The sequence below is a fragment of the Streptomyces sp. NPDC003016 genome (genome assembly GCF_053591455.1).
On record NZ_JBSFTV010000017.1, the window covers coordinates 1 to 57,307 of the forward strand.

At 72.1% G+C, this 57,307-nt stretch carries 44 protein-coding genes, 1 tRNA gene, 2 pseudogenes and 1 riboswitch (1 of these 48 cut by a window edge); of the genes and pseudogenes, 23 read left to right on the top strand and 24 right to left on the bottom strand.

The window, feature by feature from the left end; all coding sequences use genetic code 11:
- The coding region (locus ACWDZ4_RS16480) for a sigma-70 family RNA polymerase sigma factor (protein WP_451509092.1) at positions 1-1,066 on the bottom strand (1,066 nt) is incomplete at its 3' end.
- A gap of 176 nt (positions 1,067-1,242) precedes the next feature.
- Here ACWDZ4_RS16480 and ACWDZ4_RS16485 point away from each other — a divergent pair.
- Positions 1,243-2,028, top strand: a complete 786-nt coding sequence (locus ACWDZ4_RS16485) for a cobalt-precorrin-6A reductase (protein ID WP_451509093.1) — start codon at positions 1,243-1,245, stop codon at positions 2,026-2,028.
- Here the strand turns inward: ACWDZ4_RS16485 and cobF are convergent.
- Positions 1,997-2,761: a precorrin-6A synthase (deacetylating) gene (gene cobF, locus ACWDZ4_RS16490; RefSeq protein WP_451509094.1), complete on the bottom strand. Its 765-nt coding sequence runs from the start codon at positions 2,759-2,761 to the stop codon at positions 1,997-1,999. The genes ACWDZ4_RS16485 and cobF overlap by 32 nt on opposite strands.
- Complete coding sequence (locus ACWDZ4_RS16495) at positions 2,758-3,285, bottom strand: DUF309 domain-containing protein (protein WP_451509095.1); 528 nt, start codon at positions 3,283-3,285, stop codon at positions 2,758-2,760. Before ACWDZ4_RS16495 ends, cobF begins: the two co-directional genes overlap by 4 nt.
- A gap of 196 nt (positions 3,286-3,481) precedes the next feature.
- Here ACWDZ4_RS16495 and ACWDZ4_RS16500 point away from each other — a divergent pair.
- A tRNA-Pro gene (locus ACWDZ4_RS16500) sits at positions 3,482-3,555 on the top strand.
- Between the two features lie 98 nt (positions 3,556-3,653).
- Here the strand turns inward: ACWDZ4_RS16500 and ACWDZ4_RS16505 are convergent.
- The 4 genes and pseudogenes from ACWDZ4_RS16505 to ACWDZ4_RS16520 all read right to left on the bottom strand — a co-directional run.
- Positions 3,654-4,028, bottom strand: a pseudogene (locus tag ACWDZ4_RS16505) (tyrosine-type recombinase/integrase); the annotation flags it as partial.
- 239 nt (positions 4,029-4,267) lie between these two features.
- Positions 4,268-4,909 (bottom strand): hypothetical protein, encoded by a 642-nt coding sequence (locus ACWDZ4_RS16510; RefSeq protein WP_451509096.1) that lies wholly within the window; start codon positions 4,907-4,909, stop codon positions 4,268-4,270.
- Positions 4,910-5,159: 250 nt separating this feature from the next.
- Positions 5,160-5,606 (bottom strand): hypothetical protein, encoded by a 447-nt coding sequence (locus ACWDZ4_RS16515; RefSeq protein ID WP_451509097.1) that lies wholly within the window; start codon positions 5,604-5,606, stop codon positions 5,160-5,162.
- Positions 5,607-5,799: 193 nt separating this feature from the next.
- Positions 5,800-6,756: an ArsR/SmtB family transcription factor gene (locus tag ACWDZ4_RS16520; RefSeq protein ID WP_451509098.1), complete on the bottom strand. Its 957-nt coding sequence runs from the start codon at positions 6,754-6,756 to the stop codon at positions 5,800-5,802.
- Positions 6,757-9,003: 2,247 nt separating this feature from the next.
- Between ACWDZ4_RS16520 and ACWDZ4_RS16525 the strand changes: the two genes are divergently transcribed.
- On the top strand, positions 9,004-10,215 hold the full coding sequence (locus ACWDZ4_RS16525) for an MFS transporter (RefSeq protein ID WP_451509099.1): 1,212 nt from the start codon (positions 9,004-9,006) through the stop codon (positions 10,213-10,215).
- 51 nt (positions 10,216-10,266) lie between these two features.
- Here the strand turns inward: ACWDZ4_RS16525 and ACWDZ4_RS16530 are convergent, their stop codons facing one another.
- Positions 10,267-11,373 carry a zinc-dependent alcohol dehydrogenase gene (locus ACWDZ4_RS16530; protein ID WP_451509100.1) on the bottom strand — a complete coding sequence of 369 codons (1,107 nt, stop codon included), beginning with the start codon at positions 11,371-11,373 and terminating at the stop codon, positions 10,267-10,269.
- 116 nt (positions 11,374-11,489) lie between these two features.
- On the opposite strand from ACWDZ4_RS16530, the gene ACWDZ4_RS16535 reads away from it, so the two are divergent.
- Positions 11,490-12,320 (top strand): SDR family oxidoreductase, encoded by an 831-nt coding sequence (locus ACWDZ4_RS16535; protein WP_451509101.1) that lies wholly within the window; start codon positions 11,490-11,492, stop codon positions 12,318-12,320.
- A gap of 98 nt (positions 12,321-12,418) precedes the next feature.
- Here the strand turns inward: ACWDZ4_RS16535 and ACWDZ4_RS16540 are convergent, their stop codons facing one another.
- From ACWDZ4_RS16540 to ACWDZ4_RS16550, 3 genes are read right to left on the bottom strand one after another with little or no spacing between them, the layout of a single operon-like run.
- Positions 12,419-13,705 (bottom strand): hypothetical protein, encoded by a 1,287-nt coding sequence (locus tag ACWDZ4_RS16540; RefSeq protein ID WP_451509102.1) that lies wholly within the window; start codon positions 13,703-13,705, stop codon positions 12,419-12,421.
- A gap of 35 nt (positions 13,706-13,740) precedes the next feature.
- The gene (locus ACWDZ4_RS16545; RefSeq protein ID WP_451509103.1) at positions 13,741-14,664 is read right to left on the bottom strand and encodes an inositol monophosphatase family protein; all 924 of its coding nucleotides are present in this window, start codon (positions 14,662-14,664) and stop codon (positions 13,741-13,743) included.
- Complete coding sequence (locus ACWDZ4_RS16550) at positions 14,661-15,968, bottom strand: aspartate aminotransferase family protein (RefSeq protein WP_451509104.1); 1,308 nt, start codon at positions 15,966-15,968, stop codon at positions 14,661-14,663. The genes ACWDZ4_RS16545 and ACWDZ4_RS16550 overlap by 4 nt, the downstream gene beginning before the upstream one ends.
- Before the next feature lie 569 nt (positions 15,969-16,537).
- On the opposite strand from ACWDZ4_RS16550, the gene ACWDZ4_RS16555 reads away from it, so the two are divergent.
- From ACWDZ4_RS16555 to ACWDZ4_RS16575, 5 genes are all read left to right on the top strand, one after another.
- A complete protein-coding gene (locus tag ACWDZ4_RS16555; RefSeq protein ID WP_451509105.1) occupies positions 16,538-17,476 on the top strand; it encodes a PfkB family carbohydrate kinase in 939 nt (312 codons plus the stop codon).
- A 20-nt stretch (positions 17,477-17,496) separates the two neighbouring features.
- Positions 17,497-18,372 carry an HAD family hydrolase gene (locus tag ACWDZ4_RS16560; protein WP_451509106.1) on the top strand — a complete coding sequence of 292 codons (876 nt, stop codon included), beginning with the start codon at positions 17,497-17,499 and terminating at the stop codon, positions 18,370-18,372.
- Between the two features lie 96 nt (positions 18,373-18,468).
- Positions 18,469-19,317: a glycosyltransferase gene (locus tag ACWDZ4_RS16565; RefSeq protein ID WP_451509107.1), complete on the top strand. Its 849-nt coding sequence runs from the start codon at positions 18,469-18,471 to the stop codon at positions 19,315-19,317.
- A gap of 98 nt (positions 19,318-19,415) precedes the next feature.
- Positions 19,416-20,504 carry an ROK family protein gene (locus ACWDZ4_RS16570; protein WP_451509108.1) on the top strand — a complete coding sequence of 363 codons (1,089 nt, stop codon included), beginning with the start codon at positions 19,416-19,418 and terminating at the stop codon, positions 20,502-20,504.
- An 812-nt stretch (positions 20,505-21,316) separates the two neighbouring features.
- Entirely contained in the window at positions 21,317-22,879 is a 1,563-nt protein-coding gene (locus tag ACWDZ4_RS16575) for a hypothetical protein (protein WP_451509109.1), read from the top strand.
- A 10-nt stretch (positions 22,880-22,889) separates the two neighbouring features.
- On the opposite strand, the gene ACWDZ4_RS16580 is transcribed toward ACWDZ4_RS16575, so the two are convergent.
- From ACWDZ4_RS16580 to ACWDZ4_RS16610, 7 genes are all read right to left on the bottom strand, one after another.
- Positions 22,890-25,352, bottom strand: coding sequence for a SpoIIE family protein phosphatase (locus ACWDZ4_RS16580; protein WP_451509110.1), 2,463 nt, complete (start codon positions 25,350-25,352; stop codon positions 22,890-22,892).
- Complete coding sequence (locus tag ACWDZ4_RS16585) at positions 25,349-27,910, bottom strand: SpoIIE family protein phosphatase (RefSeq protein ID WP_451509111.1); 2,562 nt, start codon at positions 27,908-27,910, stop codon at positions 25,349-25,351. Before ACWDZ4_RS16585 ends, ACWDZ4_RS16580 begins: the two co-directional genes overlap by 4 nt.
- Before the next feature lie 31 nt (positions 27,911-27,941).
- Entirely contained in the window at positions 27,942-30,905 is a 2,964-nt protein-coding gene (locus ACWDZ4_RS16590; protein ID WP_451509112.1) for an AAA family ATPase, read from the bottom strand.
- 178 nt (positions 30,906-31,083) lie between these two features.
- Entirely contained in the window at positions 31,084-32,889 is a 1,806-nt protein-coding gene (locus ACWDZ4_RS16595) for a S8 family peptidase (RefSeq protein ID WP_451509113.1), read from the bottom strand.
- Between the two features lie 309 nt (positions 32,890-33,198).
- Positions 33,199-33,645, bottom strand: coding sequence for a DUF1304 family protein (locus ACWDZ4_RS16600; RefSeq protein ID WP_451509114.1), 447 nt, complete (start codon positions 33,643-33,645; stop codon positions 33,199-33,201).
- A 155-nt stretch (positions 33,646-33,800) separates the two neighbouring features.
- Complete coding sequence (locus ACWDZ4_RS16605; protein ID WP_451509115.1) at positions 33,801-34,460, bottom strand: DUF5701 family protein; 660 nt, start codon at positions 34,458-34,460, stop codon at positions 33,801-33,803.
- A gap of 59 nt (positions 34,461-34,519) precedes the next feature.
- Positions 34,520-34,909: an alpha/beta hydrolase fold domain-containing protein gene (locus ACWDZ4_RS16610; protein ID WP_451509116.1), complete on the bottom strand. Its 390-nt coding sequence runs from the start codon at positions 34,907-34,909 to the stop codon at positions 34,520-34,522.
- A 157-nt stretch (positions 34,910-35,066) separates the two neighbouring features.
- Between ACWDZ4_RS16610 and ACWDZ4_RS16615 the strand changes: the two genes are divergently transcribed.
- The 4 genes from ACWDZ4_RS16615 (at position 35,067) to ACWDZ4_RS16630 (ending at position 40,173) form a co-directional block, all read left to right on the top strand.
- Entirely contained in the window at positions 35,067-35,726 is a 660-nt protein-coding gene (locus ACWDZ4_RS16615; protein WP_451509117.1) for a TetR/AcrR family transcriptional regulator, read from the top strand.
- A 103-nt stretch (positions 35,727-35,829) separates the two neighbouring features.
- A complete protein-coding gene (locus ACWDZ4_RS16620; RefSeq protein ID WP_451509118.1) occupies positions 35,830-36,624 on the top strand; it encodes a sulfite exporter TauE/SafE family protein in 795 nt (264 codons plus the stop codon).
- Between the two features lie 129 nt (positions 36,625-36,753).
- Positions 36,754-37,281, top strand: coding sequence for a DoxX family membrane protein (locus tag ACWDZ4_RS16625; RefSeq protein ID WP_451509119.1), 528 nt, complete (start codon positions 36,754-36,756; stop codon positions 37,279-37,281).
- 945 nt (positions 37,282-38,226) lie between these two features.
- The gene (locus ACWDZ4_RS16630) at positions 38,227-40,173 is read left to right on the top strand and encodes a rhamnogalacturonan lyase (RefSeq protein ID WP_451509120.1); all 1,947 of its coding nucleotides are present in this window, start codon (positions 38,227-38,229) and stop codon (positions 40,171-40,173) included.
- 86 nt (positions 40,174-40,259) lie between these two features.
- Here the strand turns inward: ACWDZ4_RS16630 and ACWDZ4_RS16635 are convergent, their stop codons facing one another.
- Both ACWDZ4_RS16635 and ACWDZ4_RS16640 read right to left on the bottom strand, forming a co-directional pair.
- Positions 40,260-40,514 (bottom strand): hypothetical protein, encoded by a 255-nt coding sequence (locus ACWDZ4_RS16635; protein WP_451509121.1) that lies wholly within the window; start codon positions 40,512-40,514, stop codon positions 40,260-40,262.
- A gap of 41 nt (positions 40,515-40,555) precedes the next feature.
- Complete coding sequence (locus ACWDZ4_RS16640; protein WP_451509122.1) at positions 40,556-41,353, bottom strand: pectate lyase; 798 nt, start codon at positions 41,351-41,353, stop codon at positions 40,556-40,558.
- A gap of 398 nt (positions 41,354-41,751) precedes the next feature.
- Here ACWDZ4_RS16640 and ACWDZ4_RS16645 point away from each other — a divergent pair, with 398 nt between their 5' ends.
- Positions 41,752-42,756, top strand: coding sequence for an arabinan endo-1,5-alpha-L-arabinosidase (locus tag ACWDZ4_RS16645; protein ID WP_451509214.1), 1,005 nt, complete (start codon positions 41,752-41,754; stop codon positions 42,754-42,756).
- Between the two features lie 112 nt (positions 42,757-42,868).
- Positions 42,869-43,852 (top strand): pectate lyase family protein, encoded by a 984-nt coding sequence (locus ACWDZ4_RS16650; protein ID WP_451509123.1) that lies wholly within the window; start codon positions 42,869-42,871, stop codon positions 43,850-43,852.
- Between the two features lie 248 nt (positions 43,853-44,100).
- On the opposite strand, the gene ACWDZ4_RS16655 is transcribed toward ACWDZ4_RS16650, so the two are convergent.
- Together ACWDZ4_RS16655 and ACWDZ4_RS16660 are read right to left on the bottom strand one after the other, a co-directional pair.
- A complete protein-coding gene (locus ACWDZ4_RS16655; RefSeq protein WP_451509124.1) occupies positions 44,101-44,472 on the bottom strand; it encodes a GntR family transcriptional regulator in 372 nt (123 codons plus the stop codon).
- 267 nt (positions 44,473-44,739) lie between these two features.
- On the bottom strand, positions 44,740-45,498 hold the full coding sequence (locus tag ACWDZ4_RS16660) for a transglycosylase SLT domain-containing protein (RefSeq protein WP_451509125.1): 759 nt from the start codon (positions 45,496-45,498) through the stop codon (positions 44,740-44,742).
- Positions 45,499-45,500: 2 nt separating this feature from the next.
- Positions 45,501-45,661, bottom strand: a riboswitch (cyclic di-AMP (ydaO/yuaA leader).
- A gap of 1,712 nt (positions 45,662-47,373) precedes the next feature.
- Here ACWDZ4_RS16660 and ACWDZ4_RS16665 point away from each other — a divergent pair.
- Positions 47,374-48,039: an aspartate/glutamate racemase family protein gene (locus tag ACWDZ4_RS16665; protein WP_451509126.1), complete on the top strand. Its 666-nt coding sequence runs from the start codon at positions 47,374-47,376 to the stop codon at positions 48,037-48,039.
- A gap of 388 nt (positions 48,040-48,427) precedes the next feature.
- Here ACWDZ4_RS16665 and ACWDZ4_RS16670 read toward each other — a convergent pair.
- Positions 48,428-48,576 (bottom strand): annotated as a pseudogene (locus tag ACWDZ4_RS16670) (NADP-dependent phosphogluconate dehydrogenase); the annotation flags it as partial.
- Positions 48,577-48,631: 55 nt separating this feature from the next.
- On the opposite strand from ACWDZ4_RS16670, the gene ACWDZ4_RS16675 reads away from it, so the two are divergent.
- From ACWDZ4_RS16675 to ACWDZ4_RS16695, 5 genes are all read left to right on the top strand, one after another.
- Positions 48,632-49,180 carry a hypothetical protein gene (locus ACWDZ4_RS16675; RefSeq protein WP_451509222.1) on the top strand — a complete coding sequence of 183 codons (549 nt, stop codon included), beginning with the start codon at positions 48,632-48,634 and terminating at the stop codon, positions 49,178-49,180.
- A gap of 1,271 nt (positions 49,181-50,451) precedes the next feature.
- Entirely contained in the window at positions 50,452-51,165 is a 714-nt protein-coding gene (locus ACWDZ4_RS16680) for a tRNA-dependent cyclodipeptide synthase (protein ID WP_451509127.1), read from the top strand.
- Between the two features lie 658 nt (positions 51,166-51,823).
- Positions 51,824-52,351, top strand: a complete 528-nt coding sequence (locus tag ACWDZ4_RS16685; protein WP_451509215.1) for a cytochrome P450 — start codon at positions 51,824-51,826, stop codon at positions 52,349-52,351.
- 693 nt (positions 52,352-53,044) lie between these two features.
- Positions 53,045-53,230, top strand: a complete 186-nt coding sequence (locus tag ACWDZ4_RS16690) for a hypothetical protein (RefSeq protein WP_451509128.1) — start codon at positions 53,045-53,047, stop codon at positions 53,228-53,230.
- Between the two features lie 409 nt (positions 53,231-53,639).
- Complete coding sequence (locus tag ACWDZ4_RS16695; protein WP_451509129.1) at positions 53,640-54,830, top strand: transglycosylase family protein; 1,191 nt, start codon at positions 53,640-53,642, stop codon at positions 54,828-54,830.
- Here the strand turns inward: ACWDZ4_RS16695 and ACWDZ4_RS16700 are convergent.
- On the bottom strand, positions 54,800-55,804 hold the full coding sequence (locus tag ACWDZ4_RS16700) for a DMT family transporter (protein ID WP_451509130.1): 1,005 nt from the start codon (positions 55,802-55,804) through the stop codon (positions 54,800-54,802). The two genes, ACWDZ4_RS16695 and ACWDZ4_RS16700, sit on opposite strands and share 31 nt — an antisense overlap.
- 165 nt (positions 55,805-55,969) lie before the next feature.
- On the opposite strand from ACWDZ4_RS16700, the gene ACWDZ4_RS16705 reads away from it, so the two are divergent.
- Both ACWDZ4_RS16705 and glgA read left to right on the top strand, forming a co-directional pair.
- A complete protein-coding gene (locus tag ACWDZ4_RS16705) occupies positions 55,970-56,692 on the top strand; it encodes a (2Fe-2S)-binding protein (RefSeq protein ID WP_451509131.1) in 723 nt (240 codons plus the stop codon).
- Positions 56,693-56,744: 52 nt separating this feature from the next.
- Positions 56,745-57,307 carry the start of a glycogen synthase gene (gene glgA / locus ACWDZ4_RS16710; protein ID WP_451509132.1) on the top strand. Its footprint extends 646 nt past the window's final position, so the window shows 563 of its 1,209 coding nt (coding positions 1-563); it begins with the start codon at positions 56,745-56,747; the stop codon falls past the right edge of the window.

Here is a 57,307-nt window from a genome sequence, read left to right on the forward strand (position 1 = left end):
CCATGTGCACCGGGATGCGGATGGTGCGGGCCTGGTCGGCCATCGCGCGGGTGATCGCCTGCCGGATCCACCAGGTGGCGTACGTCGAGAACTTGAAGCCCTTGGTGTAGTCGAACTTCTCCACCGCGCGGATCAGACCGACGTTGCCTTCCTGGATGAGGTCCAGGAAGAGCATGCCGCGGCCGGTGTAGCGCTTGGCCAGCGAGACCACGAGGCGGAGGTTGGCCTCCAGCAGGTGGTTCTTGGCGCGGCGGCCGTCCTCGACGAGGATCTCCAGCTCACGGCGGAAGACCGGGTCCTGCTCGTCCTCCTCCTCCAGCTTGTGCTCGGAGAAGAGACCCGCCTCGATGCGCTTGGCGAGCTCCACCTCCTGCTCGGCGTTGAGCAGCGGCACCTTGCCGATCAGCTTCAGGTAGTCCTTGACCGGGTCGGCGGTGGCGCCGGCGACCATGACCTGCTGCGCGGGCGCGTCGTCCTCGTCCTCGTCGGACAGGACGTAACCGTCACCCTGCTGAGGCTGCTTCGTGGGCTTCTCGTCCGCGTCGTCAGCGACACCCGCGTCCTCGGCCCAGGCGTCGGCCTGCGGCTCCTCGGGGGAGGCCGCGGCCTTCTTGGCCGCGGTCTTCTTCGCGCTCGTCTTCTTGGCGGCACGCTTCGCCGGGGCCGCGGAGGCCTCTTCGCCGGCGGAGCCCATTACAGATATTGACGCGGGAGCCGCCGGCGAGGCCGCCGAAGCGGTCTTCTTGACGGTTTTCTTGACGGCGGCCCTCTTGACCGGACGCTTCTCCTCGTCCCTCGCGACGGTCTTGCGCGCACGCTTGGCGGGCGCCTTGGCCGGAGCCTTGGGCGCCGTCACCATCAGCGTCACGCCCTCTTCGTCGAGGACCTGGTTGAGGCTGCGCAGCACCCGCTTCAGCTGGTCCGCGGGGATGCTGTCCGCCTCGAAGGCGTGGCGTACGTCGTCGCCGTTGATGTGACCCTGCTCCTTGCCGCGCTCGATGAGCGCGACCAGGGAAGGGGATTCCGCAATCTCCTGTGGGAACGGGCGGGACGGACTGACCGACACGAGGAGCCTCTCGTAGCAAAAATGATGACGAGGCGAGGTCGCATGACGTAATGGGCAGCGCGACGACACCTGTGGGTTCATCGCACGCTCGCGCCATTTCGTTACGCCTTGAATAGAGTGACCTGAACCACTTTCCTGAAACACCCCCGTCGGGACTGCTCCGGTAGCGTGATGCCATGATCACCGGCACCGGCCATGTACTGATACTCGGCGGTACGACGGAAGCCAGGCAGCTCGCGCGGACACTGGCCCCGTGCCCCCTCCTGCGGGTGACGACCTCGCTTGCAGGACGGGTGACACAACCAAGGATGCCTGATGGTGAGATTCGCGTCGGGGGCTTCGGCGGTCCGGGGCCGATGGCGGCCTGGCTGGGCGAGCACCGGGTCGCCGCAGTGATCGACGCCACGCACCCCTTCGCCGCCGTGATCAGCGCGAACGCGGCCGCGGCGGCGACCGCCGCAGGCGTCCCGCTGGTCGCGCTGCGCCGTCCGGGCTGGCAGCCGGGGCCCGGTGACCGCTGGCACCCGGCCGACAGCTTGGAGGACGCGGCGGCGCGGCTGCCGGCGCTCGGCCGCCGGGTGTTCCTCACCACCGGCAGGCTCGGCCTGGCCGCCTTCGCGGGCCTGGACGCGCTCCACTTCCTCGTACGCTCCGTAGAGCCTCCGGAGCCGCCGCTGCCGCGCCACACGCGGCTCCTGCTCGACCGCGGCCCGTACACCGCCGAGGGCGAGCGGGAGCTGCTCCGGACGTACGCCGCCGACGTCCTCGTCACCAAGGACAGCGGCGGGCCCGCCACCGCCGCGAAGCTCACCGCGGCCCGCGAGCTGGGTTTGCCGGTCGTCGTCGTACGCCGCCCGCTCCCGCCGCCGGGGGTGCGCACCGTCCCCGACGTGGCCGGGGCGGTGGCGGAGCTGGAGCGGCTGGGGTGCCTCAGTCGCGGCGCAGCAGATACGTGTCCATGATCCAGCCCTTGCGGGCGCGGGCCTCGGCGCGCAGCGCGAGGATCCGGTCCGAGACCTCCGAGAGCCGGCCGGAGACGAGGATCTCGTCCGCGGTCCCGACGTAGGCGCCCCAGTAGATGTACGGGTCGTCCTCGGCGTAGCGCTGGAACACCTGGTGCGCGTCGAGCATCACCACCACGTCGTCCGCGCTTTCGGGCCAGCCCTCCGCGAGCCGTCGGCCCGTCGTGATCTGGACCGGCTTCGCGACCCGGTTCAGCCCGGTGCGGTGGCGGGCGACCAGCGCTGACACGCTGCTGACGCCGGGCACGACCTCATGGTCGAAGATCACCGTCCCCCGCTCCAGGATCTCCTCCAGGATGCCGAGCGTGCTGTCGTACAGCGCCGGGTCGCCCCACACCAGGAACGCGCCGGTCTGCTCGTCCGCCAGCTCCTCGGTGATCATCCGCTCGAAGATGTCGGCCCGGCGGCTGCGCCAGTCGCCGACCGCGGGGGAGTAGTCGGCGCCGCCGGCCCGGCGGTCACGGTCCGGGTCGCGCCCCTCGACCAGCCGGTACTTCCGGCCCGCCGCGATGTGTGCGTCGAGGATGTCGTGCCGCAGCCGGATCAGGTCCGACTTCTCCTCGCCCTTGTCGAGGAGGAAGAAGACGTCCACCGCGTTGAGCGCTTTGACGGCCTGGATCGTCAGATGGTCCGGGTCGCCCGCGCCGATTCCTATGACATAGATCTTTCTCACCGCACGGAGTCTGCCGCATCGGGTCCGTCCGGTCGCCCGCGCAGGCGCGGAGCGGTCCCAGCGGCCGGTACGGGTTCCGCTTCCCGCTCGACACGGCCCGCCAGCGCCTCGGCCCAGGCGGTGAGCTCGCGGATGCCGAGCCCGTAGGGGCGTGCGTCGCCGTACGCGGCGATTCCGGCGGCCCCGCGCCGCAGCAGCGTCGCACCGCCGTTGCTGTTGCCCCGGGCGGCGTGGGTGAGACCGACGGCGAGCTGGGCGAGGCCGCGCCACAGCGCGCGTTCCGCTTCGGGACCCGACTTCCAGGCGTCCTCGAAGACCTCGTGGGCGTGGAACGGCATTCCGGCGTCGAGCAGCCGCTGCGCCTCGCACACCGTCTCGTCCCCGGTGCGCACCACGCCCTCGGGCTGTCTGGCCACGCCCGGTGCCCCGTACGGCAGCGGTCGCCCGAGTCCGTCGCGCGGCCGCGCGTTGCGCGCCCGTCCCTCGGGGTCGCGGTCCCTCCTGCTCTGCTCCGTGTCGTCCATCCACCCATTGTCACCCGCTCCGGTTTTGGAGCGCTGCGTGCGGACGGGCCCGGGGTCGCCGCGAACTCGAACGCGCTGGAGAGGCGTTGGAGACCCGGGGCCGCCGCGACGGGCAGCGGATTCGGGACCGCTCACGGAGTGCGGTATTGTTCTGTTGCACGCTCAGCCAGGGGAAAACCCCAGGTCAGACGGGCAACGGGACGTGGCGCAGCTTGGTAGCGCACTTGACTGGGGGTCAAGGGGTCGCAGGTTCAAATCCTGTCGTCCCGACTCGAAAGAGTCGCAGGTCAGGGCCGGTTTCAGAGGAATCTGAAACCGGCCCTCGATCGTTTTCGGGAGCCCGTTGGGGACCAACTCGCTTGACCGCGTCAGTGGGTGACCACGATCGAGCCCGACAGGGAGCGCGGGGCGCGCACCACGCTGAGGTGTGCCGAAAGGGCGCCGACGGCGGTGATCTTGTGCACGTCGGGGGGCGGATACCTCTGGGTGGTGGTCAGCGAGCCGTGCCCGGCGATCTTACGCAGGACGTGCACCTGGACCCCGGCATCGGCGAACCAGGTGAGTCCCGTGTGCCTCAGGTCATGGCGGCGCAGGTGCTCGTACCCGAGCTTGGTGATGACGTTGTCCCAGTGGGTGGCGTCACGCAGGACCGTGGTGGAGATACGGCCGCCCCGGGGTCCGGTGAACATGCGGGCATCCGGATCGGGGCCGGCGGCCAGGACGCGCTGGGCTACGAGCGGGCGGCTGGCGCATAGGCTCATGACCGGACCGGCAGCGGTCGGTCACCTGGCAGGTTGTTGCGTCCGGCTCGCCTCGAGTGTGCGACCTGGCGAAGCGGAACTCCGTGCTGGGCTTTGGGGTCCTGGCCGTCGATGGCAGGAATCGCTGCCTCGTGGGGCGGCGAGACGAGCTTCCGGGGCGTCGGGTGTTGTTCCGCCCCGGAGCTGGTGTGACAACGCCACTTTCCGGCCGGTCGGACGGGTCAGGGCCGGTTGTACCGCACGCACTTGGGTGGATTCGTGCTCGCGTCGTCCATACAGACCCTGACGTACGCGGCCCCGCCGGGCGCATCCGCAGGGATGCCGATACGGAACCGGTACGTCACGTCGCATTTAATGCCGGTGTTCCAGGAGCCGAGCTCGTTGCCAGAGGCACCGTACGCGCCGAACCACGCCCTGTTGCAGCCGACGGCCCGGAGTGTTCCATCGGCCCCGACCGACCGGTCGTACCAAGTCAGGGTGCCGCGGACGTAGCTGGCACCGAGTGCAACGTCGAAAGGGGTGATCGGGTAGGCGGCGGTCTGCGCGCCGGCGGCGGGAGCGCCCAGCAAGGTGCCCGCGGTCAGCACGACGGAACCGAGGGTGGCGGCGAGATGAGTCCTCATGCGATCTCCAGGATGGGATGAGCCGGTTCGTCCCGCCGCGTAGGCGCAGACCAGGATGAAGCCTTCGTACGTGGGGTGTCCGGTGATCTGGCGGCGCAGGGCGGGAACCGAGAGCCCGTCGGTGGCGGCGTTGAGGGTATCGATGAGTTCGGGGTGGGCGTCGGCCCAGATGTCGGCAAGGGTGTCGACCAGGGCGGGGACCTGTCCGGAGTCGCCTGTGTCACCGGGCAGGCCCCGCACGGCCTGGTCCTCCTCGCCGTCGGCCTGGTCGCGGCCCTGGTCCCATCTCGGCTTCTGTTCGGAGCTCCGTTTCGGGTTCTCTTCGGAGTTCTCCGCGACGTCGGGGTGATGGCACGATGGCAGCGCTGTGACCTGCTGGACAAGGGGGGAGGTACCTGCGGTTCGCGGACTCACCTGATCGAGGCGACGGCCGCGCCGGCACCCACCAGGTACGGTCCCGAGCAGCCGGCACCGGGGGTGCCGGCCGGCCTCAGCTCGCGGGCTGAAGCGGCCTGGCGATGAGCTGGCACGCGAGGTCCTTGAGGTTCCCGTCATCGAGACAGACCCTGACGTACGCGGCACCGCCGGGCTGGTCCGCGGGAACGACGAAGTCGTGGGACGCGATGGTGCCGCAGGCGATCGGGTAGCCGCCGCCCTGGCCGATCACGGCACGGTTCCCTTGGAGGGTGTAAGCCCACGTGGTCCGGCACGTGACCGCACTGTCCGACACCGCGGACCTGTGCTGCCCGACGACTCGGACCGACCGGTTGTACCAAGTGACGGTTCCCCTGGTCCAGGTGGCACCGAAACTGATGTTGAAGTCGCTGGTGGGATAGGCGGTCGCGGTCGCGGTCTGCGCGCCGGCGGCGGGAGCGCCCAGCAGGGTGCCCGCGGTCAGCACGACGGAACCGAGGGCGGCGGCGAGATGAGTCTTCATGCGATCTCCAGGATGGGATGAGCCGGTTGCGGCTTCACATCCTGGGCCGGCCGGCCACCTGCGGCCTACCTCTTAAGTCACGGCTTAAGGGGGGGCAGGTGCGGCGCCTCGTGCACCTGGGCACGAGTGCCCGGTAGCACTCGCGCAGGGCGGCGCTGAACTCACCGGTCTGACGCCGCGGCGCCCTCGGGCCTCACGGTTCCGTCAGAACACCGGTGCGCAGCAGGGCCAGCCCGAGGGGGGTGATGAGGTGCAGCACGGACCCGCCTCGGCGGCTGGTGGTGATGAGGTCCGTGTTCCGCAGCACGGTCGCGTGCTGACTGGCCGCGGCTGCCGTGACGTTGAGGCGGCGGGCCAGTTCGCTCGTCGTGCAGCCTTCCGCTGTCACATGCAGGGCGGCAGCTCGCGTGCGGCCGAGCAGAGACTCCAGGTTCCGCACAGCGGAGCCGTCCGCTTCCGCCGGTCCGGTACCGGCCAGCGGCTGTCGGAGAGCCGGCACGGTCAGTCGGGGTGGTTGGGCGGTATCGAGCGGGTCCCACAGAAAGCTCACCGGGTGCTTCGAGAAGATCGTGGGCGTGATGATCAGTCCCCTTCCCTGGAGGCGCACCTCGACTCGGCGCGGGTAGGGAGCTTCGAGCACCGGCGGACGCCAGCGGACCAGTGGCGCGCAGATCGAACGCAGCAGCAGATCGATGCCTCCCTCCAGCACCAGGTTCGCGCAACGGGTGGTCAGCGCGACCAGTTCTGTCCGCCCTCGATGCCAGTAGGGCTCCACGGTCAGCCGATGGCAGGCGCGCACGGCTTCGGCGAGCTCCCGCCGCGCGTCGCGGTCGCCCTCGGACACCTGTCTGGCCCACGGCAGGTGTCCGGGGTGGAAGTCGAGACCCTCGAACTCGCGTCGCAGCCGGGACACCGGGGCGTGCAGCAGGTTGTCCAAGGCGTGGTCCAGAGAGGGCACATCACCCATCAGGGCCAGCAGGTCAAGCCCGGGACCGCGCACCGGAACCAGGGACGTCAGGGGGCGCGTGTCGGCTCCCATCCGGCCCGCGACCGCTGACCGCCACGAGCGGAAGTGAGGAAGCTCCCGGTTCTCCCTCAGCAGCTCCAGGCTGTAGTAGACCTCCGCTGCGACACCGATCGTTGCGGCCACCCGTGTCCGGGCAAGGTCTTCCGTCGTGAAGTGAATGCGTAACACCGACCGGCCCCCTGCCACCGAAGTGAAGCGCGTGAGCGCACCCCCAGCATGCCCCAACCCGCCGCGCCCGATCCGGCATTCAGGCGTAGGCCGCGCCCGCTTGCTGACCGCGCACGCGTGCCCGTAAACCGGTTCGTGCGACGGATCGGGTCTGCCCCGGCATGACTCGGATCATCGCTGGCATCTCGGTTTTCTTCGGCGGCTTCGTCGCCGGGCCTGACCGTGTGGCACGCATGCTGGAGACCTCCCGGCGCCTGTAACCGACGGGCCCGCTTCACCGATGCCAAGCGCAAGACCTCGCCTTCGGCTCCTGGGTGGAGAGGGCTGACGAGCTGCCAGCCGCGCACGCACGATTGTGGGCCGGACGGGTTCAGGCAGGAGCCTGGTTGCCGGCGCAACGGGTCTGGGGACCACTTGGGGACCACACAGTGTGCGCGGCGGTGCACGATGGACTCTCTGGTGCACAGCCTGCGCCCGGATTAGGTCTGCTATGTCCGGAAAAAATCCTTGACCTTCACTCCTGGGGGGCAAGGGGTCGCAGGTTCAAATCCTGTCGTCCCGACTCGAAAGAGTCGCAGGCCAGGGCCGGTTTCAGAGGAATCTGAAACCGGCCCTCGATCGTTTTCGGGAGCCCGTTGGGGACCAACTCGCTTGACCGCGTCAGTGGGTGACCACGATCGAGCCCGACAGGGAGCGCGGGGCGCGCACCACGCCGGGATGTGCGGAGAGGGCGGCGCCGACGGCGGTGATCTTATGCACGTCGGGGGCGGGTACCGCTGGGCGGTAGGCCCCGGCCGACGACGTGTTCCGCTTCGAGACCCTTCGCGTACTTCGGGCTCGTGTTTCGGGCTCGTGACGACGTATCCGTGGGGCGTCGTACGCGGAGCCACGCTCGACGTCGTGCTGCTTGACATCCGGTGAGCGGCTCCGCGCGAGATGCCTGATGACCACCATCGGCCTGGGCACAGAACGGAGCGGCAGGAGTATGCCGACGGACCGCGCCGTGCAGGAGCCCGGCGAGGCGGCGGTAGACGAGGGGCGGCGGCCGCGGCGGTCGCTGTGGGGCCCGTCCTGGTCGACCTGCTGCTCGGCGTACCCGCGCTCGCCCCGCTGTACTGCGCCCAGTGGCTGCTCACCGCGTACCTGCCGATGGACTGCCGCAGTTCCGCCGATATCGCAGGGGCGGCGCACTGCGATTACCACACGCTCGACCACGCCTTCCCGATGATGGTGGCCCCGGGGTTGACCGACGCCTTCGTCCTGGCCCTGGTGGTGATGGCCACCACTGCACTGCCGCTCGCACACGGTCGCCGCCTGCGGTCCTGGCTGGGCTCGGCCACCCTGCTCCCGGTCCCGTACGCGGCGCTCCGGACTCTCTGTCCGGACGGCCTCGGTGCTGACCCGGGCGACTGGGCCACCTGGTGGCTCCGGCACGTCACGGGACAACCCTCAGCGGTACGCCCCAGGGCTGTAGGCGGCGCTCAGCTCGCCGTTGAAGGCGATCCCCGCGCCCGTGGTGGCCACCCGCCCCGGGCAGCGTGTCCAGCAGCTCGTACGAGAGGAGCGCGGGCACGAGCGCACTGCTCACTCAGATCTGACCGGCCCGGTCACGGGTGCGGGGGAACAGCTCCCGGGTGCCTCCCGCACCCCGTTCATGGGCGGCTTCCACGCCAAACGATGTCCGGGCGGACGGTCGAGGTGTGCTCGGCGAGCAATCGCGCTGGTGGACTCGGTCCAGGCGCAGGACGGTCTCGGACACGGCGCGGCGCTGCCGGCCCGGTCGCCGACTTCCTGTTGCGGCCCGGCACCACCCCGGACAGCGAACAGGCCATCAGGCAGGGCCAGTTGGTCATGGCCGTGGAGATTCCGGGCCGTCCACGCCCGGTGACGTCCGGCGTCGCCACCGGGGCTTTCCAGGCGTCGTCAGCCGGGGCGCAGACAGCGAGCGGCTCGGGCATCACGGCACCAACGAGTCGGCTGCCGTCCTTTCCGGCCAGGTGAATACTGCTCAGAGACGGCCTGCGGCGAGGGTTTTCGACCGTGGCCGTGAAGACGGTAGACCAGTCCGTCGGGATGAGGGTGACCCGTGCCAGGCGCCAGGCTCTGCCGTACGGCATGCGGCCGTGTTCCGGATACCGCGAGAGAACAGCCCGTAGGTTCGACCCGTCCGCATGGTGAGCCCGCGCTCGCTATGTTTCCGGTGTGGAGAGATCGCTGAGAGCGGGCAGGCTGGCCACCTTTGCCTATTTCGCGCTGAACGGCTTCGTCCTGGGCACGTGGGTCGTCCACATCCCCGCCCTCGAGCAACAGGTGGGGATCAGTCATGCCGTGCTCGGCTGGCTCCTGCTGCTGCTGGGTGGGGGAGCCTTCGTCGGTATGCAGATCGCCGGTCCGCTCACCGACCGCTGGGGCGCCCGCACCGTCGTACCGGTCGGCGGCGCTCTGTGCGCCGCTGCCGTGGTCCTGCCCGGTCTGGCCACGGACGCCTGGACACTGGGCGCGGCTCTGCTGGCGCTCGGCTTCGGCAACGGCTGCCTGGACGTGAGCATGAACACCCATGCCGTTCAGGTGGAGCGCGGCTACGGGCGGCCCGTCATGTCCGCCTTCCACGCCACCTTCTCCATCGGCGGCGTCCTGGCCGCTCTGGCCGGCGCCCGCACGCTCACCTGGGGCTGGGGCCCGGCGACGACACTCGGTGCGGTGGCACTTCTCGGCCTCGCCGTTTCGGTTCTCGCGGCGCCCGCGCTGCTGCGGCCCGACAGCGCCCCCGGCGAACGAACAAGCCCCGCTCCCGCTACGGCTGGGAAGTCCCGGCGCAGGACTCCCCGGCGCATCTGGGCCCTGGCCGTCCTCGCGTGGATGCTGATGCTCTGCGAAGGTGTCGCCTACGACTGGAGTGTGCTGCACCTGCAGGACGTCCTGGACGCACCCGCCGCCACCGCCGCGGCCGCATACGGGGGTTTCTCCACCGCCATGACCGCCGGCCGGCTGCTGACCGACCGGATCGCCGCCCGTTTCGGCCCGGTGGCCGTCCTCCGCTGTGGTGCCTCCGTGGCCGCCTTCGGCCTGACGGCGGCCGCGCTGTCCCCCTGGATCCCTCTGGCACTGACCGGCTGGACCGTGTTCGGGGCCGGTCTGTCCGGCTGTGTCCCCCAGCTCTTCAGCGCGGCCGGCCACGCCGACCCGAGTGCCGCCGGTACCAACGTCTCCCGCGTCGCCGGGCTCGGCTACCTGGGCATGCTCGCGGGGCCCGCCGTCGTCGGATCGCTGACCCACTTCGCCCCGCTGAACCTCACCTTCCTCCTGCCCGTGGTGTTCTGCGTGGTGGCCGCCTTCACGGCCCGTGTACTGCGGCCCGGGCGCGAGGCTCCCGCCGAGGACCGCGGCACCGGTTCGCCCGGGACCGTCCGATGACCGTCCGCTGACCGGGCCGGCCCGGGTACGTATCCGGCGGTCGTGTCCGGATCATCCGCCGGAGCCGGCCATGGCCTCGGAGTCGGAGGCCAGGAGGACCTTCATCGCCGCGTATCCGCCGATCGCGGTACCGGTGTTCGCCGACGGGACCCCGAGCAGGGAGAACGCCTGCGCGGAGCGATCCAGCGGAAGCACGTGCGTCACCAGGGTTTCCAAGGGGATGTCCGATGCCAGATCGAGCGCCGCCTCGAACAGGTGGGGAGGGTACGGGCCGGCGCCCACCACTCGTATCCCCCGGGTGACCAGCGGGCGAAGGCGAACGCGCGCGGCGGCCGGTTCCCGCTCGCCCATCACGACCACCCTCCCACCCGTGGCGATCACGGCGAGTGCCTCCTCGAGCAGGAGGCCCGTCGTGTCGACGATCACGTCCGGGCGGGGGCACAGGACCTCCTTCACGGCCATCAGGCCCTCCGTCCCCACCGGCAGCACGCCCACCGTGGAAGGCAGCAGTCCGCGGGCGAGAGAGATCCGTTCCGGGTCCCGCTCCACCACGCCGACGCGTACTCCACGTCTGGCCAGCACCAGTGCGCACAGCGCGCCGATCGGGCCTGCGCCGATCACCAGCACCCGGTCGTCCCAGCGCGGAGCGGCGGCGGTCAGGTTGTTGAGGACACAGGCCAGCGGTTCGACCAGGGCCGCCCGCCGGTAGGACACGGAGGGGGGCAGCGGATGCGTGAAGCGCTCGGGGAGCACGACGTAGTCCGCCATGGTGCCGTCACGGTCCACCCCGATCTCCCGGCCTTCCTTGGCCTCGCAGTGCGCGGCCATGTTCCGGCGGCACGGACCGCACCGCCCGCAGAAGAACGTGGGGTTGACGACGACGCGGTCGCCCGGCCGTACCGAGCGCACCGCCGCGCCGGTGGCGGCCACCTCGCCGGCCGCCTCGTGGCCGAGGATCACCCCGGGGCGCGCCGGGAACTCGCCGAGCGCGATGGCCCGGTCCGTTCCGCAGATTCCCGTGGCCGCCACCCGTACCAGGACGTCGTCGGCCGTCGACAGGGGGGGAACGGGCCGGACGGCGAGTGACGGCGCACTCCCGCCGACCCCGGCGCGCGTGTCGCCGATCACCAGGGCGGGCATGCTGCTCGTGCTGTCCATGAGCTCACACTCCTTCGACGGCTGACGCGGCTTCGGCCCTGCCGGGCCGGCCGCCTGCCGGGATGGTCGGGAACGGTCGAACGGGACGTGGCGGAGCGGAGAGGGACGATCTGCGGATGAGGGTGTTGCTGCTCGGAGCCTCCGGTTACGTCGGAGGCGGGCTGTACCGTGACCTGTCGTCGCGTCACGAGGTGGTGGGGACACGCGCCGCCCGTCGCGTCCCCGGACTGGTTCCCCTGGACCTCCGCGACGAGCGCGGACTGCGGGAACTGGCGGGGCAGGGCTTCGACCTGGTGGTGCACGCGGCCGGCCTGGTCGACCTCGACGCGGCGGAGGCCGATCCCGTACTCGCCCACGCGCTGAACGTACGTTCCGTCGAGGTGCTGCTGGCCGCGGTCCGGGGCACGCGTACCAAGATCCTTCTGCTGTCCAGCGACAATGTCTTCGACGGCACCCGGAGCGTGTACGTCGAACCGGACCCGCGCTCGCCGCTGAACACCTACGGACGGACCAAGCGCGCCGCCGAGGACGTCCTGCTTTCGGCCGGCGGAGGGCACCTCGTCGTACGGATTCCCCTGGTGTACGGCCACAGTCCTTTCTCGGACCGGTTCATGGCCCGCTTCGAAACGCCGGTCGTATCCGCCCGGGTCGATGTCGTATGCGCTCCGGTGCCTCTGGCCGGCTTGGCGTCGGCGCTGGAACACCTGTGGGACGCCACCGGGGTGGTGCACTACGGCGGCGCCGAGGTGGTGACCCGGTTCGCCCTGATGTCGCGTATCCAGGAAGAGCTGGAACTCCCCACCCGCGTGGTTCCCGTCGAGCGCGCTGACGTGCCACCGGTTCCCCACCGCCCGCAGCGGCTGGTGCTGCGCAGCCTTCACCACGGCCTGCTCGCCCCGGACCTGGACACCGCCCTGGCCGGGATGCGCCGTGACGGCAGGCGCTGACGGACACCGAGGACCGGGGGCACGGCCGGCCCGGACCTGTCGTGGGTCCGGGCCGGCCGTGCGGGCCGGTGGTCCGGGCCCGTTCGTCCCGTGTTCCGTCACGGGGCGTACGGGCCCCCTGTCGCCAGCGCCAGATGCCGGTGGACGTCCACCGTCCCCTCCTTGGCCAGCTGCCCCAGCAGGTCGTTCAGCAGCAGTGTTCCCAGCAGGTAGTGGCCGAGGGCGAGTTCCTCCGGCGGCGAGTGCCTGCCGTCCACGTCCGGCTTCGGCTTGCGGTCCGACAGCCGGCAGGGTGCCTCGGCCAGGACGTGCAGATCGTGGGTGAGCAGGAGCCGTTCCCGCCAGTCCCGGTCGTCCGCGAAGAGCGCGTCGGGCAGTTCCCCCGCCTCGACGTGGGGCACGAAGCGGTGGGCCGCCGTGCGGTAGCCCGGGTAGACGGGGTGACGGAAGCGCACGCTGTACTGTCCGCTCCGGCCGGAGCCGCCGGCCGGTGAACGGCGGACGTCGATTCCCAGGCGGAGCATGGGGTCCCATACGGTGAGGCTGAACAAGGTCTTGGCCAGGTCGTACACGGGGTCCCAGGGGTCGGTCGAGCCCCGTGGGTCGATGAGGCGGAAATCCGCCCGCCCGGTGCTGTCTTCCGTCCCGGTCGGTCCGTCCGCGATCAGCACGTTGCGGACGTTGGCGTCGCCGTGGGCCGGAAGGCCGAGGCGGTGCGGCCCCAGTCGCTCCAGCGTGTCGCCGCCGGTCCGCAGCAGGTCGCGCAGCAACGGACCGGGAGCCCGGCAGGGAGAACCGTTGACCACCAGTTCCTCCAGGCCCGCGATCTCCGGCAGATACCGCTCCAGTACCGGCAGACGGCGCAGGAACCTGCCGATGTGCACGTCTGCCAGGTGCTTCCCGGGCGACGCCGGCCGGCCGCCGCCGCCGCCACCACCGCCGCCCCCGGCCCCGTAGCCGTGCAGGAAGAGTTCGGTGGCGACGGTGTCGTGCCGTGAGAGGAACAGCTCCTCGTGGCCCGCGCCCTGCCGCAGGCAGGCGGCGAGGTCCTGGGAGGGGAAGTACGGCGTGGTGCAGGCGGCCCAGTTCCCGCCCTCCACGCTGTGCAGGACGGGCAGGTAGCGGCTGCCGAGGCGGGGAGCCCGGTGCCGTATGTGCTGGAGCTGGAGGAGTTTGCCGCGGAAGGATCCCAGGTCGTGTCCGTCGACGGCCCCGGCCCCGGCGGTCAGGACCTTGACGACGACGTCCCGGCCGTCGGCCGTGCGGGCTCGGTGGACCCGGGCGGGGGAGCCGCCGTCCAGGATCTCCGCGCCGACCTCCAGACCGAGGCGCCGGGCGGCGGCCCGCAGGGCGTCGCGTTCGGTGGCGCCGACCGGGTCGTCCATGGGAGGTGGCTCCCTCTCGTCCGTGGAGGCGCCGGTCACCAGCGGATCTCCGAGAGCAGGGCGTGGTGCAACGCGGACGTGCAGGCGGCGATGCAGGAACGCTGGTTCTCCGGCCCGATCTCCAGGAGCAGGGTGTCGTGCAGTGATTTCCCGTAGGCGTCGGTGATGGTGACCCCGGCCCGCTCGGCGAGGTAGACGCCGGCCGCGATGTCGTAGGGGAAGAGGTGGAGGATGCTGCCGTGTCCGACCCGGCGGAAGTCGGCCTCGGTCTCCGGGCGGTCGCGCAGCAACCGGTTGCCGATGTCGACGTAGGCGTCCATCTGCCCGGTGATGATCCGGGAGATCGAGAAGGAGGCGCTGTTGAAGACGTACACGCCACCGCGGTTGGCGGAGGAGTCGATCAGGTGCCCGTACGCGTCGGTCATCAGCCGGGCCGGGTGCCCGTTGAACTCCAGCGACCAGAACATCCGCTCGGGATCCTCGGTGGAGCCGAGCCTGGGCAGCGGCGGGCCCTCGTAGCCACCGCTCTCGATGCCGTCACCGTAGGCGTCGGCGTACAACCAGTGCCCGGTCTTGATCTCCTTCAGGACGGCGTACTCGATGTCACCGATGGTGGGCGCGGCCGTGAAGCGTGCCGCGGCGATCGAGACGCACGCCATCTCCAGGTCGGCGGCGGCTCCCCGGGTGCCGTCGACGGGGTCGACCACCAGGACGTAGCGCGGATCGTCGCCGATGACCCGCAGCCCTTCGCTCTCGGTGTAGACGGCGACGCTCTGCCCGCTTTCGCACACGTAGTCCCAGGCGGCGCGCTCGGCGAGGACGTCGACGGGGAACTCCGCGTCGCCGCCCAGTGTGGTGCCGTCCACGTAGCGGCCGACCACGGTGCCCCGGGCCGCGCCGCGGGCGTCGTGGACGACCTGCCAGATGCGCTCGGCGAGGCCCTGGACCAGCGCCCTCATGAAGCCACGTCCAGGAAGAGGCGTTCCAGCAGGTCGCACATCTCGTCAGCCTCCGCGAGCGTCATGACCAGGGCCGGGCGGATCTTGAGCACGTTGCCGAAGCCGTACAGCGAGGTGCGCAGCAACAGGCCGTGGTGCAGGCCGAGTTCGGCGATGTGGTTGGTGAGGCGGGGGTCCGGCCGCCCCTCGGCGTCGACGATTTCCATGCCGATCATCAGGCCGACGCCGCGGATGTCGCCCATGAAGGGGACCTTGGCCGCGATCGCGTGCAGCCGTTCCGTGACGTGCGCGCCGACCGTACGGACGTTCTCCAGGAACCCCGGCCTGCTGATGATCTCGATCGTCTTCACCGCGGCGGCGGCCGAGAGGACGTTGCCGCCGAAGGTGGCGTTGATGTGGTGTCCGGCCAGGCCGGTGAGCCGCTCCTCGGTGAGGATGCCGGCGATCGGCATGCCCGAGCCTCCCAGCCCCTTGCCGAAGGTCAGCAGGTGAGGGCTGACGCCGAAGGTGTCGGAGGCGAACATGTGGCCGGTGCGGCCGAAGCCGGTCTGGATCTCGTCGAAGATCAGCAGGATGCCGCGTTCGTCGCACAGGGCGCGCAGCGCCTGGAGGTAGCCGTCGGGGGGCACGATGTTGCCGCCGTTGCCCGAGACGGGCTCCAGCACGACGGCCGCCACCCGTCCGGAACTGGCGTAGTCGATGAAGTCGTTGATGCGCTCCACGCACAGCAGTCCGCAGGTGGCGCGCTCCTGCCGGTAGAAGCAGCGCAGGCAGTACGGGTCCGGGACGTGCACCACCCCGGGAAGCTGGACGGGGAAGGGGGCGCGGCGGAAGGCGGCTCCGGACGCGTTGATCATGCCCATGGTCTGGCCGAGATGGCCGCGGAAGAGCGTGATGATGTCCGGATTGCCGGTGTGGTGCTGGGCGATCTTGATGGCGCTCTCGTTGGCGTCCGAGCCGCTGGCCGACTTCAGGTGGACGCGGGTGAGTCCGGCCGGGGCGATGTCGGCCAGTCGGCCCACCAGGGCGTTCACCGGACCGGACTGGAACTTCGAGGTGACGTGGATGAGGTCGGCCGCCTGGGAACGGATCGTCTCCACGATCTCGGGGTGCGAGTAACCCAGAGTCAGGTTGAACGTCCCCGAGGAGCAGTCCAGGTAGCGCCGGCCGTCCGTGTCGTAGAGGTAGATCCCCTCGCCGCGGACGACGCGCAACCTGTCGGGAGCGTAGTAGTAGTGGTTCAGCGCGTCGTCGCCCCCCGTGCTCTCGGGAGCCGATGGGCCTTCTGCCGGTAACAGGGTCATCGTTCGTCTCCTTCGGTGTGCGGCCGTCTCCCCGGGCGTCGGCCGCCGACAGACGACGGTGGTGCCGGGCGGCCGTGTCTCTGCGCGGTGGTGCGGGTGGTGCGGTGACACGCGTGTCATGCGCCGGTACGTGTTCCGGCACGCGTGACCGGACGGGCCCGGCTGTCCGTCGTGCCTGGGCGGAAACCGCTCTCCGTCCCCCTCGGCCGTCCGCCCCCGTCCGGTCGGCGCCCCGGGGTCGTTCGGGCGGGCGACGACAACGCTGCCCACTTCGTACGGTGAACACACCATTACCCACGGGATTGAGCCAAAGTGAACAACGGCTGGTCATTACGTCACGATCGCGCGCTATGTCCCGAAGTTCGGGTCTTTCCGGCCCCGGCGGCTTCGTGCAACTCTCGTCGGGCTCACGGAGGGCGACCCGGGGAGGAGACGCGTACGGCGGCTCGGGCCGCGTCTCATGACGCGCCGGCGCGTCCACGTGTCAGGCAGGGGGCACAGCGTTCCGGACCGGCTTCCCGGAGGCAGGCCGAGCCGGCACCCGCGCCTGGGCGCCAGGAGCATGCCGGATGCGCCGCATCATGGTGGAAGGGGGGCATGTCATGGCCGGCGAGTCACCGCGTACAGCGGTCGTGGGGCACGTGGAGTGGACCACCATCGCCCGGATCAGCCGTGTGCCACGGCGGGGCGAGGTCGTCCACGCCGACCCGGTGTGGGAGGGCCCGGCCGGTGGCGGGGCGGTCGCCGCGGTACAGCTCGCGGCGCTGACCGGGGAGTGCACCTTCTTCACCGCGCTCGGTGACGACGACGCCGGGGTGCGTACCCGAGAGCTGCTCGGCTCTCTGGGTGTCCGGGTGCTCGCCTCTTCACGTGACGCGCCGACACGCGGCGCTGTCAGCCTGGTGGACGACACCGGGGAGCGCACCACCACGACCCTCGGGCCCAGGCTGCATCCCACCACCCAGGACCCGCTGCCGTGGCACACCCTGGAGCGGTACGACGCGGTCTTCTTCGTGTCCGGCGACGCCGGGGCGCTCCGGACGGCACGCGTCGCCCCCGTACTGGTGGCGACCACCAGGGAACTCGTCACCGTCGCGGCGTCCGGGGTGCACGTCGACGCCCTGGTCGGCAGCGGCGAGGACGAGGCCGAACGCTACGACCCCGCGCTGCTGTCCCGGCCGCCCGGACTGCTGGTCGTCACCGAGGGCGAGCGGGGCGGCCGGTACTCGCGCCAGGGCGACCCCGCCGGGAGCTACCCGGCGCTGTCACCGCCCGGACCGCTGGTCGACAGCTACGGCGTGGGCGACAGCTTTGCCGCAGCCCTCGCGTTCGCCCTGGCCGACGGGAACCCACCGCGTGAGGCGCTGGCCCTGGCGGCCAGGTGCGGGGCCGCCTGCGTCTGCGGCCGCGGCCCCTATCCGCTGCCGACACCGACGGGTGAAGGACCGTACGCCGCCCGGGCGGTGACCGATCCGCCGATGAGCGCCGACCAAAGGACGAGCAGTTGATCCCTGAAGAGCCGAACGCCGTGACGAGTACGCCCGGGAACGGGACGGCGGCCGCCGGCCGTTCCCGCCGGCTCGTGCTGTGGGACATCGACCACACACTGATCGTCAGCGGCCCCGCCGGTCCGTCGGCCTACCCGAGGGCCTTCGCCCAGCTGACCGGCGCACCCCCCATGACCACCGTGGAGACACACGGCCGCACCGAACTGGAGATCATGCGGGACCTGCTCGGCCGGCACGGCGACACGGAGGCGACCGACGAGGAGATCACGGCGGCCGTCGTGCAGGCGCTGCGCTCCCTGGCCACGGAACTGCGCGAGCACGGCCGGGTGTTGCCGGGCGCGGTCGACGCGCTCACCGCCCTGCGGGGACGGCCGCACGTGGTCCAGTCCCTGCTGACCGGCAACCTCCGGCCCAACGCCGACCTCAAGCTGAGGACGTTCCACCTGCACCCGTATGTGGACTTCGAGGCGGGCGGCTACGGTTCGGACGACACCGTCCGCTCCCGTCTGGTCCGCGTCGCGCAGGAACGGGCACGGGCCCGCTACGGCGGTGCCTTCGACCGGAACAACACCGTCCTGATCGGTGACACCGTCCGGGACGTGCGGGCCGGCCGGGAGGGTGGGGCAGGTGTGATCGGTGTTGCCACCGGTGACACCACCGCCCAGGAGTTGTGGGGGGCCGGCGCGGATGCCGTCCTCGCCGACCTCCGCGACACGGCGGCCGTCGTCGCCGCGGTGGAAGCCGTCACTTCGGGGGGAGAGCCGGTCGCGGCGGGCGAGCCGGCCGCGTACGCAGGGCCGCCCGAGCCCATGACACCAGTGACGCCTGTGACACCAGGGACCCCTATGGCACCAGGGGGCCCCATGACACCAGTGACGCCCGTGAGCACGGGCTGAGCGCAAGGGAAGCCGATGGCTGAGGAACACCATGGCCAGGGTGGTGCAAGGCCGCAGGAAGGAGCGCGGCACTCGCCACCGTCCCCGCTCCCCTTCGTGTCCGTCATCGTTCCCGCGCGCGACGCGCAAGCCACGCTGGGCCGTCAGCTCGACGCGCTCGCCCGACAGCGTTACGCCGGACCGTGGGAGGTCCTCGTCGTCGACAACGGCTCACGGGACGGTACGGCGGCCGTCGTCGCGACTCACCAGCGGCACATGCGCCAACTCCTGCTGGCCGACGCCTCGGACCTGCCCGGTGCCAACCACGCGCGCAACGTCGGCTGCCGCCGCAGCCAGGGGCAGTTGTTGCTCTTCTGCGACGCGGACGACGTCGTCACCCCCGGATGGATCGAGGCGATGGCGCGCGCCCTGCACCACGCGCCGGCGGTGGGCGGCGCACTGGAACGCCTGAGTCTCAACGGGCGGACGGCCCTCGCCGCGCGCCCACCCAAACCAGGGGCCGAGCTGTCCCGGACCTTCGACTTCCTGCCCTACCCCATGGGCGCCAACTGCGGTGTCCGCAGAGAGGTCTGGGAACGGCTCGGAGGCTTCGACGAGAGCTACACCAGGAGCTGCGACGACGTCGAGTTCTTCTGGCGCGTCCAGCTGGCCGGCGAGGAGCTGGCCTTCGTACCGGAGGCCGTCGTCCACTACCGACTACGCTCCTCCCTGCGGGAAATCGTGCGGCAGTCGTACCGCTACGGCAGATCCCACCCCGAGCTGTACCGGGCGTTCCGGGCCGCCGGAATGCCCGCTTCCAAGGCCGGTTCCCCCTGGTGGTGGCTGCTCGCCCACCTCGTCGACCCGCTGCTCACGGCCGACCGGCGCGCCGCCTGGCTGGCACGTGCCGCCCTGCGCTGCGGGCGGCTGGTCGGAAGTGTGCGCTGCCGGGTCCTCTACTTGTGAACGCCCGCTCGGCCCGGCCTTCTTCCTCCTCCTCCGATGCCACCCTGCTTCCTTCCACCCCGTGAGGGCTCCCTGCCCGTCGACCCGCGGAGTTCACCATGCCACTCGGTTCCGACCGGCGTTACGACACGCGTCACCGTGCCCGGACGCTCCAGGACCGGGGCCCGGTACTGGCGATCGACATCGGCGGTACGAAGATCGCGCTCGCCCTGGTCGACGCGACCGCCACGCCGTACCTGCGCACCCGGATACCCACCCCCCGGGGCGACGATCCCGAAAGCGCCTGGGCCACGCTCGCCCGTGCGGCAACGGCGCTGCTTCGAGCGGCCGGCGACAGGGGGAACGCGGCGGGGGGCGTGGCCGGTGGTGCGGCTGGGGCGGGAGCCGGTGTGCAGGGCATCGGCATCGGTTCCGCGGGCCCGCTCGACCCCGTGGCCGGCACGATCAGCCCCGTCATGATCCCCGCGTGGCGGGACTTCCCGATCCGCTCCCGGGCCGGTGAACTGGTCCGGGGGAGCCGTCTCCCGGTCAGCCTGGTCGGTGACGGCGTCTGCACCGCCGTCGGAGAGCACTGGGCCGGCGCCGGGCAGGGGGTCGATGACATGCTCGGCTGTGTGGTGTCCACGGGCGTCGGCGGCGGACTGATCCTCGGAGGCCGGCCCAGAGTGGGACCCACTGGCAACGCCGGGCACATCGGCCACATCGTCACCGTCCTCGACGGGCCGCTCTGTCCCTGTGGCGGCCGTGGTTGTCTCGAACTGTTCGCCAGCGGAACCGCGTTGGCCACCGCAGCGCGTGAGTCCGGCTGGCAGGGCCCGGTGGCCGACCCCGCGACCGGGCCCACCGCCGGGGACCTGGCGGTGGCGGCGCGGGCCGGCGACCCCTTCGCGCAGGCGGCGTTCACCCGCGCCGGCCGCGCACTCGGCGCCGCTTTCACATCCGTGTGCGCCACCTGCGACCTGGACCGCATCGTGGTCGGCGGAGGCGTCGCCCGGGCCGGACGGGTTCTCTTCGACGCCCTGGACGCCGGCATGCGGGAGTTCGGGGGTCTCGGCTTCCTGCGCCGTGTGACCGTCCGGCCCGCAGCGCTCGGCCAGGACGCCGGCCTGGTCGGCGCGGCCGCCCCCCTGCTGGTACCCGATCGCTATGGCGCGGCGGACCCGGCTCTCTCGCTCCCCCCTCCGTGAACCCTTTTCCACCTGACGGTGCCGGTCGCGCGTCTGACGTCGTGCCACCCCGAAGGGGGCGGCGGCCCTGTTCGAGGGGTGTCTGCGGGAGGAGGCGAGGGGGCCGGTGGCGGGCGGGGCCGAACCCCGGTGGCGATGTCCGGTACGGCGCCGTCCTTGGCGAGGCCGGTGAGTGCGACGGCGACCGTACGGCCGCCGGCCCGGCCGAAGCCCCCTTCCACGCCTTCTCGCCGCCGAGCTCCACCGTGCCTGAGCCTCCCGACGGGCAGGAGTGGCGGACCGTGACGCCGGTCGGCGCGGGGGCCTTCGACGGCGGGGCGGGCGGGCTCGGCGGCCGGGCGGGCGGGACACGGCGAGGCGTGAGGCGGCAGACGTCCGAGAGCTTCGGCTCGTCGGCGACCAGGGCCGGAAGGCCGGGGCGTCGGTCGGACGCGTGATCTCCTCGGACGCGGGTCACCGGGCACACGAGCCACGGCACGCATGCCCGGTGACCCGGCCGGAAACCCGTCCGGCCGGGCGTTCCGGACGTCGGAGGCCGCTTCGCACCTGATTGACACCCTTCACGGGGCCGAGGATGCTGTGAGCACGCTGAGAGCGGGTGTGATGCCCGACGGTGGGGGGCCGGTATGAGCGTGGGGGATCAGAACGCCGGATCGGAGTCAGGACCGGAGTCAGGGTCAGGACCGGGGCCGGGGCCGGAGGCGGGATCCGGACCGGCGCTGCCGCCTCCCCCTTCCGTGCCGCCGCTGCCACCACCACCGGACCGGCCGCCGGACGTCGGCCCGCACCCTGCTGCCGGTCCCGTGCTGCCCGTGGCGGCCGCGCTCCTCAACCTCAGTGGGCTCGGTCTCGGTTACGTACTGCTGCGCTGCCGGCTGTGGGCCGCTCTGTGCTGGGCCGTTACGGCCGCGCTCGTGCTGATCGCGCTGCCCGCCGATCCCGACGGCGTACCGGGCGGCCTGGTCGTCGCGTTCGCCGCGTTCCTGTTCCTCACCGCGCTCGACGGCGCGCGCCGCGCACGGCACCGGGCCACCGGACCGCCGGTGCGGCCGGCGGTGGCCCTCGGCCTCGCTCTGGTGCTCCTCGCGGTGCCCGCGGGGGGTGTGGTGGCGTACGACGCGCAACAGGACGAGGCCGTCGAGCAGATGCTCCTCGACCGGCTGGCCGAGGCCGACCAGACGGTCGACGACGCCTCGCGCAAGCCCTTCGCCGGCGCGACCGGGGAGACTGGTGAGACCGGGGAGAAGGACTACCGGGCCGCCCTGGCCGGCTACCGCGAACTCGTCGAAGAGCATCCGCGGTCACGGGCCGCCGAGCTCGTCCCGGACCGGCTGGACGCGTACTACAAGGCTGTTGCCGAGCCGTACCGCGCGGGCGAGCACTGCACCGCCGTCGAACCGCTGAAGTACCTGCGGACCCTCCCCGGCACGGTGGACAAGGACCTGCTGGGCGACCTGGCGGACTGGCCCGACGGTCCGCTGGCCACGTCGTTCTACGCGTGCGGGATGTCGAAGCTCGGGGACGAGGAGGCGGGCCCGGACGGTGGCGAGCTGGGCGAACTGCTGCGTACGTTCCCCGAGTCGGAGCAGGCCGCGAAGGCCGGACCGGCCGTCCGCGCCAGGATCGAGGAGCGCGCCCGGGCGATGGACGAGGACGGCCCGTGCGAGGTCACCCGGGAACTGCGCCGGATCGCCGCGACCGTGGCCGGCCTGCCCGGTGAGACGGCGGACGCCCTGCGCCGGGCCGACGACAGGCCGGTGGAGAACGGCGTCTACGCCTGCGGCGTGGACCAGTTCGAGAAGAAGGACTTCGCCGGGGCGCGGAAGACGCTGAACGGCTTCGCCGACGACTACCGCAAGAGCGGGAACAGCAAGAGGGCCCGGAACATCGCCATCGCCGCGGAGATCGCCGACGAGCGCGCGGCGGCCGGTGACCGGCTGCCCCCCGAGGGCAGCCCGGGCGGCCCCAGGATGGAGTACGTCATCAGCAACGACGCTCCCGACGCGGTCGAGATCCTCTACACGGGACCCGTCACCGGCGTGGTGCGGCTCAAGAAGTGCGACGACTGCGCCGCTTATCCCAGCGTGTCGGCCGGCAGGAGCACCGCCTGCAAGGGCGGCAGCGGGAAGTACCCCAGGGCAAGGCTCCAACTGCCCGCCGACACCTACCACTTCCTCTACAAGCGGGCCGACGGCGGGGACGGCACGTACAGCGGAAACCACACCTCCGGGCCCAGGATCCAGCCCGGCTACACCTACACGGACTGCACGTATGTCTTCCGGGGGCCCGGCGGCCTGCCTCGACTGCCGGAACTGCCCAAACTGCCGGAGCTGCCCAAACTGCCTGACCTGCCCGAGCTGCGGCCCCGGACATGAGGCCCGTCCGTCACCTCTCGGTGGCTCTCTCGCCTCGTACGAGCACCTGCTCGGCCCAGATCGTCTTGCCGGTGGACGTGTAGCGCGTTCCCCACTGCTGGGTCATCTGCGCGACGAGGAAGAGGCCCCGGCCCCCTTCGTCGTCGCTGCCGGCATGGCGCAGGTGGGGTGAGGTGTGGCCGGTGTCGGAGACCTCGCAGATCAGGGTCCGGTCACGGATGAGCCGCAGCTGGATCGGGCCGGCGGCGGCGTGGCGGATGGCGTTGGTGACGAGTTCGCTCACCACCAGTTCGGTGGTGAAGACCAGTTCGTCCAGTCCCCATTCCCCCACCTGCCGGGCAGCCATGGTGCGGGCGAGGCCGACCGCCTCCGGATCTGCGGGCAGGTCCCACACGGCCACCTGGTGCCCGCCCAGCTTGTGCGTACGTACGAGAAGCAGCGCGGCGTCGTCGTCCACGGGGCCGGGCAGCAGCTTCGCGACCGCCCGGTCGCACAGCTCGTCCAGGGGGCGGCGGTGCTCGGTGAGGACGCTGCTGAGTCCGTCGAGCTGGTCGTCGAGGTCCCGGTCGCGGTCCCGGACGAGGCCGTCGGTGAACAGGGCGAGGAGGGTGCCTTCCGGGAGTTCCAGCTCCGCGGTCTCGAAGGGCAGGCCCCCCAGGCCGAGCGGCGGGCCCGCCGGGAGTTCGGGGAAGGTGACGGAGCCGGTCGCGGGGTCGACCAGCGCGGGGGGCGGGTGGCCGGCCCGCGCCATTCTGCACAGGCCGGACACCGGGTCGTACACGGCGTACAGGCACGTCACGCCCAGGGCTTCGTCGTAGGGCGCCTCCTGGCCTTCGGAGGGGAGGGCCGCTCCCTCGTTGGCCGCCTGCGTGATCAGGTCGTCCAGGCGGGCGAGGAGTTCGTCGGGCGCGAAGTCCAGCCGGGCGAGCGCGCGTACGCTCGTGCGCAGCCGGCCCATGGTGGCGGACGCGCGCAGACCGTGACCGACCACATCACCCACGACCAGGCCCACCCGCGTGCCCGACAGGGCGATGACGTCGAACCAGTCGCCGCCGACACCGGCCTTGTTGTCCGCCGGCAGGTAGCGGTACGCCAGCTCGACGGCGGTCAGCCGGGGGAGGCCCCGGGGGAGCAGGCTGTGCTGGAGCATGAGGGCCGCGGTGTGTTCACGGGTGTAGCGGCGGGCGTTGTCGATGCATACGGCCGTCCGTGCGACCAGTTCGTCCGCCACCGCCAGCTCACCGGCGTCGAACGGGTCGCGGCGGCGGTCCCACGTGAACGTGACCACGCCCAGCGTGGCGCCTTCGGCGCGCAGGGGCACCGCCAGCCGCGCGCGCGGCTGTCCGGCCGTGCCCTCCGCTTCCGTACGGTCCGGGTCCGGGCGTTCCTGCACCGAGCGGCCCGAGGCCAGGCTGCGTGCCTGGGGCGAATCCGGTGGGTAGTCGATCCGCCGCCGCCCCGCGGGCCGGTCTTCCGCCGGGGCCGCCATCCCGCTTCCCGCCCCGTCCCCCGTCCCTCCCCACACCCGGACCACATGGCCGGCGGACGCGGTCCCGGGGGCGGGCTGCTCGCCTTCCAGTACGGCCTCCAGGAGGTCGACGGTGACCTGGTCGGCGAAGTGCGGGACGGTGACCGTGCAGAGCTCCTGGGCGGTGCGGGCCATGTCCAGGGTCGTGCCCACGTGTCCGCCGGCCCGCACCAGGAGGTCCAGCCGCTGCTGTGCGAGGTAGCGGTCGGTGACGTCGAACGTCTCCTCGCACACTCCCAGCGAGACCCCCGCGTCGTCGCGCAGCGAGTAGTAGGAACACGACCAGATGTGGTCCCGCTCCGGGTCCGAGGGCGGGCGGCCGCTGTACTGGAGCTCGATGACGGGCTCACCGGTGGTCAGCACCTGCCGCATCGTCTCCTCCAGAGTCGGCGGATACCGCTCGGACAGCACCTTGCCGTCGGCCACCATCTCGTCCGGGCCCAGACCGGTGTACTGCGTGGTTCCCATTTCCCGGAAGAGGGCGGCGTTCGTCCACACCACCCGCAGGTCCGTGTCGTAGATGGCCAGACCCACGGGGGACTGCGTGGCGAGTCCCCGGAGCATCGCCTGCAGGACCTCCCACTGCTCCGTCTCCTCGGCGTCGGCCACCGCCAGGAGCCGGGCGGGGCCCGTGCCCGCCGGGGACAGCGCGAGCATGGCCGTGACCACGCGGACGACACGGCCGTCGCGGTGACGCATGTGGAGGACCCGGCGGTGGAAGTGCGCGGCCGCCCGGGCTCCGTCCGTCCCGTCCGTCCCGTCGTCCACCACGAAGGCGGCGACCGGGCGCCCGAGCACCTCGTGCGGTGGATATCCCAGCAGCTTCTGCGCCGCGAGGCTCCAGCCGACGACCGTGCCGTCGGTGTCCAGCACGGCCGTGGCCGCTCTGGAGACGTCGAGGGGGCCGCGGAAGTCGGCGTCCCCGGCTGCGTTTACCGCGCTCATGGCACCTGCCTTGTCGGTTCCGCCCGGCGGGCGGCGAGCAGAAGCGCAATGTCGTCGGGCCGGTCGACGGTCTGTCTGGCCTCGCGGATCAGACGGTCCGCCGTCTCGGTGAGGGGAGACGAGCCGATCTCGGCCAGTGTGCCGCGCAGCCGCTCGATGCCCAGGTCGATGTCGATGCCCGGCTGCTCCACCAGCCCGTCGGTGAACAGGGCCAGGACGGCGCCCGGCGCGAGCCGCAGTTCGGTGACGGGGTACGTCGCCTCGTCGTCGACGCCCAGCACGATGCCGCCGTCCAGGTCCAGGACTTCCGTCGAGCCGTCGGGGTGGCGCAGCAGCGGCTGCGGGTGCCCGGCCCGCACGGCCTGCGCGGAGCCGGTCGCCGGGTCCAGGACGATGTAGCAGCAGGTGGCGAACTGGCCGGGATCGATGTCGATGAGCAGCCGGTTGGTGTCGCCCATGACCTCCTGCGGGTCCTGCCCGGCGAGCGCGAAGGCGCGTACGGCGCTGCGCAGCTGGCCCATGGTGGCGGCCGCGGCGACGCCGTGGCCCTGTACGTCGCCCACCACCAGGGCCAGCCCCCGTCCGGTGTCGACGACGTCGTACCAGTCGCCTCCCACGTCCATGCCCTGGGTGCCGGGCAGGTACCGCGCGACGGTGTCGACGTTCTCGACCACGGGCAGCCGGTGCGGCAGCAGCGCGTTCTGCAGACCGCGGGCGAGGGCCGCTTCGGTGTCGTAACGCTGGGCCCTCTGGAGCGCCTGCGCGATGAGTCCGGCCAGGGCGGTGAGGACCGTGCGCTCCTCGGGGCTGAAGCCGCGCGGCTGGTCGAAGCCGAGGATGCAGGAGCCGACGGGCCGCCCGGAGGCGATGAGCGGCAGGAAGGCCCTGGCGCCGACATCGGCGTCGAGGGGGATGCCGGGGTAGGCGGCGGCCAGGTGCTCCATGGACTCGAAGAAGATGGGGCGGCCCGAGGACAGCGTGTCCACGCCGGGCAGCCGGGCGTCGAGGCCGACCCCGTCGAAGCGGTCGAGGAAGCCCTTCGGGAAGCCGGTCTCCCAGGCCAGATAGAGATGGCCTTCCGTCAGCAGGTAGATCGCCAGCTGACGGCCGCCGAAGGCGGGCAGCAGTTCGTCCGTGACCACGGCGGACACCTGGCGTGCCGTGACGGCCTCCGTCAGCGCGATGGCCAGGGCGACCGGGCGGTACAGCGCCGACGCGCGGTCGGCCGGAGAGCCGAGTCCGGCGCCCGGCCTGGCGACCGACCCCGGCGTGTACGCGGGCTGCTGTGCCGGGGCCAGCGTGGCGGTCAGGCCGTCGTGGCCCGGGTAGAGGGAGACCGACAGCCACTCGTCCGGTCCGGTCGTGCGCCGGGCCAGGAAGTGGACGGCGTCGTCGGACATCAGCGCGGCCCGGAAGTACTCTTCGTGCGCGGGGTGCCCGACCCACGGCAGGACCTCCCACAGGACGTTGCCGACCAGCTCGGACCGGGTGTGGCCGAGCAGGATCTCCGCGCTGCGGTTCAGATAGGTGATCCGCCCGAGCCGGTCGAACGAGAGGACGGCGTCCGGGAGCCGGTCGGTGGTCTCCGCCGCGACCGGCCCGGCGCCGAAGTCCAGCAGGAAGCCGGTCAGGTGGCCCGCCGTGCCGTCTCCGGGCGGGTGGGCGCGGGCGGAGAGTTCGAGCAGGTGTGCCCGCCCGTCCGGCCCGCGCAGCCGCATCCTGCGCGCTGCCGGACCGCCCGAGGCCGCCGTCTGCCGGGCCACCGCCCACAGCCCGTACGCGTCCTCCGGCGCCAGCCCCGCGACCAGCGCGTCGATGGTGCCGGGGAAGTCCGCGGGGGTGGTGCCGAGGAGGGCGCACAGCTCCGCGTCGGCGGTCACGGCGCCGTCGGCGAGATCCCAGTCGAAGTACCCGATCCGCACGGGCGGCGTGGTGACCGAGGGCAGCTGGACGCAGACCGGCTCACCGTCCCACTCGACGGGCTCCCCGTTCGCGCGCAGCCCGTCGAGTGCGGCGGCGAGCCGGTCCGCGGCGTGTTCCACCCGGTGGCGGTCGGTGGGGTCGACCGGGACCCCGGGCGTGGCCGCGCGCAGTACCACCAGCACCCCGAACTTCTCGCGGCTGGTGGCGACGGGCACGTACATCGAGCCGAACGGGAACGGCAGGCCCGCCATGAGCTGCGGGAACAGCCGCATGGCCTCCTCGGCGTCGGCGAGGTGGACGGCCCGGCCCGAGCGGTGGGCCTCCGCCACCGGGAACGGGCGGTTCACGTGCATGTTCCACCAGGGGCGGAACAGCGGGCCGGGCAGCCCGGAGAGCACGGCCAGCCGCAGCAGCCCCGGCGTCCGGGAACGCAAGTAGACGCCGCCGGCGTATCCGCCGGCAGACTCGATCGCGTTTGCTGCGGCTTGGGCGAGCACCAGGGCCAGTTCGTCCGGAACTCGGCCGTTGCTGTTCGGTCTCCCGGTCGTCGCCCCGCTTCCACCCGGCGGGGCGTGCCCGGCCGCGCCGTACCAGGTCACACAGTCAGGATGCTCCCCGGCCGCGGTGGCGCGCATCTTCGCGGACCGCGCGCCGCGCGTGGCGCGGTCAGCCCGCGGCCGGTTTTTCCGTGCTGGCCGCGGTCGGCCGGTGGCCCGGCCGGGCGGTCAGGGCGGCCGCCAGCTGGGCGCGCGAGCGGACGTCCAGTTTCTGGTAAATGCGGGTCAGACGGGCCTCGACCGTCTTCACACTCAGGTACAGCTTCGCCGCCGCCTCCTGGTTGCTGGCCCCCTGGCCGACCATCAGCGCGAGCCGCAGCTCCGCGTCCGTGAGGGACGACAGGGCGGTGTTTCCGCCGGCCGGTGCCGGTTCGGCCGTACGGGAAGACGTCTCCCTGGTCAGCCCGAGCCACGGCAGGGCCCCGGCCCGTTCGAAGACCGCGGCCGCGGCCTGCAGCGCGCCCTGGGCGGCCGACCGTCTGCGGCGGCGGCGCTCCACGCGGGCGAGCGCGATCAGCGCCCGGCCGTGCTCCAGAGGCAGACCCGCCGCGGCGAACCGCCCGGCGGTGTGCGACAGCAGCTCCGCGGCCTCGTCCGGTTTCCCGCTCGCCGCCAGGTACAGGGCGTACACCCGGTCGCAGCCGAGCAGCACCGTCGTACGGCCGAGACGCTCCGCGACCGGGCGCACGCCGGCGAGCAGGGCCGCGGCCTCCTCGGGGGCGTCGTTCGCCAGCAGCGCCTCGGCCAGTTCCTCGTGCCAGCGCAGCATGGAGGGGTCGACGGTCGACTGGGCGCGTTCGCCGGCCCTGACCCGGCGCAGGGTTTCCAGGGCCGTCGCCACGTCCCCGTCGATCAGCTGGACCCGGCCCAGTGCGTACAGGCTGCGGGAGAGGAAGACGTGGTCGCCCTCCTCCTCGGAGGCCCGGACACTGCGCCGGGCGTAGCTCGTGGCCCGCGCGAAGCTGCCGCCGGCGGTCTCCGCGAGGGCCAGCGCGTACCAGGCCGGGCCGGGGGAGAGGCCGGCCTCCAGGGTGAGGGCGAGCGAGCGGCCGGCGTGCGCGAGCGCCGCCGCGCACTGCCCCTGCCGCGCCTCGGTCTCCGCGAGCGTGCGCAGCAGCTCGATGGCGTCCTCCACCGGGCCGCGGCGCTCGACCAGCGGCAGCAGGGCGCCGAGCTGGTCACGGGCGTCGGCGAGCCGGTCGTCGAACATCGCGTGCCGGATCGTCAGTATCTGTGCGGCGTTGCGGACACCGAGCGGACGCTCGAAGACTTCCAGGGCCCGCGCCTCGGCCAGTACCCGTTCCGCGTCCGGCGAGCCGAGGACACGGTCCATGCGCGCCTGTACGGTCAGTGCTTTCGCGGCGGTCCTGCGGTCGCCCACCGAGCCGGCGAGCGCGGCGGATTCGACGGCGGCGGCCCGCGAACGTACGGGATCGCCGTCGGCCAGGACGTACTTCACCGCCAGCCGGAGCTGGACGGCCGCCCGCAGCGCCGTGTCGCCCTCGGAGTCCTCCATGGCGTGGACGTAGATCTCGTCGAGGTCGCTCAGCCCCTGGCCCGCCGTGTCCAGCACCGCGAGCCGCGCGCGGACGCGGTCGGCCGGTGCGGCGTCCCGGGCCAGCAGATCGGTGGCCGCGCGCATGGCCAGGTCGGCGCGGGCGGCGCGGGCCGCCTCCTCGGCGGCGTCCACCAGCCGGGCGATCCGCTGCGAGGCGTGCCGCACGGGTGTGGACTCGGCGGCGAGCAGGGCCAGCTCGGCGGCCAGGGCGCTGTTCCCCCGGCGCCGCGCGACGTCGGCGGACGCCGCGACCTCCGCGGCCAGCTTCGCGTCGGGGACGTCCGTGGCCAGCGCCCGGTGGCGTACCGCCTCGACGGGATCGTCCACGACCCGCGCGAGCGCCGTGTGACCGGCGCTGCGCTCGGTCCAGCAGGCGTCGTGCACGAGTGTCGAGGGCAGCACGCCGGCCGTGAAGCCGACCGTCCCGTCCTCGTCGAGGGAGACCAGATGCGCCCGCTCGGCGGCGGCGAGGTCGGCCTCGGCGGTGGGCCGGCCCGCCCGGCGGATCAGCGACGCCGTCGGGCGCAGCGCCAGCGCGGCCAGCAGGAGCGTGGAGCGTACGGCGGGCGGGGCGGCGCCCAGGAGCTGGCGGGCGAGATCGCGGGCGCGCCCGGACAGGGACAGCGCCTCGGCGTGGTGCACGGGGGTCCGCGCGTCGGCGAGGGACCGGCCGACGGCGAGCGCGAGACGCGGGTTGCCGCCGCTGGCCCGGTGGATGCGGCCGGCCATCCGGGACGGCAGCCGGTGGTGGATGAGGAGTTCGGCGATCTGGTCGGCCTGCAACGGCGGTACGGCCAGGACGTCGGCCTCGGACGGCACCCACAGGGGCTCCGGGCCGGACCCGTCCGGCCCCTGCGGGCCGCCGCGGAGTGGGTCCGGGGCGTACGCCGTGGGGGCCTCCACGCTGATCACCCGCAGCGCGGGCGGGGCCAGGTGGAGGGCGAAACGCAGGAGGTCGGCGCTGGTGTCGTCGATGCGCTGGACGCCGTCGACGACCAGCAGGACGGGGCCGCGCGCGGCGGTGAGGGTCCGCAGGACCTGGGCGAGGGCGAGCCGCAGGGCGATGGGGTCCCAGCCGTCGGCCGGGATGGGCGCCTCGCGGCACAGCATGGCGACGGCGGTCCGCTGCGGGCCGGGCAGCCCGTCGAGGACGTCGTACGTCCCGGGCCCGCCGGGCCGGCCGGCTCCGTCCACATCGTGGGGCCTGTCGGTCCCGCCCGGACCGCTGTGGGCGGTCCCGGGACCGGGCCAGGACGCGCACGCCGACACGGACGCCACGAGGGCGGCGGCGGCCGCGCCCGGTATGTTCCGGTCGGCGGGGAGCGTGGCGAGCCAGAGCACGGTCTCGCCCCGGGACTCGGCGCGCGCGGCGACGGCCAGGGCGAGCTCCGTCTTGCCCACCCCGGCAGGGCCGGTGAGCAGGGCGCGCCCGCGGGCGTGCAGGACCCGTTCGAGCCGCGCGAGGAGCTCGGTCCGCCCGACCGGCGCGGGCCGGTACACCGCCGACGTCGTCACGTACCCACCACCGCCTTCCGGTGCGCGCGGGCCCTCTGCCCGTGCGAGCAGAGAATACGGAGTCGGCCGCCACCGTCCAGGACCGGTGTCCGGCATGCGGACGGACCTGGCGAGGGGCGTGCCCGCGACCCACTGCGGACACGCCCCTGAACAGCATTGATGCTGTACGCCCACTGTCTCAGAAGGTGAGACTCCAGCTGTCGATGTAGCCGGTGTCACCCGACGCCACGTCGCGGACCTGGAGCTTCCAGGTCCCGTTGGCGACCTCGCTCGACGCGTCGACCGTGTACGTCGCGAGGACGTTGTCGGCGCCGTCGGAGGACGACGAGGTCTTCAGGGTGCGCACGGTGCCGTCCGGAGCGACGAGGTCGACGACCAGGTCGCCGCGCCAGGTGTGCTTGATGTCCACGTCGACCTTGAGGGCGGCGGGGGCGTTGCCGGTGCGGCCGGTCACGGCGATCGGGGAGGTGACCGTCGCGTTGTCGTTGATGGTGACGTTCGCCGCGTTGGTGAAGACCGTCCCGCCGGGCGCGGTGCCGGTGACGGAGTTCACGGTCTTCGCCGCGTCGGCGATGCCGGCGCCGCAGCCGCCGGTGCAGGTGCCGGGCAGCGGACGGGCGTTGCTCTTGATCGCGGACTCGATGTCGGCCGGGGTGAGCGTGCTCTTGGCGGACTTCAGCAGCGCGGCGAGCCCGGCGATGTGCGGGGCGGCCATCGAGGTGCCCTGGTAGGGCTTGTAGTTCTCGGTGGACTGGGTGGTGGTGCCCGAGTTCAGCGTGGAGAGGATGCCGTTCTCGGGGGTGGTGACGGTGCCGGGCGTGTCGGTGGCGCGGCGGGTCTCGCCGCCGGGCGCCGAGACGTCGATGCTGGTGCCGTAGTTCGAGTAGTACGAGCGGTTGCCCTCACGGCTGGTCGACGCCACGTTGATGACACCGGAGCAGTTGGCGGGGGTGAAACCGGAGGCGTTGGCGTTGCTGTTGCCGGCCGCGACGACCACGGTGGTGCCGCGCGACACGGCGCCGTTGATGGCGGTCTGGTAGACGCTGGGGCAGGTGGAACTGGCGCCGCCCAGGCTCAGGTTGACGACCTTGGCCGGGGTCGGGTTGGCCGGGGTGCCCGGGACCGTACCGCCGGACGCCCAGGTGATGGCGTCGGCGATGTCGGAGGAGGACCCGCCGCACTTGCCGAGCACGCGCACGGGCTGGATCTTCGCGCCGTACGCGATGCCCGCGACGCCCTTGGTGTTGTTGGTCGTGGCGCCGATGGTGCCGGCCACGTGCGTGCCGTGCCAGGAGGAGCTGCTCGCCCTGGAACCGGTGCCGCACTCGCCGTCGGTGGCGTTCCAGTCGCCCTCGTCCCTGGCGTCGCCGTCGCGGCCGTTGCCGTCGCGGGCGTCCGTGGACGAGGAGATGAAGTCGTAGCCGGAGACGACGTTGGCGGCCAGGTCCGAGTGGGCGGCGTAACCGGTGTCGATGACGGCGACGGTGACGCCGCTGCCGGTGGTCTTGTCCCAGGCGCCGGGTACGTTCATGCCGCCGGTGGCCTCGAACAGGTCCCACTGCTTGGCGTAGTCGGTGTCGTTCGGGGCGGCCGCCATCGCGTAGGCGCGGATGTCGGGCTCCACGGACGCGACGGAGGGGTCGGCGCGGAAGACGTCCATGACCTCGGTGAGGTCCTTCTTGGAGGTCTCGCCCCCCAGGTCGACCAGGGCGGCTCCGCCGGCGAGGCGGCGTTCGAACGACAGGCTCTCGCCGGTCTCCTTGCCCTTCGCGGCCGCGTCGCTCTTGGCCGCGGCGTTGGAACCGGCCTCGGCGGCCTTGGACTTGTACGTGACGACGACCTTCTCGACCGGCGCGGTCGGCAGCGTGGTCATGGGCTGCGAAGCCGGAGCCGGGGCGGGCTTCGGTGAGGGGCCCGCCGGGGCGGCGGCGAGCGCCACGGAGGAGGTGGCAACGACACCGGCGATCGTGGCACTCGCGGCCACGACGGATATGAGTCTCCGCCTGGAACCGTTCAAGGTCTTCCCTCTTTCAACTGACGACGTACGTGCGGAGCGCGGGCGGGCGGCGCGAGAACCGTGGTGCGGCGTGGGGGCCGCGGTCCGCAGTTCCTGGGCCGGGTCAGCCCGTGCGCCGCCGCCGGCGCTACGGCCCCTGGGTCAAGGCCGTCACCGGCGGCAACTCACCCTTTACATGCACCTGACACCCAGGAGTCGGAAGTCAGGGGGCGGGATTCGCCGGTGCGGCAGACAGTAGGGAACGGCGAGATGAACCCGATACGGGGAAAACCCTTGTCACCCCCGTGAGGGGGCCGGGGGTCCTGACCGGGCGGCACGCCGCTGGTGCGCCGAGCGTCGGAGGAGGTCGGCCGCCAGGGCGACGGCGGGGGCCGGGGCCTGCCCGGGCGAACCCCGCCACAGCGTGGGACCGGAGACGAAGAGCATGATCCCGCCGGCGATCGTGGAAGCGCAGATGCAGATGCAGACGCAGGTGACCGGCGAGCGGCCGGCGGTCTCGTGTCCCAGGTGCAGGGCGACGATTCCGGCGATGAGGCCGAGCGCGAGAAACGGGCTGTGGAAGCCGACGTTGAACCGCCACAGCCGGATCTCGGGCGCGTCAGCGGTACTTCCCGTGAGGAGGACCCGGATCCGCGGGCCCCCGTAGAGGAAGCTCTCCGTCGGCCGCACGGCGATGTGGACCGCCGCGGCGAACGGAGCGAAGACCTGGCTGACGACATTCATGCCGGTCATGCTCCACCGCGGGCCTCCGGCCCGGGAGCCGGCACTCTCCCCGTTCACCCGCCGTCCGGGGTCCGGGCCGGCACCCGGGACCGCCTGCGGGGTGCGTGACGGGCGCCCGGGTCCGCCTGTGCGGTGCGGCGGGCGTCCGGGCCCGTCTACGCGGTGCGGCGGGTGCCCGCGGAGGCCATGCCGAGCCAGGTGTGCGGGTTGCGTTCCCAGCACCAGCCGAGCTTCGGGGCCTTCTGGCTGATCCAGAGGGCCGGGACCCGGCGGTCGCCGGCGCGTGAGCCGCCGAGGGAGAAGCACTTGTTCTTGACCAGTACCTGCGGGAAGTGGGTGATGAGCGCGATCCCTTCCTCGATGGTGAGAAGGGTGCGCCCCCTCCCGGCGATCGCCCCCATGGCGTCGTTGGGTACGGCGCCGCAGAACTCCTCCCCGCGTTCGACGTCGAACAGCAGGTAGGCGTCCTCGCCGGCGAGTCCGGTCTCCTCGGTGGCGACGAAGCGTTCGAGGGCGCCGGGTTCGTACGAGCGGTCGACGGAACCGGGGAGTCGTCCGCCGTGCAGGGTGGTGCGCGGCATCGTCTCCTCGACCGGTGCCAGGTTCCGGGTGACGACCAGTACGAACGGCACCCGGCCGGTCCCGGGCTCGCACCGGGTGTCCCCGGACGCCACGGCGACGGCCCGCAGCGGCGCGACCGCGGCGCCGAACCGCTCCGGGGCGAGGCCGGCCGCCGCCGGGTATCCCAGCTCGGTCAGGGTACGGACCTGCCGGTCGAATTCGGCGCCCGCGTCGAAGGCCGTCGGCTGAGCCATGGGTGCTCCTCTTGTGGTCTCCGGTTCCGGGCGTGCTTCGGCTGCCTCGGGGGCGTGGGTCACGACAGCTCCTTGACGAGGGCGGCCTTCGAAGCGGGGATTCCCCGCTCCAGCACGCTGCGCCAGGCGGCGAGGACGTCGTCGAGCGCCGCCTGGCAGGGGTGGGCGGGCGCCGGCCGGTAGTCCACCCGCGGCGCCGGCCGCCCGGCCGCTTTCGACAGCCGGTGGGCTGTCGCGCGTTCGGCCTTGGGCACGGTGTGGGCGAACCCGCCGCCGTGCACGTAGGCGACCGCGCCGTCCCCGGCGCCCGGTGCGCAGACCCAGTCCCGGGACACTTCCGCACCGGACACCTCGGCGTCGGCCGGGAGCGGGGCGGCCGCCGTCACACCGGTGCGGTCGCGGACCGCCCGGGCCTGACCGGGCGCCGCGAGAACAGCGGTGATGTGCAAGAACACTCCTCCGTCGGACGTGGCTTTCGGGGGTGGTCGGTGGAGCCGGTCTCGCATGCTGCATCTTTCCCTCGGAGGAAACTTACTACGGAACTAAATTTATATCGAGGGTGCTCAAAATGTCAACAGAAAAGTACAATCGGTGTAAGGTTTTTCCATGAGTGCCAGGGTGAGCACGACGAAGCCGACCGAACCGACGGGGCTGCGTGAGACCAAGAAACGCGAGACGCGGCAGCTCATCTCCGACCGGGCGACCGGGCTCTTCATCAAGCAGGGCTTCGAGCGCACCACCATCGCCGAGATCGCCGACGCCGCCCGCGTCGCCAAGAAGACGGTGACCAACTACTTCCCGCACAAGGAGGATCTGGCGCTGGACCACCAGGACGAGTTCGTCACCGGCCTGGCCCACGCCGTCGCCGCCCGGGAACCCGGCGAATCCGCCCTCGCCGCCCTGCGTCGCGCCTTCCTGTCCGCTGTCGCCGCGCAGGACCCGGTCGCCGGCTTCGCCGGCCCGGAGTTCACCCGCATGATCGCCGAGAGCCCCACCCTCTCGGCGTGCCTGCGCGGCCTGCACGACCAGCGCGAGGACGCCCTGGCCGCCGCCCTCGCCGGGGCCACCGGCGCCACTGAGGACGACATCACCCCGCGCACGGCCGCGGCCCTGCTCGGCGGAGTGCATCGCGTCCTCTTCCGCCGCATCCAGGATCTCACCCTCGCCGGCCGTACCAACCCCGAGATCGCCGCGGTCCTCGCGGAGGAGGCCACCCGCGCGTTCGGCCTGCTCGAACCGGCCCTCGCCGCCTACGCCCGCGCGTAACCGGAATCCGCCGTACGCGCACGCCGATCGGGTTCCACAGGATGAGATGCCCGGGGCCGGGAGGAGGGCCCGCACCCGCCTGGTTGTAGCGTCAGGTCCTGGCATGGACACCATCACACTCTGGCAATTCGCGGCACTGGCCGCCGCTTCGGCCCTGGTGGGCTTCTCGAAGACCGCCGTCAGCGGCGCCAATACGATCAGCCTCGCGGTCTTCGCCGCCGTGCTGCCGGCCCGTGAGTCGACCGGGGTGCTGCTGCCCATCCTGATCGTCGGGGACCTGATCGCGGTCCTCGTCTACCGGCGGCACGCCCACTGGCCGACCCTGCTGCGGTTGTTCCCGGCGGTCGCGGCGGGCGTGGTGGCCGGTGCGGTGTTCATGCTGTGGGCCGACGACGACGCCGTACGCACGTCGATCGGCGTGATCCTGCTGCTGATGGCGGGGGTGACCCTGTGGCGCCGCCGCATGCCCTCGGAGCCGGAGCCGGAGCCGGAGCCGGAGCCGGACACGGAGCCGGAGCCGGAGCCGGACACGGCATCGGGCGGCGGTCGGATCAAGGCCCGCTCGTACGGCGTGCTCGGCGGGTTCACCACGATGGTCGCCAACGCGGGCGGCCCCGTCATGTCGCTCTACCTGCTCTCCGCCGGCTTCCGCAAGCTCGGCTTCCTGGGGACGTCGGCGTGGTTCTTCCTGATCGTCAACACCTCGAAGGTGCCGTTCAGCGTCGGCCTCGGCCTGATCGACCTGCGGTCCCTGCTGCTGGACGCGGCCCTGGTGCTCTTCGTCGTCCCGGGCGCCTACCTCGGCCGCAGGTGCGTGGACCGGATCAACCAGCGGCTCTTCGAACAGCTGGTGATCGGGGCGACCGTACTGGGCGGCCTTCAGCTGCTGCTGCGCTGACAGGCCGTCGGCCGACAGCTGACGAGCGACGGCTGTCGGCCCCTGACGGCGGTTCCGAGGTGCGCACGGAGTGTTTCCTGACGAAGGTGGACCAGTAGACGCGTCCCCTTGCGAACGGGAGAGACCCCCATGGCATCCATCAACCGACGCGACCTCGGCCTGCTCGTACTGCGTACGGGCACCGGCGCGGTACTGGCGGCGCACGGCGCGCAGAAGCTGCTGGGCTGGTTCGGCGGCGGAGGGCTGGAGGCGACCGCGACGGCCATGGAGCACATGGGCTTCAAGCCCGGCAGGCAGAGCGCCGTCGCGGCCGGGCTCGGGGAGGCGGGCGGCGGGCTGCTGCTGGCCCTCGGGCTCGCCACGCCCGCGGCGGGCGCAGCGGCCGCCGGAGCCATGGCCGGTGCCGTCGCCGTACACGCGCCCGCCGGGTTCTTCGCCCAGGGGGGCGGTTATGAGTACCCCGCCTTCCTCGGCTTCACCGCGGCCGCCGTCGGTATCGCCGGAGCGGGCCGTTACTCGGTGGACCATGCCACGGGGCACCGGTTCGACCAGCCGTGGACCGTGGCACTGGCCTTCGCCGGCAGCGCGCTCGCGGCGGCCGTTGTCCTCGGCAAGCGCATCAAGGAGCAGGCGGAAGCCGACCGGACCGAGGTGTAGACGCGCAACCGGCGCGGCCTTCGGCCGTGAGGACGGGCGCGACCCCGAGCAGGACGCGATGCCGGCGGAGTCGGTCGGGCCGGCTCTGCTGGTGGTGCTGGACGCGCTGACGCCGGCCGAGCGCGTCGCCTCCGTGCTGCACGACATGTGCGCCGTGCCCTGCGACGGGATCGGCCCGATGGCCGAGCGTTCCCCGGCCGCGGCCAGACAGCTCGCGAGCCACGCCCGCCGCCGGGTCAAGGGAAGTGCTCGGGTGCCCGGCGCCGAACCGGCCTTCCCTCGGTCCCCGGCCGGAGGGCCCCCGTGCGCCGAGTCGTCGACGACTTCCCGGCCGCCACCCGCGGCGGGGACTTCGACGCGCTGGTCGCACCGCTCCACCCCGGCGTGGTGCTCCGAGCCGACAAGGCGGCCGGTCCCACCCCCGCGCCTCTCGTCGTCCACGGCGCCCACACCGTGGTCAAGGGCGCGACGGCCGCCGTGGAACGGGCCCGGTCCACCGAACCGGTACCGGTCGACGGAGCGGTCGGACGCGTGATGCCCCCGCGGACGGCTGTTCCCGGTGTTCGGCTTCACGATCACGGACGACACGATCACCGGGATCGACGTGATCGCGGACCCGGGCCGTCTCCGCCGGCTCGACCTCGCCGTCCTCGAGGACTGACCCGACTTCCGCGTCGGGTGTGGTGAGGAGAACACCCGACGCGCGGGTCCGGTGCGGCCCGGGCCGACGTGTCGGGCTCGCGGCCCGGCCGGCTCGGGGCGGTACGGAGTACACGGAGTACGGAAAATTCTGCGCCAGGTCTTGACGGGCAGCCACGTAGCGGGGACTTTCGGAGCGCTCCCACACGGATACCGGCGCGTCCCGCACGACCTGTCTTTGAATCGTTTTAAAGCTGGTCGGCGTCACCACAGGGGCCGCTCCGACGAAGAAGGGACCCCCCCCAGATGACACCGCACGTCTCACGAAGAATCCCCAGGGCCCGGAGGCTGTTGTGCGCCGGCGCGGCGCTGGCACTCCTGTCCGGCACCGGCGCGGCGACCCATGCGTCCGCGAACCCCGCGAACCCCGCGAACCCCGCAACCTCCCGGACAGCCGGCGCGCAGGCACTTCCCGAACCCGCCGCCCCACGAGCGGCGCAGCCCGCGGCGGCCGCCGCCGCACGGCAGGTGGAGGACCTGGACCGCGGCCTGGTCAGCGTCCGCTCGGGCACCGGGAACTTCGTCAGCTGGCGCTGGCTCGCCACCGACCCCGACACCGTGGCGTTCAACCTCTACCGGGGCTCGGCCAAGGTCAACACCTCCCCGATCACCGGCTCGACGAACCACTACGACTCCGGAGCCGCCGCGGGCAGCACGTACACGGTGCGCGCCGTCGTCGGGGGAGTGGAGCAGACGCCGTCCGCCCCGGCGCTGGCCTTCGGCAGCGGTTACCGCGATGTGCCGCTCCAGGTCCCGCCGGCCGGTGACGGCTTCACGTACAGCGCCAACGACGTCGGTGTCGGCGACCTCGACGGCGACGGGCGCTACGAGTTCGTGGTGAAGTGGGATCCGTCCGACGCCAAGGACAACTCCCAGTCCGGGTACACCGGGAACGTCCTGATGGACGCCTACCGGCTCGACGGCACCCGGCTCTGGCGCATCGACCTGGGACGCAACATCAGGGCGGGCGCCCACTACACCCAGTTCCAGGTGTACGACTACGACGGGGACGGGTCCGCCGAGATCGCCATGAAGACGGCCGACGGCACCCGCGACGGCCGGGGCACGGTCATCGGGAACGCCGCTGCCGACCACCGCAACTCCGGGGGCTACGTCCTCACCGGCCCCGAGTTCCTCACGGTGTTCGGCGGCCGGACGGGCGCGGCGCTCTCCACCGTCGACTACGACCCGCCGCGCGGGACCGTCTCCTCGTGGGGCGACTCGTACGGCAACCGGGTGGACCGCTTCCTCGCCGCCACCGCCTACCTCGACGGACAGCGGCCGAGCATCGTGATGGCGCGCGGCTACTACACGCGCAGTGTCATCGCGGCCTGGGACTTCCGCGACGGCAGGCTGACCAGGCGCTGGACCTTCGACTCCAGCGCGTCCGGCAACAGCGCGTACGCCGGTCAGGGGAACCACAACCTCTCCGTCGCGGACGTGGACGCCGACGGCCGCGACGAGATCGTCTACGGCTCCATGGCCGTCGACGACACGGGCCGCGGACTGTGGAACACCCGCAACGGCCACGGGGACGCCCTGCACGTCGGCGACCTCGACCCCTCCCGGAGCGGCCTGGAGGTGTTCAAGATCGACGAGGACAGCACCAAACCGAGCTCCTGGATGGCCGACGCGCGCACCGGCCAGATCCTGTGGTCGACCCCGGCGGGCGGGGACAACGGCCGAGGAGTGTCCGCCGACATCTGGGCGGGCAGCGCGGGCGCCGAGTCCTGGTCCTCGGCCGGAGGCGACGGCGTACGCGATCCGGCCGGGCGGATCGTGGGCCGCAAGCCCTCCTCGACGAACTTCCTGGCCTGGTGGGACGCCGATCCCGTACGGGAACTGCTCGACGGCACCCGTGTCGACAAGTACGGCACCGGCGGGGAGACGCGTCTGCTGACCGGCAGCGGGGTGGCCTCCAACAACGGCACCAAGGCGACCCCCGCCCTCAGCGGTGACCTCTTCGGCGACTGGCGCGAGGAGGTCGTCTGGCGCACCACCGACAGCAGCGCGCTGCGCGTGTACACCACGACCGCTGTCACCACCACGCGCATCACCACGCTGATGCACGACGTCCAGTACCGCGAGGCCGTCGCCTGGCAGAACACGGCGTACAACCAGCCGCCCCACCCGAGTTTCTTCATCGGTGACGGGATGCCGACTCCGCCGAGGCCGGCGGTGTACGCCCGCTGACCGGTCGCACACCGCCACGCACCGAGGCCGGCGCCGCCCGTGGGGGCGGAGCCGGCCCGGTGTCCGTGCTGCCTCGGGCGGATGCGCTATCCGATGGTGTCGCCGCTCCGGTGGCCGTCCCGGGGGCGCTGCCGGCCGCTGCCGGAGCCCTGGCCCCGGAGGCTGTTGCCGGCGCAGTACTGGCCCGGGGGCATGACGGCACCGTTGCCGCAGCTGCCGGTGGCGCTCGCCGGGGCGGCGGCGGCCACGCCGGCCGTGGTGAGCGGCGCGGCTGCGGTGGCCGCGGCGGCGGCGGCGCTGCGGAGCCCGGGTTTTCTCTTGCGGAGAGAGGGTTCTGCCATGGGGGGTTCCTCTGCTCGGAGAGTTCGAGGCGGGGCGCCGGTTACTTGTAGGTGATGTCGGAGGCGCTGTACAGGCAGTGCGTGGAGTCCGGGCCGCTGCCGAGCTTGGTGGGTTCGCCGCTGGTGACGCCCTTGTAGCGTTCGCAGGGGACGATGCTGCGGCTGCTGTCGCCGACGATGGTGACGGCCGAGAGCCGGGCGGTGTCACCGTAGTTGGAGTTGATGCCGGCGAGGGACTTGCCGGGAGCGGTGACGGTGACGTTCTGGATCACCACGTGGCGCTTGTGCTGCGTGCTGCAGTTGCCGCACGAGCGGTAGAGCTTCCCGAAGTCGTTGACCTGGAAGTTCTTGATGACCATCGTGCCGGGGCCGTTGTGCTGGAAGACCTTGTCGGACGCCTTGCGGGCGCCGCCGCCGTCGATGGTCATGGTCTGGGACGCGGAGGTGCCCTTGAAGGTGGCGGCGTCCTCGCCGACGTCCTCCCACCAGACGTTCTGGAGCGTGCAGGTGCCCTTGCAGTGGATGCCGTCGGCGGCCGGAGCGCCGAGGACGACGTTCTTGAGCGTGGCGCCGTCGGCCAGCTCGAAGAGCGGTCCCTGGTCCTCGTCCTGACCGCCGGAACCGAGGTCTCCGCTGCCGTAGTGACGGACCATCTTGCCGTCCACGACCCCACTCACCTTGATCGTGGTGGAGACGGCCTTCTGCCCGGTCGGCGTGGGCCAGGCGGCCGCTGCGGCGGGGCCGCTGCCGATCAGTACGGCCGGCAGGGCGAGAGCCAGGGCCGACAGGAGAACGCGGGACGTCGGCATGGCTCGCCGGGTTCCGTCGCGTGGTGCCATGGTGCTCCTCCTTGATGAGTCAGGTGATGAGTCCAGCCCACCTCGTTCATGTTCATGAACTCGGTCGGTAGCCGAGAAGCTAGAGAGCGGATGGGTGCATGTCAATCAAATGAACGCGGTGTTTCTGGTGAGGGATCGCCGATCCACCCTCTTTTCCCCTTTCGTCCTTAGGTTCTGCCGAGTCGGCGGGCCGTGCGGGGGAGGGGGGAGGGCTGGATGCGTGCTGGGTCGGGCAGTGAGGTCGCGGAAAAACTTGTTCTCATTCGTGAACATTGACTGAATTCATGAACCAAGAGAGGAGTGCAAAGGTATTGCCCCAGGGGTGGCGGGCGTGCCACTCTCGGCCCGGAATCGCGCCCGAAGTGACGATCATCGTTCGGCATTTCGAACGGCGCGTCATGTACGTCACCGAGTCGAAGGAGAAGCGCGTGAGCCGCACTCTGCGCAGAACCTCGTTCCTCGCCCTGCCCGCCGCCGTCATGCTGGCCCTGATGCCGTCGAGCGCCTCCGCCTACCCCGGTCCCGGAAGGGTCACGGGGGACGTGGTGGTCCACGACCCGACCATGCTCCGCAAGTCGGACGGCCGGTACCTGCTCTACTCCACGCACGGCTATCTGGAGTCCCGCACCTCCACCGACCGCACCGCCTTCAGCCGCAACGGCAACGCTCTTTCCTCACCGCCGAGTTGGTGGTCGGGCTACTCGTCCGCGAACGACCCGTGGGCGCCCGACATCTCGTATCACGGCGGCCGCTACCTGATGTACTACGCCGTTTCGAGCTTCGGCTCCAACACCTCCGCCATCGGCCTCGCCACCTCCTCGACCGGTCTGCCGGGCAGCTGGAGCGATCAGGGCATCGTCTACTCCTCCACTTCCAGCAGCGACTACAACGCCATCGACCCGGACCTGTTCGTCGACGGCGACGGCAAGTGGTGGCTGGCCTTCGGCTCCTGGTGGAGCGGGATCAAGATGATCCGCCTCGATCCCGGGACCGGCAAGCAGTACGCGGGCGACACCACCCGCCACTCGCTCGCCTCGCGGCCCAGCGGGACGAAGGCGGTGGAGAGCCCGACCGTGGTCAAGCGGAACGGTTACTACTACCTCTTCGCCTCGTACGACACCTGCTGCAGCGGCACCGCCTCCACGTACAAGATCAAGGTCGGCCGGGCCACCAGTCCCACCGGGCCGTACTACGACCGCAACGGCGTCGCCATGAACAACAACGGCGGCACCCTGGTCATGGCGTCCCAGGGCGCGGTGATCGGCCCCGGCGGACAGGACGTCATGCCCGACACCGACGGCGACCTGCTCGTCTACCACTACTACGACGGCAATGACGCCGGCACCCCCAAGCTCGGCCTCAACCTGCTGAGCTGGAACGGCGGTTGGCCCACCGCCTACTGACGGCAGACCGACGCCACCACCACGCACGGACACCGGGACCGGGACGCGTGATGCTCCGCGAGCCCGGCTCACATCCCCCGCTCATCCCCCCACCCAGGGAAGGACCCCCCTCATGAGCGATCTCCGTACCCTCGCCACCCCGCGGCGTCTCGCCGCACTCGCCGCCGGCTGTGCGGCGGCCGTCGCCCTCACCACCCTGGCCCCCGGCTCGGCGGGCGCCGCCGAAGCCGCGCCCGTCGGCTTCGGCGCCGGCACCACGGGGGGCGGCAACGCCCCCGCCACCACCGTCTCCACGCTCGCCGCCTTCAAGACCGCCGTCGCGGGCGACTCGGCCAAGGTCGTGAAGGTGTCCGGACTGATCCCGCTGTCCGGACAGGTCGACATCGGCTCCCACACCACCGTCCTGGGCGTCGGTTCGTCCTCCGGCTTCACCGGCGGCGGGCTGCGGATCAAGGAGAAGACGAACGTCGTCGTCCGTAACCTGAACATCAGCAAGCCCGTCGCCCCCGCCGACGGCATCACCGTCCAGAAGTCCACGAAGGTGTGGATCGACCACAACGCCTTCTCCGCCGACCGCAACCAGGGCGACAAGGACTACTACGACGGACTTCTGGACATCACGCACGCGTCCGACTCGGTGACCGTGTCCTGGAACACGTTCAAGGACCACTTCAAAGGCAGCCTCGTCGGCCACAGCGACAACAACGCGGCCGAGGACACCGGGCGCCTGCGCGTGACGTACCACCACAACCACTTCAGCAACGTCTTCTCGCGCATCCCCAGCCTGCGCTTCGGCACCGGCCACTTCTACGACAACTACGTACAGGGCGCCGACACCGCCGTGCACTCCCGCATGGGCGCGCAGATGCTCGTCGAGAACAACGTCTTCCGTACGACCAAGCTCGCCGTGACCACCAGCCGCAGCAGTGAGGTCGACGGGTACGCGGTGCTGCGCGGCAACGACCTCGGAGGCGCCGCGACCGAGATATCCCGTACGGGCTCCTTCACGAACCCGCCGTACAGCTACACGGCGGAGCCGGCCTCCTCCGTCGTCTCCTCGGTGACGGCGGGCGCGGGCACCGGCCGGATCGGCTGACCGGCGCACAGCGGCCGCCGCCGTGTCCCGGCGGCGCAGGGCGTCGAGGAGCGCGCGGTGCTCGTGGTGGGCGGAGCGCAGGGCGTCCAAGGGGTACGGCGGGCAGAGCGGTCGAGTCGCCGCCAGGCCAGCACCACGCCGGAGGGGACGGTGAGCGGCGGGGCCGTCGAGGCGACCCAGAGCTTCCTCGGTCGCGCGGCCGGCCGCCCGGCGGGCGAGGCCGCACTCCAGGGCGAGCCGGTGGTCGATCAGCCGGTGCACCGCCTCCGCGTCCGAGCGGTAGGCGCCGGTGGCGAGGACGGTGCCCGGAGCCGGATGCCCGGCGGCCGGGTCGCCGGCGTCCCGCCCGTGCCGCCGCCCCGCCCGCGCCGGTGTTCCAGTACGCCGTCGGCACACAGCGGGACCGGGGCGCGACGGACGGTGATCTCGGCCACGCCGAGGGCGGTGGCGATGTGCGCCGTGCCGGGCAGGCGCTCACCCGGCATCAGCAGGACCAGGACCACGGCCGGGGCTGTCCGGGCGCGTACCGCGTCGGGGCCGGACAGCCGGCGGACGCCGCTCAGCTCGGGCGCCGGGTCGCACGAGCAGCCGCGGGAGGCGGCCGAGCCGCTGGACGGCACCCGCGTGGGGCAGCTCGCCGAGCCCGCCGGGGACCTGGACGTCTGGCTGCTTGCCGGGCACGGCGTGCGCGCACGGGCTCCGGGGCAGCTGTTCAGCACCGCCCTCGCCTTCTCCCCGGCTCGACGGCGAGACACTCGCCCCGGGGCCCGTCTGGCTGGGGCCCGGCGTGGTGTACCTCGCGTACCTCCGCGACCCGGACGGACGACGCCGTCGGCCCCGCCCCACCGCCTGAACGGCGGGGGAGCGGGGCCGACGACGTGGGCCTCCTAGTAGGGGCCGTTCACATTGTCGATCGAGCCGTACCTGTCGGCGGCGTAGTTGCACGCGGCGGTGATATTGGCGACCGGGTCGTAACTGTCCATCGACGTACCGGGCACGTGATAGGCCTGGAACGTCGGCTGGATCACCTGGAGAAGCCCCTTGGAGGGCGTTCCGGCGGCTGCGTTGGAGTCCCAGTTGTTGATGGCCATCGGGTTGCCCGAGGACTCGCGCATGATGTTCCGGTGAATTCCGTCATACGTACCGGGAATTCCGTGCTTGGCCATGATGGCCAGCGATTCCTTGATCCAGCCGTCGAGGTCGTTGGAATAGGACGCGGATTCCACGGCGGGGGCGTCGCTTTCGGCGGCCGGTGCGGTCTTCCGCTCGGAACGGTCGGCCCGGTCGGAGGCGGACGCCGGCCTCTCGGCCTCGGCCTTGGCCTCGGTCCCCCTGGCGATGGTCAGCTCAAGGCCGGGACGGATCAGCGAGGGGTTGTCGCCGACGGCCTCCCGGTTGTCCTGGTACAGCTTCTCCCAGCCACCGGCCACGGAGTGGTCACCGGCGATCTTGGAGAGCGAGTCGCCGGACATCACGGCATAGATGACGGAGTCGGCCTTCTCGGCAGCGACGGCCTGCGGCGCCGCGCCGGCAGAGGTCGCGCCGATGAGCGGGAGGACGAGTGCGGCGCCTCCCGTGCCCGCGGCGATGAAGCCCCGAGTGAGTGAGGCGTACTTGGAACGACGGTGCTTACCCTTTGCGGGCATGGTGAATTCCTCTCCGTCGCCTGCGAGGTGAGCTGTCGGGTTCGGGCTGGAGATGCCCGGCCGCATGTGAATGCGACTTCACCCCGAGCCGTTCCGGCATTCCGGATCGGCGGCTTACCTGGGTCCCCCGCTCCTGCCGTACGTGAGTGGGTGTGGTTTCCGGACGGCGGCAGGATTCGGCGGTCCACCCGGATTGACGGTGACCGTAAGCGAGAGTGGCCGGGCGGAACAAGCCCTGAAATTGCTCCGCATGATCCATATCGCGGTTCCGGACGGAGAAAAATCCGTCACTCGCCCTGAGCGAGGACTCAACTTTCTTTCTGGGGGCCGGAACTGTGCCCAGTACCGCTTCCGCCATGCCGTTGTGGGCCGTGACTCATATCACTTGGGGGGCTCCGCCGGTCAAAGGCGGGCGCCCAACCGCCCCAACAGGCATGCTATATGGCATGCGATAGAGGCATTTAGCCCGATATTGCATCGCAAGGGTTCGGGGCTCTCTCCGGCCGGCTCCAGCCGTTACGGACCTCCTACGCATCCGCGAAAAGCAGGGCGGCGGACCGGAGGGCACCGCCGCCAGGTGTGACGTCGGCCGACGCTCCCTGGCCAGTGACAGCAGGCCGAGCTTCGACGCCTCCAGGGGGAGGCGCGGCGGCTTGCGCTCCTGCCAGGCGCCCGACGGGAAGAGGGAACGGCCCGCCCGCGCCCGGTCCGCGCGCAACACCACCTCCGATCCGCCCCGTTCGGCCACCGCAGTCTTGAAGTGGACCGGCTTCCGGCCGGTCCACCCCTTGACGTTGCGGTCCGAGGGGTCCGGCAGGGCGAGCAGCATCAGAGAGAGCACCGCGGCGTCCTCGTCCAGTCCGCAGACCTGGGCGCACTCCTCCGCCAGGTGCGGCACCGGGCGCGCGGGGTGCCGCACCCAGCCCGGGACCCGGTCGCCGTCGGCGGCCAGAGGCTCCCCGAGCGCGGCGAAGCCGTCGCTCAGCAGCAGCCGCAGGTCCGCGACGGCCGGGCAGCCCGGAAGGGCTGGGCAGCCGCGGGGAGGGGAGCACGGAGTCGAGGCAGGCGTCCAGGAACTCCAGCAACGGAACGTCAGGCCCCTTGAGCGCGACGGGATCCACACGCAGATGGCGTACGGCGTACGTCGTGTCGCCCACCTCTGTGACCGTCGGGTGGGCGGTGAGCACCCCGGTGGAAGGGGCGTCTCCCCCCGGGTAGTTGCTCTGCAGCGAGAAGAGTGTGAGCGGGCCGGTCCCCGCGGCCGGCTCCTCACGCAGCCGGGATGTCGCCGCGCCGATCGCGGGGCGCAGCGGAAGCGGATCGCCCGCCGGGGTGCGGTAGGCGAGCCGGGCGACGACCCCCGGCAGGGCCGGCAGCCGCGGCTCACCCGCCAGGGCCGAGGGGCCGGGGTCCAGGCAGTTCGCCCCGGCGGCGACGCGGCCGACGAGGGCGGGCAGCCGCAGGATCGGCCACCAGCCCCGGTCTTCGTCTCGGTCCTGCTGCGGGGAGCGGGCCGCCTCTCCACTGGGCGGCAGCATCTCCTCCACGGCGAGCGGGAGAAGGCGAAGAGGTACGGGAAGGGGGGGCGCCCAGCTCGCGCAGCCACCACTCGGCGGCGCGGTCCACGTCGGGGCCGGTGGCCCACAGCTGCTCCGGACCTGAGCTTCCGTTCCCGCGGATCGCGGTAGGCAACCTCCAGATCACCCGTCAGTTCCGCGGTACAGCCGCTCTCTTCGGCACGCCGGCTCATGTGTGTCCCCGTTGCGCTGATCGACAGGACAGACCCCAGGCACCGCCACTGACACCGCCGCCGGACCGTGTTCCGGGCTGCTCCGCACCGGGGACACGTCCCGATCGCGTTCTAGGATCGCGGGCATGCTCACACTGCTGCACACCTCGCCCGCCCACGTCCCCGTCTTCGAGGCGTTGCGCGACCGCGAGCACCCCGGCCTCGAAATGCGCCACGTGATCCATGAGGAACTGCTGGCCAGGGCCCGCTCCGGCGGGCCCGGCGCCGCGGACTCCGAGGTCGCCGCGGTGCTCGCCGCGGCCGTCGGTGAGGGCGGGGCCACGGCCGTGCTCTGCACGTGCTCCACCATCGGCGCGGTGGCGGAGGCGTACGGCGCGCGGCTCGGTGTCCCCGTGCTGCGCCTGGACCGTCCGATGGCGGCCGCGGCCGTCGCCGCCGCGCCGGAGCGCGACACGGTCCGCATAGCGGTGGTCGCCACGGTGGAGAGCACCTTCGGGCCCACGTGCGACCTGATCAGGGAGGAGGCGGACGCGGCGGAGCGGCGGGCCGACCTCCGCACCGTGCCGGCCGAAGGCGCGTGGAGGTACTTCGAGGACGGCGACCGGGACGGTTACCTGGACCTCGTCGCCCGGACCGTCGACGCGATCACCGGAGTGGACGTGGTGGTGCTGGCCCAGGCGTCCATGGCGGACGCGGCCACCCGCACCCGTGACGACCGCACCGCCGTGCCCGTGCTCTCCAGCCCGGTACCCGGTCTGCGCGCGGCAGCGGAGGCCGTCCGGCAGCGGTGACGGCGCCTGTCGGCAGGGGTGACGGCGGGCGCCAGTACCGGTCGTTCCGGTTCACCCGTACCCGGATGTGTGTCCCCGGCGGGCGGGGGCAGCCGCAGAGGGAGAAAGTGGGTCTTGAACCCGTCGCACGACAGGCAGGAGGCCAGCCATGACCCATCCGTACCCGGACCCCGTACCGCCGTCGCCGACCCCTCCCCCCGGCCCGCCCGTACCCGGCCCGCCCGTACCCGGCCCGCCCGTGCCCGGCCCAGACCCGGGCCCCCTGCCGGGCCCGGGGCCCGGTCCGGTGCCGGTTCCGCCCGAGCCGGGGCCCGATCCGGTCCCGAAGCCCCCGGGACCCGAGCCCGTACCCGATCCCGAGCCGGCCCCGGGACCCACGGAGGTCTGATCAACCGGCGGGCACTTGTGACCGGTCGCCGCCCCAGAGGGTGTGGAACGAACCCTCACGGTCGGTGCGCCGGCAGGTGTGCGCCCCGAAGAAGCCGCGCTGCCCCTGGTGAGGGCCGGGGCCAGCCGCTCCGCGCGCAGCGCGTCGTACGACCAGTGGTCCGGGAGACAAGAGCATGAAGATCGAAGAGACCTGCCTCTCGGCGTGCGCCGTTGCCGCGTTGCTCGCGGCACGGCTGCCTGTACGTCCGGTGGCGGCGAGCCGGCCGACAAGGCCAGGCGCACGGTCGGCGCCCCATGCGAGAACGGCACGTACGCATGGTTCAACGCCGACAAGCGGGACGTCCTGACAGGTGTCGCCGAGAAGCAGGAGATCGGCAAGGGAGACGGCAGACTCGCGCACAGACTGACGCCACTTCACACACCGCGTGTCGCCGTCACCTTCGAGAAAGGACCGCAGGCCGGCGCGGAGGCCGCGCTTCGTTCGCTGGGCGCCCGCATCGGAGAAACGGACGCTGCTGACCGTGACGGCGATGAGTTCGCCCATGTCCGCAGGCCCGTACCGGACCTCGACGCGGGCAGCGCCGGCGTCGACGGCGCGGGAACCTTCGTGGACTTCGCCCGGGTACGGCAGGTCACCGCGGACTTTCGGTACACCTGCGGGGACACGGCAAGCCGGTGGCGGGCCGGGCGACCGGCTGGATCGTCGACGGCTCAGGCAGCCTGGAGTGCTCCGAACCGATGGGGAACGTGAGGAAGAGGAGGCCGGGCCTGGCGGCGGCCCGCCTGTCCTGCGGCCCCGGCGCTCCGGCCGCCAAGACCAAGAAGACCTGATCAGGTCAGGCACGGAACAGGCGCCCCGGGCCATGGCAGCCCGGGGCGCCGGTCTCGATTCGCTGCGAGCTCACCGAACGGAGAGCTCTCCAGAGGGGTCTTCGTCTCCGGCAAGCAGAGGCAGCACCCCATCAGGACCACCACGGTCAGCGACGGACAGGGCCGTACCCCGTGGTCGGGTGCCGGGCGGCTGGGCCGGATGCGCGACCGGACCGCTGTGCGCACCGAGGGCACCCCCGAACATTTTCACCGGGACCGGGACGTGAAAGCCCAGGTCGACGACGGCTGACGGGGCTTGGACGGCGAGCTCCCCGACCAGGTACCGGCTCCGTCCAGGAAGCGGAGGGATCGGGAGGCAGGCCCGTGACCGAGCGGTACGGAGGGCGCGGGAGGAAGCGCTGCCAGTCCTGCCGGCGGATCTGTGCCGAACACGCCAGCGCCGAGTTCCGGCGGTGGCGCACGCTCCAGCGATACACCGGACGACACGAGAGCTACGGCGCAACCCACGCGGTCCTCACCTCGCTCGTCTCAGGCCGCGCAGCGAAACACCCCACCCGGTCAGACCGGGCACCGAACTCGTACTCGTCCGCGCGGCGGCCTGCTGAATCACCACCAGCCACCCCCGGGCCACTACGCCTCAAGACCCCTCGCGGGTCGGCTCCTCAGCGTTGCTTTTCGGCGAGAACTACGGAGACCGCTGTCCCCACGGGCCCGAGGAGGATGACGAGAGAGAGCCGGATCGACCCTCTCAGGGATGTTCCACCTGGCCGTAAGCCAGTTCTTTGGGGCATGAACATCCTTGCCTGCGCCTGAATCGTCAACAGCAGATGAATAACAGGCGTACGGCAGATGACGGGACGAGGTCGCATGTCGTCCGGAAGACGTTATGGAAGCTTTCATTCCGCGCCACACGCGACGCCTGCATCTCACCAGTCCACGGCGCCACAACCACCTGCACGCAGGGATTCGGCCAAGTGGCGGGGGCGGCCAGGTTCAGCCATCGGTACGCCCCTGGCGTACGGGGACGCCGATGGAAGGGGGTACCCAGCGGCAACTCACGCCTCATGAGACGGCGTTGACACGCTCCGTGTTCGATCGTTAACTTCACGGCGTCGTCGCCACACCAGGAGCACGAGGCTCCATCGGGACTAGCGACGCGGAGGACACTCTCCGTTGACGACGTTGACTGCTGTGACAGCGACAACCACCACCACCGGACTCTTCCGGATCCAGCCCTACACTCCGCACTGCCAGGTGATTCACGCCGAGGCGGATCATGCCCTCATCGGGATCTCACCCGGCAACAGCTATTTCTCCGCCCAGCGGGTCCTGGATCTCGGCCGCTGGGGGGTCGACCACTTCCGCGAGGTCGACATCCTCTACACCGACCTGCATGTGGCCGAGATGTACGAGGCCTTCGGGTACGGTCCCGTCGACGCCCAGCGCAAGGCGGTCAAGAACCTGCGCGGCGTCCGGGCCAAGGTGAACAACGCGGCGTCCGCCCTCGACCCGGGCGACGGCCGGGTCCGGGCCCGCGCTCTGTCGGAGTTCACCGACAATCCGGCCTACCGGGAGATCCACACCCGGATACTGGAACTCCTCGGCACCGACGACGAGTTCCGCAGGACCTGCGAGGAACTCGCGGACTACTTCCTGTCCACCAAGTCGGACAGGAAGTCCAGTACGGCACGGCAGCGCGAGGTCTGCCTGAAGTACATATGCGCCGAGGCGCCGCTCTTCCTGGACACCCCCGCCATTTTCGGGGTCCCGTCCTCGCTGAACTGCTACCACCAGCTCTTGCCGATGGCCGAGCTGCTGTACTCCCGAGGCGCGGGGCTGCGCGCCTCCCGCAACCAGGGGCACGCCATCATCACGCCCGCCGAAGGAGCCCCCGATGTCCGTTGAGACGCTGCCCGAGACGCTGATCGACTTCCCGTTCGACTGGCGCGGTGACCGGCTCCCCGCGGAGATCGAGGCCCTTCGCGCCGAGCCGGTCAAGAAGGTCCGTACGATCGCGGGCGACGAGGCCTGGCTGGTGTCCTCCTACTCCCTGTGCACGCGGGTGCTGGAGGACACGAGATTCAGTCTGAAGGACACCTCGGCCCCCGGCGTGCCCCGGCAGTACGCGCTGACGATCCCACCCGAGGTCGTCAACAACATGGGGAACATCACCGGCGCCGGCCTGCGCAAGGCCGTACTCAAGGCGATCAACCCGAAGTCCGAGGGGCTCGTGGACTGGATGCGCGCGCACGCCGCCGAGCTGATCGACGGCATCATCGCCACCGGTGCGCCGGCCGATCTGCGCGCGGCGTTCACCAACCCCTATGCGGAGGCGCTGCACTGCCGGATCCTCGGCATCCCGTTCGAGGACGCGCCGAAGCTGGCGGCCAGCCTGGACATCGCGTTCATGAACTCGGCCTGCCCCGTCACCGGTGCCAAGCTCAACTGGGACCGGGACATGGCCTACATGGTGGAGCGGCTGGACGACCCGGCCACCACCGGGCTGATGGCTGAGCTCGCCGCGTTGCGTGACGACCCGGACTACGCGCACCTGACCGACGAGATGCTCGCGACGGTCGGCGTGACCTTCTTCGGCGCCGGCGTGATCTCCACCATGGGCTTCCTGAGCATGGCGGTCTTCGCGCTGATGCAGCACCCGGAACTCCAGGCAGAGCTGCTGGCGGACCGGTCGAAGGTCCCGGCGGCGGTCGACGAGCTGCTGCGGATCAACCTGTCCATCGCCGACGGCCTGCCGCGGCTGGCCACGGAGGACATCCAGCTGGGCGACGTGCTGGTGAAGAAGGGCGAGCTGGTACTGGTCCTGGTCGAGGGCGCCAACTTCGATCCGGACGCCTTCGACCACCCGCACAAGGTGGACCTGGAGCGGCCGAACAACTCGACGCACCTGTCCTTCGGCGGCGGCCGGCACTACTGCCCGGCCACCGCACTCGGCAAGAAGCACGCCGAGATCGCCCTGGAGACGCTGCTCGACAAGATGCCCGAGCTGCGGCTCGCGGTTCCGGTGGACCAGCTGGTGTGGCGGACCCGCTTCATGAAGCGGATTCCGGAGCGCCTGCCGGTGATGTGGTAATCGGCCGCAGTGATCGGTTGGCTGCCTTTCAGGCCGGCCGGGCATGGACGGTGAAGGGCTTCCCGGCCGGTTCCTCGGTGCCGGCCGCAGCTCTCTGCTGCTCCAGGCGACCTGATGACCTGTGGGAGCCGTAGCCCCGTTGCTGCCGGCGCGGCAGCCCGGGCGGCGTCGGCAGTCCGGGCGGTTGCCGGTCGGTGACCGTGCCGTTCCGCGGGGCGTCGTTTACGTGCTGTGCAAGAGCGTGGGCCGACCGGACGCCCCCGCGGAGCAGGTCGGATGTGGCGGGGTGAGGGCCCGGCGGCGCCTGCGCGACTGGACCGGGGCCGGGCGCTGACCGCACTTGCACGAGCTTGCTTGCAGCACCATCGGTTTGCGAGGACTGCGACCCCATTCCGAACGGTCAGTCAGCGGACGTCGCGGGTTTCCCCGCCGGGTGGGAGTTTCGGCAGGCCGATGAGGGCGTCGACGCCGAGGCTGCCGGGACCCGTTGCCCTGGACCGCGGACGCCCCGCACGCCGGTTTCGCGGCGCTCACCGAGCCCTGGCTGCCCAGCCCGCGGGCTGGCCCCCCCTACGCCGTCGGCCGGCAGAGCACCGAGCCGGGGACGATGCCGCGCTCTACCGGCGGGCGGCGGGCGGCAGGCGGCGGGCGCTGGGGCTGCGACGGTCCTCGGACGGCTCCGGTCACGGCCCGATGACCTGGCTGTCCGCGACGGACGGCGTCCTCGCCTTCGCACGCACGCACGGTCTGATCTGCGTCGTCAACCTGTCGGACAGTCCCGCCGTCGTCCCGGCGCACCAGGAACTGCTCCCGGCGGGCGGCCCGCTCGACGACGAGGGCCGGCTGCCGCGGGACACCGCGGTCCGGCTGCGCGCCTGACGGCCCGGTCCCGTGCGTCCTGGCCGCCGCCGTCCGGTGGTGCACCGAGGCCGTGGAGCCATGGCGTGCGAAGTCGCGGGCGAGGTCGCCGCCGGTCACCGCGAGCCCCGTTCCACCGATGCGGGCCCTGCCGCGCATGCGTGAGCCCCTGGGGTGCCCGTGTCTGCGTCCGCGGGGGTACGCACCAACGGGCCCGGCTGTTCCTGGATCCTCAAGTCACGTGGCGGTTTCCGCATTCCGGCCCGGCCCGGCCCGGTGGGGTGGGAAGCTGACGGCAGACCGGCAGCGGGACGGCCAATATGCCACCGGCAGGGGAGAGTTCGGCGTACCGACCCTTGTCACGGCACGCGCGGGGGCCGTACTTTTGCCGATTGCTACGTGTCCGATGTGTGAGTGGGGGAGCTGAGCCATGGCCGCATCCGGTCGACACCGCCGGTACCAGCCGAGCCGTATCAACCGTGCGTCGCTGACGGTCACGGCCGGCGGAGCCGGGATAGCCCTGCCGCTGATCGCACCGGGGGCGGCGGACGCGGCGTCGGTGGACGTCTGGGAGAAGGTCGCGGCCTGCGAGTCGACCGACAACTGGAAGATCAACACGGGCAACGGCCATTACGGCGGGCTCCAGTTCAGGCAGTCCACCTGGCAGGCGTACGGCGGTACGGCCTACGCCCCGCGCGCCGACCTCGCGACCAAGGACCAGCAGATCGCCGTCGCGGAGAAGGTGCTCAAGGGGCAGGGTCCGACGGCTTGGCCGCTGTGCTCGGTACGGGCGGGCCTGACCCGCGGCGGCGGCGCGCCGGACATCAGCACGGGGCCGAAGACGGGAAGGCCCGAGCAGTCCAGGACGGAGACCAGGAAGGCGTCGGCCCCCAACGCGCCCGACCCGAACGGTTCGGCGAAGGGCAGGACGTACACCGTCGACGGCGGTGACACCCTCTCGACCATCGCGGACGCCGAGAACGTCAAGGGCGGTTGGGAAGGGCTGTACGCCGCGAACCGCAAGGTCGTCGGCGACGACCCCGACCTGATCCACCCGGGGCAGCGGCTGGTCCTGCGCGGCGCGCAGAAAGCCGGGCCGGGCAAGGGAACGGGAACCGCCAGGAGGACCGAGGCCGAGCGCGCCCCGGCCGCCGCGTCACCCCAGCGGGACAGCAAGGCCGGCAAGGAGAGCAAGGTCAGCAGGGCCGGCAGGACATCGGGGCTCTCCGCCCCGGTGGACACCGGCCCCAGTACGCCCTACCGCGCGGCCGGTTCCTCCTGGTCCAAGGGCTACCACACCGGGGTCGACTTCCCGGTGCCCACCGGCACCGCCGTGAAGTCCGTCGCTTCCGGCCGGGTCGTCTCGGCCGGCTGGGGCGGGGCGTACGGCTACCAGGTCGTCGTCCAGCACGCCGACGGCAGGTACAGCCAGTACGGGCACCTCTCGGCGCTCACCGTGCGCGAGGGCCAGAAGGTGGGCGTCGGCCAGCGCATCGGCCGCTCCGGCTCCACCGGCAACAGCACGGGCCCGCATCTCCACTTCGAGGTGCGTACAGGGCCGGGCTACGGCTCGGACATCGACCCGCTGGCCTACCTCAGGGCGGGCGGCGTCACCGTCTGAGGCACCGTCTCCGTCACCGCTTCCGTCACGTTCCGGGCCCGCGGCCGCTGCACCGGGACACGAACCTGCGACCCCGCGGCCGGCAGGCGCCCGTGCGTCGCTCCGGTGTGCCCCCCGAGCCGCTCCGTCGTCAGCAGGATCAGCCCGCCCGCCGCGACGACCCCGCAGCCCAGCGCCAGGGCGGTGCCGGTCGCCCCGTACCGGAAGTGCTCGCCGAAGAGCGTGATGCCCACCGCGGCCGAGACCACCGGGTTGACCACGGTGACCGTGGCGAGCGGGGCGGCCAGTCCGGCGCCCCGGTAGGCGGCCTGGGAGAGCAGCATGCCCACGGTCGCGAGCCCCGCGACGGCCAGCAGACTCGGCAGCGGCCCGCCCAGTCCGTCCAGTCCGTCCAGTCCGTCCAGACCGGCGAGGCCGCCCGACGCCGTCCAGTCGACGGCCAGCGTCTTGGTGAACACCGAGGAGACGCCGAACGCGGCGCCCGCCGCCGTCGCCAGCAGGATGCTGCGCACCACCGCACGGTGCACCCGCTGCGCGACGAGGAACACCACCGCCACCCCGCCGAACGTCACCACCGCCACCACCAGCCGCTCGCCGCCGCCCAGCGACCGCGCGTCGGCCGTGCCGGTCAGCGACAGCAGCCCCGCGAGACCGGCCGACGCCATGATCGCGCCGCGCCAGGCGACGGCGCCCGCCCTGCGCCCCACGAACAGGGCCGCCATCGGCAGCGCGAAGACGATGGTCAGCGCGCCCAGCGGCTGGACCAGACTCAGCGGCCCGTACGCCAGCGCCCCGACGTGCAGCAGCGCGCCGAGCCCGTTGAGGACCACGGCGGCCCACCACCCGCCGTGGCGCAGCGGGGCGTACGGACGGGCCGGGGCCGTGGACGCGACGCGTTCCTGGACAATGGCCCCTGCCGCATAGGCGACAGCGGAGACCAGTGCCAGGAGCACGGACAGCGCGAGAGCACTCATGGACTCCACGATGGCTTCCCGGAGCGTTCGTGTCGTCGTCCTTGAGCAGGCGTTCGTACGTACTGCTCACGTAGTACGGGCGTACGCCCAAGGTCCTCCTCCCGGGGGTGTCCGGCCATACCGAGGGCGGAAGCCGCCCGTCCGTACGAACACAGGAGCGGGGACATGGATCTGACGGAAATGGCGTCGGTGGGCGGGTTCTTCGCGCTGCGCACCCGGGCGCCGGACGGCGGCGGCCACGTCCCGCTCGCACGGGTCTACGCGGGCGACACGGCCCCGCTGACGTTCCGCGTCGACAAGGTCGCCGCGCGGCTGCGCGCCCCCGAGCGCAGGGTCGCCGCCTCGATCGCGCATCTCGGCCTCGCCGCCCGGCTGTGGTCGCTCGCCCTGGGACCGGCCGCGCTGTACGGAGAGTTCCCCGACCTCCCGCCGGACGCACTGCGGTGGGACGCCGACCTGACGTCGCCGGACGACCTGTGGCTGGCGACGCCGCCGCGCATGCTGTCCGCGACCGCCGACCGCATCCGCGAGGTGGTCCAGTACGGCCATCTCGTACCGCTCGCGGACGCGCTGCGCCAAGACGGCCGCGTCTCGTCCCCGCTGCTGTGGGGCAACGCGGGTTCGGCGCTGGCCGGCGCCGCCCGCGAACTCCACGCCTGGGCACGGAAGAACGGCCGCCCGGAGGTGGGGGAGCGGGCCCTGGCGCTGGCCGCCGAGCTCTTCCGCCACCCCGGCCTGCGGACCACCGGCGTCCTGTCCCCGGACGGCGCGTCCTTCCGCCGCCGCAGCTGCTGCCTCTACTACCGCTGCCCGTCCGCGGGTCTGTGCGGGGACTGCGTGTTCGACCGCCCTCCGTCGCAGTCTTCCGCACAGCGCGCATCTGAGTGACCATCGGGGGAAGACGACGGGAGACCGCGACGCAGACGACGGGGGGACCGCGATGAAGGTGGGGCTGCTCACCCGTGAGTATCCGCCGGACGTCTACGGCGGAGCCGGCGTCCATGTGGAGTTCCTGGCACGCGAGTTACGCTCCCTCGTCGACGTGCGAGTGCACTGCTGGGGCACAGGCGCGGGCCCGGGAACAGGGACCGGCACCGGCCCGGACGTCGCGGAGGGCGGCGGCGTCCTGCGCCACCGCCCCGACCCCGCCCTGGACCGCGCGAACGACGCCCTGCGCACCTTCTCCGCCGACCTGTCGATGGCAGCGGCCCTCGAAGGGTGCGACCTGGTCCACTCCCACACCTGGTACGCCAACCTCGCAGGCCACTTCGGGAAGCTGCTGTACGGCATCCCGCACGTCATGACCGCGCACTCGCTGGAGCCCCTGCGCCCCTGGAAGGCCGAGCAACTGGGCGGCGGCTACGCCCTGTCCGGCTGGGCCGAGCGCACCGCGATCGAGTCGGCCGACGCCGTGGTCGCCGTCTCGCACGGCATGCGCGCCGACATCCTGAGCAGCTACCCGGCGCTCGACCCCGACCGGGTGCGCGTCGTGCACAACGGCAT

Excerpts from the sequence above, each read along its gene's own strand:
- ACWDZ4_RS16485 (WP_451509093.1), top strand. The coding sequence starts at position 1,243 with ATGATCACCGGCACCGGCCATGTACTGATACTCGGCGGTACGACGGAA.
- ACWDZ4_RS16495 (WP_451509095.1), bottom strand. The coding sequence starts at position 3,285 with ATGGACGACACGGAGCAGAGCAGGAGGGACCGCGACCCCGAGGGACGG.
- ACWDZ4_RS16515 (WP_451509097.1), bottom strand. The coding sequence starts at position 5,606 with ATGAAGACTCATCTCGCCGCCGCCCTCGGTTCCGTCGTGCTGACCGCG.
- ACWDZ4_RS16530 (WP_451509100.1), bottom strand. The coding sequence starts at position 11,373 with ATGGACAGCACGAGCAGCATGCCCGCCCTGGTGATCGGCGACACGCGC.
- ACWDZ4_RS16535 (WP_451509101.1), top strand. The coding sequence starts at position 11,490 with ATGAGGGTGTTGCTGCTCGGAGCCTCCGGTTACGTCGGAGGCGGGCTG.
- ACWDZ4_RS16540 (WP_451509102.1), bottom strand. The coding sequence starts at position 13,705 with ATGGACGACCCGGTCGGCGCCACCGAACGCGACGCCCTGCGGGCCGCC.
- ACWDZ4_RS16545 (WP_451509103.1), bottom strand. The coding sequence starts at position 14,664 with ATGAGGGCGCTGGTCCAGGGCCTCGCCGAGCGCATCTGGCAGGTCGTC.
- ACWDZ4_RS16550 (WP_451509104.1), bottom strand. The coding sequence starts at position 15,968 with ATGACCCTGTTACCGGCAGAAGGCCCATCGGCTCCCGAGAGCACGGGG.
- ACWDZ4_RS16555 (WP_451509105.1), top strand. The coding sequence starts at position 16,538 with ATGCGCCGCATCATGGTGGAAGGGGGGCATGTCATGGCCGGCGAGTCA.
- ACWDZ4_RS16570 (WP_451509108.1), top strand. The coding sequence starts at position 19,416 with ATGCCACTCGGTTCCGACCGGCGTTACGACACGCGTCACCGTGCCCGG.
- ACWDZ4_RS16580 (WP_451509110.1), bottom strand. The coding sequence starts at position 25,352 with ATGAGCGCGGTAAACGCAGCCGGGGACGCCGACTTCCGCGGCCCCCTC.
- ACWDZ4_RS16585 (WP_451509111.1), bottom strand. The coding sequence starts at position 27,910 with ATGCGCGCCACCGCGGCCGGGGAGCATCCTGACTGTGTGACCTGGTAC.
- ACWDZ4_RS16600 (WP_451509114.1), bottom strand. The coding sequence starts at position 33,645 with ATGAATGTCGTCAGCCAGGTCTTCGCTCCGTTCGCCGCGGCGGTCCAC.
- ACWDZ4_RS16605 (WP_451509115.1), bottom strand. The coding sequence starts at position 34,460 with ATGGCTCAGCCGACGGCCTTCGACGCGGGCGCCGAATTCGACCGGCAG.
- ACWDZ4_RS16615 (WP_451509117.1), top strand. The coding sequence starts at position 35,067 with ATGAGTGCCAGGGTGAGCACGACGAAGCCGACCGAACCGACGGGGCTG.
- ACWDZ4_RS16620 (WP_451509118.1), top strand. The coding sequence starts at position 35,830 with ATGGACACCATCACACTCTGGCAATTCGCGGCACTGGCCGCCGCTTCG.
- ACWDZ4_RS16625 (WP_451509119.1), top strand. The coding sequence starts at position 36,754 with ATGGCATCCATCAACCGACGCGACCTCGGCCTGCTCGTACTGCGTACG.
- ACWDZ4_RS16630 (WP_451509120.1), top strand. The coding sequence starts at position 38,227 with ATGACACCGCACGTCTCACGAAGAATCCCCAGGGCCCGGAGGCTGTTG.
- ACWDZ4_RS16635 (WP_451509121.1), bottom strand. The coding sequence starts at position 40,514 with ATGGCAGAACCCTCTCTCCGCAAGAGAAAACCCGGGCTCCGCAGCGCC.
- ACWDZ4_RS16640 (WP_451509122.1), bottom strand. The coding sequence starts at position 41,353 with ATGGCACCACGCGACGGAACCCGGCGAGCCATGCCGACGTCCCGCGTT.
- ACWDZ4_RS16645 (WP_451509214.1), top strand. The coding sequence starts at position 41,752 with ATGTACGTCACCGAGTCGAAGGAGAAGCGCGTGAGCCGCACTCTGCGC.
- ACWDZ4_RS16650 (WP_451509123.1), top strand. The coding sequence starts at position 42,869 with ATGAGCGATCTCCGTACCCTCGCCACCCCGCGGCGTCTCGCCGCACTC.
- ACWDZ4_RS16660 (WP_451509125.1), bottom strand. The coding sequence starts at position 45,498 with ATGCCCGCAAAGGGTAAGCACCGTCGTTCCAAGTACGCCTCACTCACT.
- ACWDZ4_RS16665 (WP_451509126.1), top strand. The coding sequence starts at position 47,374 with ATGCTCACACTGCTGCACACCTCGCCCGCCCACGTCCCCGTCTTCGAG.
- ACWDZ4_RS16685 (WP_451509215.1), top strand. The coding sequence starts at position 51,824 with ATGCTCGCGACGGTCGGCGTGACCTTCTTCGGCGCCGGCGTGATCTCC.
- ACWDZ4_RS16690 (WP_451509128.1), top strand. The coding sequence starts at position 53,045 with ATGACCTGGCTGTCCGCGACGGACGGCGTCCTCGCCTTCGCACGCACG.
- ACWDZ4_RS16695 (WP_451509129.1), top strand. The coding sequence starts at position 53,640 with ATGGCCGCATCCGGTCGACACCGCCGGTACCAGCCGAGCCGTATCAAC.
- ACWDZ4_RS16700 (WP_451509130.1), bottom strand. The coding sequence starts at position 55,804 with ATGAGTGCTCTCGCGCTGTCCGTGCTCCTGGCACTGGTCTCCGCTGTC.
- ACWDZ4_RS16705 (WP_451509131.1), top strand. The coding sequence starts at position 55,970 with ATGGATCTGACGGAAATGGCGTCGGTGGGCGGGTTCTTCGCGCTGCGC.